The following is a 57,671-nucleotide window of genomic DNA, read 5'->3' on the forward strand; positions in this document are numbered from 1 at the left end:
CATGGGCGGCAGTATGCAGCTTGCCACCTCAGAAGTGCGCGAGCGGGTGGTGCCTGGTTTTGCTCAGGTGCTGCTGGACATGATCCCGGTAAACCCCTTTGCCTCACTTGCCGAAGGAAAAGTACTGCAAATCATCGTATTTGCAGCGCTTATCGGTATTGCCATCAACACAGTCGGCGAAAAAGCAGAGCCGCTGAAAAAGGTGTTTGAAGGCGGCGCCGAAGTGATGTTCCAGCTTACCCGCATGGTTCTCAAACTGACCCCCATCGGGGTATTTGGTCTGATGGCCTGGGTTGTTGGCGCCTACGGTCTGTCGACCCTGCTGCCGCTTGGCAAGTTTATTGTCGCCATCTATGTGGCGGCTATTATCCATATCCTGTTTGTTTACGGCGGGTTTGTGAAATTTGCCGCGCGCCTGAGCCCGCTGCAGTTTTTCCGTAAAGCCATGCCAGCTCAGCTTGTGGCTTTCAGCACCGCATCGAGCTTCGGCACCCTGCCAGTGACCACCAAGTGCGCCGAGTCCATGGGCGTTTCCAAGCGCTACAGCGCCTTTGTACTGCCGATGGGCGCGACCATGAACATGGATGGCTGCGGTGGTATTTATCCCGCGATTGCGGCCATTTTTATCGCCCAGATTTACGGCATTCCGCTGGATATGACCGATTACCTGCTGATTGCGGTAACGGCAACTGTGGCATCGGTCGGTACTGCCGGCGTGCCCGGCAGCGCCATGGTCATGCTGACCGTGACCTTGGGTGTGGTTGGTCTGCCGCTTGAAGGCATCGCCTTTATCGCCGCCATCGACCGGGTGATTGACATGATACGTACCTGCACCAACGTAACCGGCGACATGATGACCGCCGTGGTGGTGGGCAATTCAGAAGGTGAACTGGACCGCGAGCGCTTTTATGCCGATGACGAGTCTGGCCAAGCTGCACAAAGCTGACGCGCCCTGGCATTAATAGCCAATGACAAAGCCATCGCCCCCGCGATGGCTTTTTTGTATCCGCCACACACAAGCGACAAAGGTTTACCCCAGTACGCTCAGTCTTTACGGTCTTTACGCGCGCAGCGCTGTTCTAGTCCACCGACGCTCAGGGCTGTTCAATGAGGCCAGATTGACGCTACACTGGGCCGACTACCCTTAAGGATATCAGGCTGTTGCCATGACCCGACTCTTCCTGCTGCCGATCATTCTGTGCCTGCTGTGGATGGCATTTCTGCGCTTTAACCGCGTTCCGCTCGCCAAGGGGAAAACCGGCTTTATCTATATCATCGCCATCAGCGGCACCCTGACACTGCTTCTTACGCTGCTGATGTGGCTCACCAGACATTAAAAAAGCGCCCTTGGGCGCTTTTTTCCTCTTTCGGTGCCATCTCGGTACCATTTCGGTACCACGTTGTTGTCAGATGGCCGGTGTCAATTAATCAATGCCGGCTAGCCGATGTCTGTTATCCCAATACTGCAAGCAAAATCCCCGCCGCCACCGCACTGCCAAGCACCCCGGCCACATTGGGTCCCATGGCATGCATCAGGAGATAATTATTGGGATTAGCCTCAAGCCCCACCTTGTTGGCCACCCGCGCCGCCATGGGCACGGCAGAAACGCCCGCTGCGCCAATCAAGGGGTTCACTTTACCGCCACTGAGTTTGCAAAGAAGCTTTGCCATCAATACCCCGGCCGCCGTGCCGATGGAGAAAGCCACCGCGCCAAGCACCAGAATGCCGAGCGTCTCGAGCCGCAAAAACTGCTCTGCCGACAGTTTTGACCCCACCGCAAGGCCAAGGAAAATCGTGACGATATTGATAAGCTCGTTCTGGGCTGTGTTGGAAAGCCTGTCCACTACACCGGATTCGCGCATCAGATTGCCAAGGCAGAACATGCCCACCAAGGGAGTCGCCGCCGGCAAAAAGAGAATTGTCAGCCCAAGCACCATCAGCGGGAAAAAGATCTTCTCTTTTTTACTCACATCCCGCAGCTGCTCCATCTTGATGGCGCGCTCCTCCTTGGTGGTGAGCGCACGCATGATGGGCGGCTGGATAATGGGCACCAGTGCCATGTAAGAGTAAGCCGCCACCGCGATGGCGCCGAGGAGCTCGGGCGCAAGCTTGGTCGCAAGGAAAATCGCTGTCGGACCATCCGCGCCGCCAATGATGGCAATCGCAGCCGCATCCTGCAAAGAAAACTCAAATCCGGGCACCAGGTTAAGCGCGATGGCGCCAAACAGAGTCGCGAAAATGCCAAACTGGGCCGCCGCACCCAGCAGCAAGGTTTTCGGGTTGGCGATAAGGGCACCGAAATCAGTCAGCGCGCCGACACCCAGGAAAATCAGCAGCGGGAAAATCCCGGTTTCCAGCCCCACATGGTAGAGGTAATAAAGAATTCCCCCTTCTTCGGTAAAGCCCGCATTGGGAATATTGGCAAGCACGGCGCCAAAGCCAATCGGCAGCAGCAACAGAGGCTCAAAGCCGCGGGCGATGGCAAGGTACAAAAGCACCAGGCCCACGCCCATCATCAGCACTTGCCCATAGGTAAAGTGGGCAATGCCCGTTTCAGCCCAAAAGGCCATCAATCCATCCATGATTGCCTCCTCAGGCCAAAGATAACAGTGAGGCGCCAACCGCCACTGAGTCGCCTTCCTTCACCCACACCCTGGCGATAACGCCATCGGCCTGAGCACGGATCTCGGTTTCCATTTTCATGGCTTCGAGAATAATGACCACGTCACCGGCCCTTACCTGCTCGCCGGGCGCCACATGTACCTTGAAGATATTGCCAGACAGCGGCGCACAAAGGGCTTCTGTCTCGGTGCCACTGTGACTTGGCTGCGCAGATGGCGCGGATGGCGTAGCGATAGGCGCTGCAATGCTTGACTGGGTGCCATCGGCCGCCTGGATCTGGCGGATTTCACCACCATCTGCCACTTCAACCACATAACGCTGGCCATCCACAGTGACTGTGTAAGTTTGCGGGCCGCTTTCAGCCTTGGCAGTGGCAACCTTATCCTTGACCGCCGAGGGCGCAGGCTCAAAGGCGGCCGGATTATGGCGGTTTTTAAGGAACTGAAAACCGATTTGCGGAAACAGCGCGTAAGTGAGTACATCATCATCCAGCCCTTCGCACAGCTGCACGCCTTCGGCTTTGGCCTTGGCGGTAAGCTCGGTGCGCAGCCTGTCAAGCTCCGGCGGCAGCAGATCGGCCGGGCGGCAGGTAACAGGTGCCGCGCCTTTGAGGACCCGAGCCTGCAGCTCGCTGTTCACCGGCGCAGGTGTCGCACCGTATTCCCCCTTAAGCACACCTTCGGTTTCCTTGGTCAGCGACTTATAGCGCTCACCGGTGAGCACGTTGATAACCGCCTGGGTACCGACAATCTGCGAGGTTGGGGTAACCAGCGGCAAAAAGCCCAGATCTTCACGCACCCTCGGGATTTCATCCAGCACCAAATCAAGCTTATCGGCAGCGCCCTGCTCTTTCAGCTGGCTCTCCATATTGGTGAGCATGCCGCCCGGAACCTGAGCGCGCAAAATGCGCGAATCAATGCCCTGCAGCGCCCCTTCAAACTGAGCGTATTTTTTCCGCACCTCACGAAAGTACGCGGCTATTTCTTCCAAAAGCGCCATATCCAGATTGGTTGACCGCTCTGTGCCTTCGACCATGGCAACCAGGGTCTCGGTGGCGCTGTGGCCATAGGTCTGGCTCATGGAAGAAATCGCGGTATCGAGTACGTCGATACCGGCCTCAATCGCTTTTTGATAGGTTGCGGTAGAAAGCCCGGTGGTGGCATGGCTGTGCATGGCCAGCATCAAACCGGTCTGCGATTTAAGCCGGCTCACCAGTTCAAAGGCTTCCATCGGCCGCAGCAACCCGGCCATGTCCTTGATACACAATGAATCGCAGCCCATGTCTTCGAGGCGTTTTGCCATATCCACCCAGGTGTCCAGGGTGTGAACCGGACTCGTGGTATACGAAATGGTGCCCTGGGCATGGGCGCCAACCTGCTTAACGGCCCGCACCGCTTCACGCAGGTTACGCACATCGTTCATCGCATCAAAAATCCGGAACACATCCATGCCATTGTCATGGGCGCGCTCCACAAAGCGGTGCACCAGATCGTCACCATAGTGGCGATAACCGAGCAAATTTTGACCACGAAGCAACATCTGCATCGGCGTATTGGGCATGGCTTGCTTAAGCAAACGCAGCCGCTCCCACGGGTCTTCCCCCAGATAACGGATACAGGCATCAAAGGTTGCGCCGCCCCAGGTTTCCAGCGACCAGTAACCGACCTGATCAAGCTTGGCGGCTATCGGCAGCATGTCTTCAAGACGTAAACGGGTCGCAAGCAAAGATTGGTGGGCGTCGCGCAGCACCACGTCGGTGAGGGCTAAAGCTTGAGTCATGAACGTCCCTCCCGGGCGCGATGTTGTTGAATGGCAGCAGAAATCACTGCTACGAGTTTGGGGTCAAGGTTTGGCTGTGTTGGCACGGCTTTGGCGCGGCCGGTCGCCGCCGCAGGTGCTGCGCTGGGAGCAAAGCGGCTCGCCAGCAGCTTAAGCCCCAAAATGAGCATGCCAAGAAACAGGTAAACCAAAACCATACCAAGCACCATGATCCACAGGGCATCCGCCATCTGCTGCATCACCGATGTCATGTCACCACCTCCGCTGTCGCTGGCTGCATATTGCTACTTGCATTAGTAGGTGAATGAAAAATCAACTTCAAAGCCTTAAAGCAATTAGTTATGCAGCTAGCGTGGATAAAAAACAATAAATCAGCTATCAGATAACCATCGATTAACAGCCATGGCAAGCCGATGTAAATTGGTCATACCAATGACAAGCAAAACCTTGCTGGTTTTTGAACATTTCCCAAAAAGGCCACCAATAAATTATGGAAAGCAGAATCGAAAAGGAATAAACCGACAATTTGATGATTTAACTTGCCGGTAGAATGATGAAACTCATGGGTGCTGCACGGAGAAAGTGGATAAGGCGTGAAGTGGATACAACCGGCCTGAGAGACTGGCTGAGAATGCCTGGACACACTGCTGCAGCGCTCACGCGCCGTCGATGCCAGCAAGAGCGAATAGCAGAAGCAGCAATGGCGGCAGCTACGGATAGTGCAAGCAGCGACCGGCGGCAAACTTAACCCGATACAGCTGATACCGGAAACACGGATGAAATCAGCGAGCCTGACCGATAAGACTGGTGTGCAGGACGAGCAGAAAAGAAAAAGCCCCTGATTTCTCAGGGGCTTTTAATGTGGCGCGCATGGAAGGAGTCGAACCTCCGACCGCCTGGTTCGTAGCCAGGTACTCTATCCAGCTGAGCTACATGCGCAAATTTTTTAACTCGCGGACCAATGCCCTATGAGTATAGTAAAGAATGGCGGAGAAGGAGGGATTCGAACCCTCGATGGGAGATAAAGCCCATACTCCCTTAGCAGGGGAGCGCCTTCGGCCACTCGGCCACCTCTCCGCGAATTTGGCGCGCATGGAAGGAGTCGAACCTCCGACCGCCTGGTTCGTAGCCAGGTACTCTATCCAGCTGAGCTACATGCGCTTGAATTCGTTCAATCTTTAGAGACTTTTGGCGCGCATGGAAGGAGTCGAACCTCCGACCGCCTGGTTCGTAGCCAGGTACTCTATCCAGCTGAGCTACATGCGCGTTTCAAAAAGTCTGTGCAGTAATCGGTTAATCTGAAGTGGCGCGCATGGAAGGAGTCGAACCTCCGACCGCCTGGTTCGTAGCCAGGTACTCTATCCAGCTGAGCTACATGCGCGTTGATACTATCAGATAAACAGAAAAAAGAAGTGGCGCGCATGGAAGGAGTCGAACCTCCGACCGCCTGGTTCGTAGCCAGGTACTCTATCCAGCTGAGCTACATGCGCGAATTGTATTCTTTACTGCTAAAAACGAAAAAAGGTGGCGCGCATGGAAGGAGTCGAACCTCCGACCGCCTGGTTCGTAGCCAGGTACTCTATCCAGCTGAGCTACATGCGCACACTTTTTAACGCTTTAAGAAAATGGCGGAGAAGGAGGGATTCGAACCCTCGATGGGAGATAAAGCCCATACTCCCTTAGCAGGGGAGCGCCTTCGGCCACTCGGCCACCTCTCCGGTTTTCTTGGCGCACATATTACTGTTTGAAGAAAATAAGTCAAACCCTTTTTCCCAATGCTCAGCTGATTGTCCTGTTTTTAATCACATGCTTAAAACCCGCACAGCATCAGCCTTTGCACCGTTTGACGCCTTCCCTGCCCGGGCGCCCAAAATAAAAAAGCCAGCACAAAGCTGACTCTTCTATTGTCTTGTAAAACTGTTTTGTAAAACCGTCTGGTCAAACACTCCCGCAGGAGCAGAAAACAGTCTCAGTAGTTGCCGCCGTCTGGCGTGCCTGTTTTCTCAGATTGGATCCGCTGGTAGATCTCTTCGCGGTGAACAGACACTTCTTTTGGTGCGTTCACACCAATGCGCACCTGATTTCCCTTTACACCCAGCACTGTCACTGTGACTTCGTCACCGATCATCAGTGTTTCGCCAACTCGACGTGTCAAAATCAGCATTCGCTTGCTCCTTAGGTCCTATTCCATACGCCAGGTTAAGACGCCTGGACATTGCATTATTATAAAGTCAGCTTAGTACAAATTATAGTATTGAATACCAAAACGTTTGGATATTCATACTTTATTGAGGTTGAACGCTCTGTGCAGACTTCTGACCGCCTGTTGCAGGTCCTTCTCATCAATCATGACTGACAGTTTGATTTCCGCTGTCGAAACCAATCTGACGCGAATATTCTGTGCCGCCAACAACTCGGTGACTCTCGCCGCCAGCTCGGCCATTACAGGTTTGCCGGTACTGATAAGCGACACCTTGGCAAGCTCAGTTTCGTAGTTTACCGCGCCCAGCGCATGGGCGCCGGTCAATGTATCAATCAGCGCCAGCACCTTATTCACTTCAGCCTGCGCCAATGAAAAACTCAGCATGCGCTCCGAGGGTTGCTGCGCCACCAAATCGGTGTCGACACAGGCGTCGGCCAATGTTTTAAACAGCGCTACTTCAGCCGGCGGGTTATCTACAACCCCTGATACCGAGACTAGCCCCTGGCCACGGCTTACTGCAATACCTACAATGCCGGAAACTGTGTGATCTGGCTCATCAAACCGGATTAAGGTACCGCTACCGGGTTCAAAACTCGACAGCACCCGCAGCACCACACCATGACGGCGGGCACAGGCAACGCTGTCCGGATGCAGCACCTTGGCCCCCTGGCGTGCCATTTCATACATGGCCTCGAAGCTGATGCTGTCGAGTTTCTGTGCGTTGGGGTCGATGTTGGGATCTGTGGTAAACACGCCGCACACATCGGTAAAAATCTGACACTCAGCTGCATTCAGCGCCGCTGCTACGGCCACCGCTGTGGTGTCCGAGCCACCGCGGCCAAGCGTGGTGATATTACCCTCGCCGTCCACGCCCTGAAAACCGGCGATAACCGGCACAACACCGGCATCGAGCAGCCCAATCAAGCCATTGGTTTCAACCAGCTCAATGCTCGCGCGGCCAAACTGGTTATTGGTGCGGATTTTCACCTGACTGCCAAGCAAAGAGCGCGCCTTGATGCCACGGCGCTCCAGCGCCATCGCCATCAGGGCAATGCTGACCTGCTCACCGGCGGTCACCAGCATGTCCAGTTCACGGGCAGAAGCAACCGGATCAATATTTGCCGCCATGGCATACAGACGATTGGTTTCGCCCGCCATGGCCGACAACACCAACACCTGACGCTCACCCTCATGGTGTGCGCGGGCAATGGCATCGGCCACCGCCTCAATGCGCTCGAAGGAACCGACTGAGGTTCCGCCGAACTTCTTTACATTTATTTTTGTCACAAAAAGCCTGCTACTGCTCAGACTGACATTGGGGTTGGTCAACCCTTGGGGGTTGACCCAAGGGAGTTACAGACGCTCGGTCAGCCACGGCAGCACTGTGGAGAGTGCCGCGTCCAGCTTGGCAGGCTCACTGCCACCGGCCTGCGCCATATCAGGGCGACCACCGCCTTTACCGCCAACCTGCGCTGCGACCATAGCGACCAGGTCGCCAGCTTTAACCTTAGCGGTAACATCGGAAGTGACACCGGCGATAAGGTTCACCTTATCGGCAGAGGCAACGGCCAGCAGCACCACGCCGGATTTAAGCTTTTGCTTAAGCTCATCCTGCAGACCACGCAGCGCACCCGCTTCAACGCCATCAAGCTTCTTCACCAGCACTTTCACGCCGTTGATTTCCTGCGCGTCACCGGCAAGGTCGGCGCTCGCGGCAGCGGCGAGCTTGTCTTTAAGCTGCGCGTTTTCTTTTTCGAGCTGTTTCGCTTTATCAAGCTGCGCCTTAAGCTTGGCGACCACCGAGGCCACATCGCCCTTAAGAAGCGAAGCGGCTTCTTCAAGCTCGGCTTGCTGCTGGGCAACAAACGCCATCGCTGCCGCGCCAGTCACGGCTTCGATACGGCGGATACCTGCGGCAATACCGCCTTCAGAGGTGATCTTAAAGAGACCAATATCACCGGTACGGCCAACGTGGGTACCACCGCAAAGCTCGATAGAGAAGTCACCCATGGTCACAACACGCACCTTGGCATCGTACTTCTCACCAAAGAGTGCCATGGCGCCTTTGGCCTTGGCTTCTTCGATGTCCATCTCGGCGAAATTCAGCTCGTGGTTACGACGAATTTGGGTATTCACCAAATCTTCAACCGCTTTAAGCTCTTCACGCTTAACGCCTTCAAAGTGAGAGAAGTCGAAACGCAGACGCTCAGGGTCTACCAGCGAGCCTTTCTGGGTCACGTGGGTGCCCAGCACCTGACGCAGCGCGGCATGCAGCAAGTGAGTCACTGAGTGGTTAAGCTCGGTGCGATGGCGAAGCCTTTTATCGACCATGGCCTTGAGGCTATCGCCAACCTTAACGCTGCCACTTAGCAGCTGGCCCTTGTGACCAATGCCCTGACCAAACTTTTGCGTATCAACAACGCTGATCTCTACGCCCTCAGCCAGCAGTTGGCCCTTGTCACCAACCTGACCACCGGATTCGGCGTAAAAAGGCGTGTTATCGAGCACCACAACCAGCTCAGCGCCCGCTTCAGCAGCATCAACAGATTCGCCATCACGGTAAAGGGCAACCACTTTACTCTCGGTGGCAAGCTCGGTGTAACCACAAAAATCGGTGCTGGCATCAATTTTCAGTGCAGCGTTGTAATCGGCGCTGAACTGACCTGCGGCCTGAGCGCGGCTGCGCTGCTCAGCCATGGCGGCGGCAAAGCCTGCTTCATCGACTTTAAGATTGCGCTCGCGGCACACATCGGCGGTCAAATCCACCGGGAAGCCGTAGGTGTCGTACAGTTTGAATACGGTGTCGCCGTCCAGGGTATCGCCCTTAAGGTCGGCAAGGGCGGCGTCCAGCATGCCCAAACCACGCTCAAGCGTGCGGGCAAACTGCTCTTCTTCAGCTTTAAGCGCCTTTTCCACAATCGCCTGGGTCGCGGCCAAATCTTTGGCTGCATCGCCCATGGCTTCAACCAAGGTCGGCACCAGTTTGTAGAAGAAGGTGTCAGTGGCGCCCAGTTTGTTACCGTGGCGTACGGCGCGGCGGATAATGCGGCGCAGCACATAACCACGGCCTTCGTTGGATGGCATTACGCCATCGGCAACCAAAAAGGCGCAGGAGCGGATATGGTCGGCAATCACGCGCAGTGATTTGTTTTCCAGGTCAGTCACGCCAATAACTTCGGCGGTCTTTTTGATAAGCTTTTGGAAAATATCGATTTCGTAGTTTGAGTGCACGCCCTGCATAATGGCAGCGATACGCTCAATACCCATGCCGGTATCCACCGCAGGTTTTGGCAGCGGCTCAAGCTTACCATCGGCATGACGGTTGTACTGCATGAAAACGATATTCCAGATTTCGATAAAACGGTCACCGTCTTCTTCCGGGCTGCCCGGACGGCCACCCCAAATATGAGCACCGTGATCGTAGAAAATCTCGGTACATGGGCCGCAAGGACCGGTGTCGCCCATCTGCCAGAAGTTGTCAGACGCAAAAGCGGCGCCTTTGTTGTCGCCGATGCGGATAATATTTTCCGCGGCAACACCAATCTTCTTATTCCAGATTTCGAACGCTTCATCATCTGTGTGGTACACGGTCACACACAGCTTTTCTTTTGGCAGCTTCAATGTGCCGGTGAGGAATTCCCAGGCGAAGCGGATCGCATCTTCTTTAAAGTAATCACCAAAGCTGAAGTTACCCAGCATTTCAAAGAAGGTGTGGTGACGTGCGGTGTAGCCGACGTTGTCCAGGTCGTTGTGCTTACCACCGGCGCGCACACAGCGCTGGGCCGTGGCCGCACGGACGTAGCTGCGCTTTTCCATGCCCAGGAAGCAGTCTTTGAACTGGTTCATACCGGCGTTGGTAAAAAGCAGTGTTGGATCGTTACCGGGAACCAGGGAGCTACTGTCTACAACCTGGTGACCCTGCTGCCTGAAATACTCAAGAAAAGCACTGCGAAGCGCGGCTGTGGTTTGATACATGAAAACGTCCTGCGTTGGAAAAGTCAGATTCGACAAGTCGCGGCCACATCCACGGGGCAGCGACAAAAATTTGGGGGTCATTATAACCAAAAGCTTTCGCAAGAAGATAGCGCAGCCATCAGGAAAACCCGCGCTGGCGCGCCGCTTATCAAGGCATCAACCGAAGAAAGAGCGCTGGTTAAGGTAGGTATAAAACCGAGGTTAGTATTTGCCAGCATCGTAAATGAATTGAGACGCTGAAAAGTGCGCCAAAAGCTGCAACCGACAGTGGCATTCTGCTGTGGATCGCACCTCTCTTCATCTACGGGCAAGTGTCGATAACGTCATAGCCAAATGCGTCATAGCCAAATGCGTAGTAGCCGAGAGCGCAATATCTGAGAAATGACAGCAGCGAGATAACAGCCGCGAGATAACGTGAGATAACGCGAGATAAATAGTCAGGTCGGTTGTGGGCGCCTACTGCCCAAGGCCGCTTCAAGGCAATGCCCAAACCTTGGTGGTGTGTTCAGGCTAAAGCGAACGAACAGGCCATAAAGTCAGCCGTATGCAGCGGAGGTTTAGGGAACAAAAGAAAGCACTGGTTCAGCGGCCCTTTACAGACAAGAGCTGATGACACCAAAACACAGAATGTTATATGAACTTCAATTTTTTAGGCAAAGCACTAAAGGCAAGATAAGTACCAAAATAGCGAATAGCGCCGACGTGTCGAATAGCGCCAAAGTCTTGAGCAGCGCTAAGGCCAAAGAAACAGTCAAACTGTGAAAGAAACACAGTGCACCGACAATGAATGGTATAAAAATAAAGGCGGCAACAGATACCCAAACGAACTAAAAGATAAAAACGTCAGGGAAATTCAGTGCGCTGTTCAGCTGAATCACGGTTATCTTAGTCAAGGTTATCTTAGTCAAGGTTTTTTTAGCCAAGGTTATGGCCGTCAGGGTTATCGCCGTCAAAGCTGTCGCAGTCAAAGGCATCCGTGTCAACATCAAGTGCTTTGGAAATCTGGTCAAAGCCAAATCCCTGCCCGACCAAATACCGAACCCGCCTTGCTCTGTCTTTGGCATCCACCGGCTTACCGGCACCAAACTTTTTCAGCGCCTTGGCTCTGGCAAGGGCATACCAGTCTACATCACTGGCATCCAGGCTTTGCGCTATCACCTCTTTATCCAGGCCTTTGGCAATCATCGCCTGTTTAGCCCGTGCCAGCCCCTGACCTTTTGCGACCGCAGTTCGAAGCACAGAGTTACCAACACGGCTGTCGCAGAGATAGCCCCTGGCCTCACAATCATCAAGCGCCTTGTCGGCTGCAATCGACTCACACCCCTTGGCGATAAGCTTGACCTTAAGCTCAGCTCGGCCGTGGTCACGCCGAGCAAGCAGCGCAAGCGCCAGCTTCATGGCATCGGGTGCTTCCTGCTCGGTTTGTGTGGCAGCACTTTTTGCGCGCGACTTAAACATTTTAGCTCCTTTAAGCAGTGTTCTGGCGGTACTGAGCTTTGCGCCGGATTCACGGATACTCGGCTCTAACTTACTCAGGTATGCTTTGGCTTTGGCTTTGGCTTTGGCTTTGGCTTTGGCTTTGGCTTTGGCTTTGGCTTTGGCTTTGGCTTTGGCTTTGGCTTTGGCTTTGGCTTTGGCTCTGGCTTTGTTCCGGGTAAACTTCCCCTTGTCACTGCGCAGGCTTAACTGAGCAGCACTTTAACCAAGTGCCGCTTGAATACGGCACAGGCTTAATCTTGCCTCAGGTCAATCTTTGCGTCAGATACATCTTGGCTCAGCTCAGTCCTTGGCTCAGTCCTTGGCTGAGTTTAATCCTTGGCCGCCAAGGCTTGGCAATTCCGCAGGTTCTGATATCAAGGTAGAGGTTAACTCTGCAGCCAATCACTCAAGCTCTGATTTCTGTGCCTGTTGGGTCTATTAATTAGTCCTGTGCCAAAAAGTCATCAAAGCTGAAGATAAAGCCCAAACGCACCCCAGAATCCTATACACTTAAACACCTGGAAACCTGGAAACCTGGAAACCTAGAAACCTAGAAACCTAGAAACCTGATGCTGCGAGAGAAGGGCTGATGTAAGAGAAAAGCCCTGACGAAAGAGAGAATCCAGCTGTAAAAAACACCCGGCCAGACGAGAAAACCACGCCCCGAAGAAAAGGTGTTGGTTACACCTAAGGGCAAAGAGTGAGGCCAAACCACGCCTAAATGCCAGAAAACGGACACCCGACGAGAAAGCGGCAAGAAAAAAAGCTTGGGCTAAGCCTGTAAGCATTGCAGGCTTAGCCCACCTCTCTTTAGACAGACAGGTGTCTAAAGAGAGCTATCTATTACAGCGGGACTTAAAACACTTCACCGGTTTCAAAGTCGATGTTTTCATCGCCATCTTCAGAAGCATTGGCTGTAGAAGAGCCGTGGTTGGAAAGCAGCATTTCTCTTAAGGTACGCTCGATTTCACCGGCCAGCTCTGGATTCTCGGCCAGATACTTGGTGGCATTGGCGCGGCCCTGACCAATTTTGTCACCCTTGTAGCTGTACCAGGCACCTGACTTTTCAATCAGCTTGTGCAGTACGCCAAGGTCAACCAATTCACCGGTGCGGTTAATGCCCTGACCGTAAAGGATCTGGAAGTCAGCCTGACGGAATGGTGCTGCAATCTTGTTTTTAACTACCTTAACGCGGGTTTCGTTACCCACCACTTCTTCACCTTCTTTGATAGCGCCGGTACGGCGGATATCAAGACGCACAGAAGCATAGAATTTCAGCGCGTTACCACCTGTGGTGGTTTCTGGGTTACCAAACATCACACCAATCTTCATACGGATCTGGTTGATGAAAATCAGCAGCGTGTTGGACTGCTTGAGGTTACCTGCAAGCTTACGCATGGCCTGGCTCATCATACGGGCAGCAAGGCCTACGTGAGAGTCGCCGATTTCACCTTCGATTTCAGCCTTGGGTACCAGGGCGGCCACCGAGTCGACGATGATAACGTCAACGGCGCCGCTGCGGGTCAGGGCGTCACAGATTTCCAGTGCTTGCTCACCTGTGTCTGGCTGAGAACAAAGCAGGTTATCGATATCGACCCCAAGTTTGCGGGCATAAACAGGGTCCAGCGCATGTTCGGCGTCGATAAAGGCGCACACTTTACCCTGGCGCTGCGCAGCAGCAATCACTTCAAGCGTCAGAGTGGTTTTACCGGAAGACTCAGGGCCGTAGATTTCAACGATACGTCCCATTGGCAGACCACCGGCACCAAGGGCCACGTCCAGAGCCAGCGAGCCGGTGGAAATGGTTTCCACGTCCATGGAGCGGTCTTCACCGAGCTTCATAATGGAGCCTTTACCAAATTGCTTTTCAATCTGGCCAAGAACGGCGGCAAGTGCTTTCTCTTTATTTGGATCGATTTTCATGGTTCCCTCTCACACAGCAAAAGCTGCGACGATGCAACGGTTTAGCGCTATGCAGGCAAAAGCCCTGTGTATTTGTACATATTGAAAGCTAGTATACTGTACAATCATACAGTATCAACCCCTGTACAAAATAAATTTCGTACAGCCGCTTTCTGATGTCGTCAGGGTGTTGAATTGAAAAGGATCACTTTGACGCAAAACTTGGTAGACTGGGCGCCATATTGCATATCCCCAGCGGCGCATAACCACAAGTGAGCGTATCCACAGCGGCATCAACAGATGATTTGAATCTGCTGATAGCAAAAATGTGGTCAGCCAATCCCAGCCTTGGGCACTTCGTGGGCGCACAGATCAACAGCCGCGCAGATATTCCAGAGATAAGCTGATATTCCAGAGAAATGATGAACAGTACAGACTTGGACGATTTGGAAAAACATACCCCTATGATGCGTCAGTATCTGACCATGAAGGCAGCACACCCGGATATGCTGCTCTTCTATCGCATGGGGGATTTTTACGAACTCTTTTACGATGATGCCAAACGTGCCTCTGAAATGCTGGCTATCAGCCTGACCGCCCGCGGCAAAAGTGGTGGCGATCCTATTCCTATGGCCGGTATTCCTTACCATGCGGTGGAGGGCTACCTTGCCAAGCTGGTTCAGCAGGGGCAATCGGTTGCCATTTGTGAGCAAATTGGTGATCCGGCCACCTCTAAAGGTCCGGTCGAACGTAAGGTTGTGCGGGTAGTAACGCCTGGCACCCTGACCGACGAAGCCCTGCTGCAGGAGCGCCAGGACAATCTGCTCGCGGCCGTGTATCAGGGCAAAGTGGGCTACGGCTATGCTACGCTCGATGTTGCATCCGGCCGCTTTGTGATTGCAGAGCTGCCAAGCCGCGAAGCACTGGAAGCCGAGCTTCAGCGCACAAGCCCTGCCGAGCTTCTGTACAGCGAAGACTTCCCGGATATGACTTTAATCAACCATATCAAGGGCAAACGTCGCCGTCCTGAGTGGGAATTTGATTACGATACCTGCATCCGTTTGCTGCTTGAGCAGTTTCAGACCCGCGATCTGCATGGTTTTGGCATCACAGATGCGCGTTTGTCTCTGCAGGCCGCCGGCTGTCTGATGCAATACGTGCGCGATACCCAGCGCACCGCACTGCCCCACATCAATTCCATCGTGCGCTTTAATCAGGGCGACAGCATTATTCTTGATGCCGCGACGAGACGGAATCTCGAGCTTACCATAAGCCTGTCGGGCTCGCGGGAAAACACCCTTGCCAGCGTGCTCGACAATACCGCCACCGCCATGGGCAGCCGCATGCTGCAGCGCTGGATCCATCAGCCACTGCGTAATCATGATCTGGTGCGCGCCCGACAGGGCGCGGTGGCTGAACTTCTTGAAACCGGGCTTTACGAAACCCTGCGAGGTGAGCTTAAAGCCCTTGGCGACGTCGAGCGAATTCTGGCAAGGCTTGCTCTGAGAAGTGCCAGACCACGGGACTTTGCCCGCCTTCGGGATGCGCTCGGGATATTGCCGCAAATCAAGTCCACACTGGAGTCGGTAAACGCCCGTCATCTTAAATCTCTGGCGCTGCTCCTTGGGGAATTTCCGGCCGAATATGATCTGCTCTGCCGCGCCATTGTTGATAATCCGCCGGTGCTTATCCGCGATGGCGGCGTCATTCGCGAAGGCTACCACAGTGAACTGGATGAGTGGCGCAATCTCAGCAATGGCGGCATCGACTATCTTGAGCAGATGGAGCTGCGTGAAAAAGAGCGCACCGGACTTGCGACCCTCAAGGTCGGCTTTAACCGGGTCCACGGCTATTACATCGAGGTAAGCCGCGCCCAGTCAGCTTTGGTGCCTATCGCGTATCAGCGCAGACAAACCCTTAAAAATACCGAACGTTACATTACGCCTGAGCTTAAAGAATACGAAGAAAAGGTGCTCTCAAGTCAGGGCAAGGCGCTGGCGCTCGAAAAAATGCTGTGGGATGAGCTTTTCGATCTCATACTGCCAAAACTGCACGAACTGCAGGATTTTGCCCGCGCTGCGGCCGAGCTCGATGTGCTTGCCAACTTTGCCGAGCGCGCCGATGCCTTTAATTACCATTGCCCGGAACTCAGTGATCTTGCCGGCATCCATATCGAAGCCGGTCGCCATCCTGTGGTTGAGCGGGTCAGCCAAAGCCCGTTTATTCCAAACCCGGTTGAGCTGTCCGGCGCGCGGCGCATGCTGATAGTTACAGGCCCCAATATGGGCGGTAAGTCGACCTACATGCGCCAGGTCGCCCTTATCACCCTGATGGCCCATATCGGCAGCTTTGTGCCTGCCGAACGCGCGGTGATTGGCCCGGTTGACCGGATATTTACCCGCATCGGTGCCAGCGATGACCTTGCCTCCGGCCGCTCGACCTTTATGGTAGAAATGACCGAAACGGCCAATATTCTGCATAACGCCAGCAGCGAAAGTCTGGTGCTGATGGATGAAATCGGCCGCGGCACATCGACTTACGATGGCTTATCACTGGCTTGGTCGGCGGCTGAGTATCTGGCCCACAAGCTGAAAGCCATGACCTTGTTTGCCACCCACTATTTCGAACTGACTCAGCTGCCGGAGCTGATTGCCGGCGTGCATAACGTCCATTTGGATGCAATTGAACATGGCGACACCATCGCCTTTATGCACGCAGTGCAGGAAGGCGCCGCCAGCAAAAGCTATGGCCTGCAGGTCGCGGCATTGGCCGGCGTCCCCGCTGTGGTTATCCGCGCCGCCAAACACAAGTTGCATCAGCTTGAGAGTCGCGACCACAGTCAGGGCGATACCAGGCAGCACAGCCTGCCGCTTACGCCGCCAAGTGAACCATCGAAGGTCGAAGAGAAACTGCGTCAACTGCAGCCGGATGAGCTAAGCCCACGGGAAGCACTTGAGCTGCTGTATGAGCTCAAGCGGATGCTGTAAGCCTGAAGTAACACAAAACAAAACGCCTCCTAATGGAGGCGTTTTTATTGCCACAAGCTCACTGCATCAGGTCCTAAACAGGGCCTCGACCGACAGCCCTTGGGCACTCAGAATGTCGCGCAGGCGCTTGAGGGCTTCCACCTGAATTTGCCGCACCCGCTCCCGGGTTAAACCAATTTCGGCGCCAACATCTTCGAGAGTCGAAGGCTCGTAGCCGAGCAGTCCAAAACGGCGTGCCAACACTTCGCGCTGTTTGGAATTGAGTTCATTGAGCCAATTCACCACAGAGCAGGAAATATCTTCATCCTGCACCTGAAAGTCGGGACCAACTGAATCATCATCGGGCAGCACATCGAGCAAGGCTTTGTCATTGTCACCACCGAGCGGCACATCCACCGAGGTGATTTTTTCATTGAGCTTAAGGGTACGACTGACATCGACACTGGACAGCCCCAGTTTGGCGGCAATTTCTTCCGCTGTCGGCTCATGATCGAGCTTGTGCGCCAGCTCACGGGCAGTACGCAAATAGACGTTGAGCTCTTTCACCACATGAATTGGCAGACGTATAGTGCGGGTCTGATTCATGATGGCGCGCTCAATGGTTTGGCGGATCCACCAGGTGGCATAGGTGGAAAAACGGAATCCTCTTTCAGGATCAAACTTTTCAACGGCACGAATAAGGCCAAGGTTACCTTCTTCAATCAAGTCAAGCAGTGCCAGACCACGGTTGTTGTAGCGACGCGCTATTTTCACTACAAGACGAAGGTTGCTTTCAATCATGCGGTTACGTGACTTTTCACAGCCACGCAGTGCTTTACGGGAATAATAAACTTCTTCTTCCGCGCTCAGCAGGGGGGAAAAACCTATCTCGCTCAAATAGAGCTGAGTGGCATCAAGATTGCGTTGTAAATCGTCCTGGACCTGATGTTCCAGTTCGAGTTCCTGAACCAGATCAACTTCTTCACCTTCCACATTGGCTTCAAGTTCTGGCTCGCTTCCGGAAAAATCTACAAGCTCATCGGCAACAAGAGTATTGTTTTTCAAGCTCATAATTAACTCTCCCAAACCCTAAATTAAACAATAAGTTCCTACACTTTTTCTTCCTCCAATTGCCAAAATGGCTGCCAAAAATTATTGCTTCGGCAAATATTTGAGCGGGTTAACCGATACGCCGTGAAGGCGGATTTCAAAGTGCAGCACCACATGCTGCGAGTCGGTATTGCCCATGGTTGCAACTGTTTGTCCTACGGACACCTGCTGCTTTTCTGTCACCAGGATCTTGTCGAGATGGGCATAAGCACTGAGAAAGTCTTCACTGTGCTTGATGATAACGAGATTGCCGTATCCTCTGAGCGCATTGCCGGCGTATACCACGCGGCCTTCAGCTGCAGAGCGGATCGGATCTCCCCGTCTTCCCGCAATTTTGATCCCTTTACTCCCCTGCTCTCTTGCAGAGAAGGAGCCCACCAGTCGTCCCGTCGCCGGCCACATCCAGCGCGCTACCTGATCCGGTAGGCCATCTGTCTGGGTAGCATCTTGGTTAGATTTTTGTTGTGAACTTGTTACAGAGTAATCAGCTTTATTCTGCTGATCAAGCGTTTTTTTTGACGCCGCCGCACCGGCGCCAGCAGTAGCACTTGCTGAGTTACCACTTTGTTTTTTATCGCGTTTTTCAGAAGAACCCGAACCACGCGATTGATTATTGACACCTTTAGTTGCAGATGTTGATTTTGTAACATTTGCCCTGGCGCTCAGGGATAATGTCTGCCCTGGGTAGATGGTGTACGGTTTATTTAATTGATTAATCTTGGCTAATTCCAGGTAATCCGTTCCAGCGGCCCAGGCAATCGAGTAAAGCGTATCGCCTTTTTTCACCCGATAGCTGTCACTGGTCAGACTTCCCCGTGAAAGTGCAGATTTTTTCTTGGAGCCGGCGGTTTCGACCGGTGCTGGGGCATGGGATTGCAGGCTGCAACCAACGAGTGCAGCCAATATCAAGCAAAGGAGTGTCAGTCGGAACATGGCTTGTCTCCCTTACGACATCTTCGAGATTCAGGCTAACAAGCCATTGATGAGAGGAACAAACTTTACTGATTCAACCACGTCGGAAACAAAGTCTGCCCCGCGGCGGCTAATGGCCATCAGCTGCTGCGAATCGTCCCCCACGGGGATCACCAGCAGCCCGCCGTCGCTGAGCTGCTCGAGCAGTGCCGATGGCACGGTTGCGGCGGCCGCTGTCACCATGATGGCATCAAACGGGCCACGGTTTGGCCAGCCCTGCCAGCCATCACCGTACTTAAATGAAACATTGTGCAAATCAAGCCACTTAAGCCGCTGCCTGGCCTGAATCTGCAGCGCCTTAATCCGCTCTATGGTACAAAGCTCGGGCACCAGCTGCGCTAAAATGGCGGCCTGATAGCCAGAGCCGGTTCCCACCTCAAGCACCCGGGTCGGGCGGCGGCGCATAATGAGTTCGGTCATACGCGCCACTATGTAAGGCTGGGAGATAGTTTGCCCCTGCCCTATCGGCAGGGCGGTGTTTTCATAGGCCTTGTGGGCCAGCGCCGGGTCGAGAAACAGCTCCCTTGGGGTATTGGCAATGGCCTGCAACACGGCATTGTCACGAATACCCGCTTCATGGAGCTTTTTAGCCAGATTGATTGCCACCGTCGACCCGGTTTGCTTCATATCTTCTCTATCCAGTTTGCCAATGCGTTCAGTTGACTGTAAGCCGTTAGATCCACTGTCAGCGGTGTTATGGAAACATAGCCTGCGGCCACGGCGCCAAAGTCGGTTCCCTCACCGGCATCCAGCTCTTCACCGGGGGGACCAAGCCAGAAAATCTCGCGGCCGGCGGGATCTGTGGTTCTGACCACACCTTCAGCCCTGTGCCTGGCGCCAAGGCGGGTGACCTTGATGCCTTTGATTTGCTCAAGTGGCAGATCGGGCACGTTCACGTTCAGGATCTGATCCGCCGGTAACGGATGCGCCTTCAACCCCTCAACAATCCGCACCGCAATTTGTGCGGCGGCATCGTAATGTTTGGGCGCACGGGCCGACAGCGAAATGGCGATGGCGGGAAAGCCCTGAAAACGCCCTTCCATGGCCGCCGCCACTGTGCCGGAATAGAGGGTATCATCCCCCATGTTGGCGCCGGCATTGATGCCCGACACCACCAAATCCGGTTCAGCGTCGCAAATTTCACGGATTGCGATATGCACGCAATCCGACGGCGTACCATTCACTGAGATATAACCATTGTCTAACCTATTAATTCTCAATGGATTAGTCAAGGTTAACGAGTTGCTTGCAGCAGAACAATTGCGATCAGGTGCCACCACTTCGACACTGGCGATGGCTTTTAAGGCCTCCGCCAGCGCCTTGATGCCGGGGGCATGCACCCCATCATCATTACTGACCAGCAGTTTCATCTTGGCCGCCCTGCTCTGCCTCTTTGGCATCTCGCTCAGCGATTGCTGCACGCCACTCCAGCTCTTTCACGTCCTGATAATCACACAGCTCACGCAGCACACTGGTGGCAAAGGCGCCGGCCGGCAGACAGAAATCCAGCGTCACGGCATTGCCGTCAACCTTGTATGACAGCTGCTCGGGTCTGAGCAGCAGCGCGCGCCGCTCCTGCGACAATCCTTCTTTTTCAAGGCCATCGCGCTCAAGGGCAAATGGCAAGAGCACCTCGGCTTCAAATTCGCCTGCCTGACCAACGGCCAGCGGCAGACCACGGCCCCAAAGCGGCACCGACAGCTGAATGTCCTGCTCGGCAAGGCGCTTGGTTAGGGTGTCATCCCAGCTTTCTGCGGTAAAGAAGCTGCGTGAGCCCGACAGCATCACGCAATCGCCCTCGATGGGCGCGGCGCCAAAACGCGTAAGACGGGCACTTGCTACCTGATTAAACAGCTCAGAGCGCACCGCCGAGAGATACAGGCTGCGCTTGTTTTTGTCTTTGACTTTACGGCCCTGAAACATCTGCCGCGCCTTGATAAGGTTACCGCCATCATGGCCAAAGCGCTGCTCGCCAAAGTAGTTCGGTACACCGCCCTGCTCGATTTGCTTAACGCGCTCTACCAGCGCCTGGGGGTTACTGACATTACGCAGCACCAACGTGAAACGGTTGCCGGACAGCGCGCCGGTACGCAGCTTTTTGCTGTGGCGGGCAAACGACAGCACGGTAAGTTGCTCGTTACTCATGGCCGCCCAATCCGGGGTTTCTTTGCCGGGAATACGCACGCCAAACCACTGTTCGGTAATGGCGTTTTTGTCTTTCTGACCGGCAAAGGTCACTTCTTTGGGATGCACGCCGGCAAACTTCGACAGCATCTCAGCCACCTGCGCCGTGTTAAGGCCATCCTTACGAATATGGATAAGATGGTGCTCGCCTTCGCCTTCAGGCACAAAAGGCAGGATTTCCTTCACCTGAAAGTCGCTGTTGTGGCTGCGAATATCGGCCTTAACTTCCGGCTTGCCGTACAAATAAAAGAGCTCAGACATGGGTTTCTCCGCTGTTAATCATTAAAACCACGGCTTCGACCGCAATGCCTTCTTTACGGCCGGTAAAACCCAGTTTTTCGGTGGTGGTAGCTTTGACGTTGATATTGCCGATGTCGGTGGCAAGATCGTCCGCAAGCACGGCGCGCATCGCTTCGATATGCGGCAGCATTTTTGGTGCCTGAGCTATGATGGTCACATCGAGGTTGCCGATAGCAAAGCCACGCTCACCGGCAAGCTTAAAACAGTGGCGTAACAGCACCCGGCTGTCTGCGCCTTCGTATGCGGCGTCGGTGTCCGGAAAATGCTTGCCAATGTCACCCAGTGCCATGGCGCCGAGAATGGCGTCGCTGATGGCATGCAGCACCACGTCGCCATCGGAGTGGGCGATTAGGCCGGTTTCATAGGGCACTTCTACCCCGCAAAGGATTAGCGGGCGCTCGGCGCCAAACTTGTGCACATCAAAGCCGTGGCCAATTCTGAACTTCATCGGGTTTCCTTAACTGCTAATTTGCTCAGCCGCCTGCTGGGCCTGTAGAACCTGCTGGGCTTCTAAAAATAGGGCCGCCAGCTGTAAATCGTCCGGATGAGTCACCTTGATATTGTCGGCGCGGCCACTGACAAGCCCGGGGTGTACCCCGGCCCACTCCATTGCCGACGCCTCGTCTGTGATAACAGCCCCGGCAGCCAGCGCCTGTTCAAGGTTGTGTTTTAGTGCACTCGCATTAAAAAGCTGCGGCGTGAGCGCGTGCCAGAGCGCGTTTCGGCACACGGTTTCGCTGATTGCGCCATCGCCGCCTGCGCGCTTCATGGTGTCACGCACCGGCATGGCCAAAATGGCGCCCTGCGGAAAACGGCTGCGACTGGCAAGCAGCGCATCTATATCTGTATGGGTGAGACAAGGGCGCGCAGCATCGTGCACCAGCGCCCAGTCCGCTTCGCCAAACACATCAGAGCCTAAGGCAGACAGCACAGAGTCGGCGCGCTCTTTGCCGCCGCGCGCTTTCACCAGTTTGGGATGACCTGCCTCGGGCAAACTGTCAAACCAGCTATCGCCCTCACCCAGTGCCACCACCACGATATCTATGCCGGGATGGCTTAACAGCCTGCGAAGGGTGTGCGACAAAATTGGCGCGCCGCACAGGGGCAAATACTGCTTGGGTACGGCCGCCCCCATCCTTGCGCCTATGCCGGCGGCAGGGACAATCGCAATCACACGCCCTTGGCAAGCCTCGGGTTTAACATCATCGGAGAAAATTGCGGTCATTGATTTTCCTGCAGGTCCTGAGTGCGGGACTCGTTCCCTACCACCCGGAAGAAGGTCTCTCCCTGCTCCACCAATCCCAATTCGTTACGTGCCCGCTCTTCCAGCGCTTCAGTGCCGCTTTTAAGATCCAGAATTTCCTCTTTCAGCACCTCATTGCGCTCAAGCAAGGTGGCATTACCTTCTTTTTGCACCACAATTTTATCCTTCAGTGAGAAATACTCACTCAGGCCATTGTCGCCAAACCAGAGTCGGTATTGCAGCAGCGCCAGCAGTGCAAGCAAAGCGAAAACGAATTGCTTCATGGTTTACATGGGAGTTGGATGAATTTGGGGAGATATTACAACAAAAAAGGCCACCTTGGGGGTGGCCTTTTACGCATTCAGTCAATTTTTATCAGGCGATTAGCCCTTAGGGAAGGTGCGAACAAGTCCTCGCACAGCTCTGGCTTTGATAGCGACGACGGTTCAAGGCATTCAACTGAAAGCATGCCGAGGCCTGCTGAAGTTGAATAACGATGAAATGGAGTGGCTAGCAAAGCCCCGCAGGGCGTGGCTTACAATGGCATCTGCGACGTTACAGTTCTTGCGAAGGACTAGGGCCATTCGCAGCGAACTGTGCCTTGCATCTATCCACTGTAAGCTCACGCAGAGCAAGCACGGGACTTATTCGCACCTTCCTTGGGATTGATTTGGTTCAGGCTGCCAGACAATCAGCAGCCTTTTCAACCTGTACCCTGGGATTAACCCTTGGCGTTGATTTCTTTCAGGCCGCGGTAAGGCGCCTTCTCACCCAGTTGCTCTTCGATACGCAGCAGCTGGTTGTACTTGGCAACACGGTCAGAGCGGCACAGTGAACCAGTCTTGATTTGACCGGCAGCGGTACCTACGGCCAGATCGGCAATGGTCGCATCTTCGGTTTCACCTGAGCGGTGAGAGATAACGGCGGTGTAACCGGCTTCTTTAGCCATACGGATAGCGGCCAGAGTCTCGGTCAGAGAACCAATCTGGTTGAACTTGATAAGGATTGAGTTGGCAATGCCCTGCTCAATACCACGGCTCAGGATCTTGGTGTTGGTTACGAACAGGTCGTCGCCCACCAGCTGCACTTTGTCGCCGAGGATTTGGGTCTGGTAAGCCCAGCCATCCCAATCAGACTCGTCCAGACCGTCTTCGATAGACACGATTGGGTACTGCTCGGTCAGTGACTTAAGGAAGTCAGAGAAACCGTTTGAGCTGAATACCTTACCTTCGCCGGACAGGTCGTACTGACCGTCTTTGTAGAACTCAGAGGCAGCGCAGTCCAGCGCCAGAGTCACGTCGGTGCCGAGCTTATAACCGGCAGCTTCAACGGCTTCTTTGATAACAGCCAGCGCGTCGGCGTTGGAAGCCAGGTTTGGCGCAAAACCACCTTCGTCACCTACGGCAGTGTTCAGGCCCTTGGCCTTCAGTACTTTCTTCAGGTTGTGGAAGATTTCGGCGCCCATACGCAGGGCTTCACGGAAGCTCTTGGCGCTCACTGGCTGCACCATGAACTCCTGGATGTCCACGTTGTTGTCAGCGTGCTCACCACCGTTGAGGATATTCATCATAGGTACAGGCATGCTGTACTGGCCTGGGGTGCCGTTCAGCTCAGCAATGTGAGCGTACAGAGGGATGCCTTTGGCGGCAGCAGCGGCTTTGGCAGCGGCCAGAGACACAGCCAGAATGGCGTTGGCGCCCAGCTTGTCTTTGTTCTCGGTACCGTCCAGTGCAATCATGATGCCATCGAGCTCAGCCTGAGCGGTGGCGTCTTTACCCAGCAGGGCTTCACGGATAGGACCATTTACGTTGTCAACGGCCTTCAGCACGCCTTTACCCAGGTAACGGGCTTTGTCGCCGTCACGCAGTTCCAGCGCTTCGCGGCTACCGGTAGAAGCACCGGATGGCGCAGCCGCCATACCAACAAAGCCACCTTCCAGGTGTACTTCGGCTTCCACGGTTGGGTTGCCGCGTGAATCCATGATTTCACGACCGATCACTTTGATAATCTTAGCCATAATGTCCTCGATTTAGTCTTGATTTAAAGGTTAAGTTAAAAGAAAAACCCATACCCATCTCAGCGCTACATTGAGCTCATGTATCTAATTGAATGCACCCTGATATGGGTATCTGATTTTTCTGTATTTTTGTGCCATCGCTTATTTAGCAACGGCGAATAATTGACCGCAGAGAACAAAAAAGCCGGTACTGCCATCGCGGTACCGGCTCTTAACATCAGCTCAGGTTGCGTTTTTGGTGCGCTCTGGCTGCTGCCACAAAACCTTCGAACAGCGGGTGACCGTCTCGCGGTGTGGAAGTGAACTCTGGGTGGAACTGACCTGCCACAAACCATGGGTGGTTTGGCAGTTCAATCATCTCAACCAGTTTGCGGTCAGATGACAGACCACTGAAGATGAGGCCGGCTTTTTCGAGCTGCTTCACATAGTGGTTGTTCACTTCATAGCGGTGACGATGACGCTCGATACAGGTTTCAGAGCCGTAGGCCTCAGCGGCTTTGGTGCCAGCCTTGAGGTGACACAGCTGAGCGCCGAGGCGCATGGTGCCGCCCAGATCGGACGCTTCGTCGCGCTGCTCTATATTACCCTCTTCGTCAATCCATTCTGTGATGAGACCCACAACCGGATGCGGAGTTTGCTTGTTGAACTCGGTTGAGTGCGCATTTTCAAGGCCGGCCACGTTACGAGCGAACTCGATAAGGGCTACCTGCATACCGAGGCAAATACCGAAGTAAGGCAGTTCGTTTTCACGGGCATACTTGGCAGCAAGAATTTTACCTTCCACGCCACGCTCGCCAAAACCACCGGGCACCAGAATACCATCGAGGCCTGCCAGCGCTTCATCGCCTTTGGCTTCAACACTCTGGGAGTCGATGTATTTGATGTTTACGGTGACGCGGTTTTTCAGGCCCGCGTGCTTGAGCGCCTCGTTCACAGACTTGTAAGCGTCTGGCAGCTCGATGTATTTGCCCACCATACCAATGGTGATTTCACCGTTGGGGTTGGCTTCCTGATAAATCACGTTTTCCCACTCAGACAGGTCGGCTTGTTTGCATTCCAGGTGGAAACGCTTGCAAACCAGATCGTCCAGCCCCTGAGAGCTCAGCAGCGCCGGGATCTTGTAGATGGAGTCAACGTCTTTGAGGGAGATAACAGCGCGCTCTTCCACGTTACAGAACAGGGAAATCTTGGCACGCTCGTTGGCCGGAATAGCGCGGTCACCGCGGCAAACCAGGATATCCGGCGCAATACCGATAGAACGCAGTTCTTTTACCGAGTGCTGGGTTGGCTTGGTTTTCACTTCGCCGGCAGCGCCAAGGAAAGGCACCAGGGTCAGGTGCATGAACATGGAGCGATCACGGCCCAGTTCAACGCCCAGCTGACGGATAGACTCGAGGAACGGCAGGGATTCGATATCGCCTACGGTACCGCCAATCTCAACGATGGCCACGTCATGGCCTTCGCCGCCTTCCAGCACCTTGGCCTTGATGGCGTTGGTGATGTGCGGAATAACCTGAATGGTGGCGCCCAGATAGTCACCGCGACGTTCTTTACGCAGTACTTCTTCGTAAATACGACCAGTGGTGAAGTTGTTGCGGCGGTTCATCTTGGTACGGATGAAACGCTCGTAGTGGCCCAGGTCCAGATCCGTCTCAGCGCCGTCCTCTGTCACAAACACTTCGCCGTGTTGTGTCGGGCTCATGGTACCTGGGTCTACGTTGATGTAAGGATCCAGCTTCATGATGGTCACGTTGAGGCCCCGTGCCTCAAGGATGGCTGCCAATGATGCTGCTGCAATGCCTTTGCCTAGCGACGAAACCACGCCGCCAGTCACGAAGATATACCTTGTCGTCATGCTGAACCTGAGAAAATATGAGTGTGAAAATACGTGCTTGTAAGAGAAGCACCAGGACGGGGCGACAGTATATCAAAGAGCACCGCTTTCGACAAACCTCAGCCCAGAGTTTTTTCCTGGCGTTTCACTTCATCCCAGAAGCCATCGAGCTCAGCGAGTGAATAATCAGTCAGTTGTCTGCCATTTTCGCAGGCAAGCTGCTCCACACCGCGAAAGCGCCGTTCAAACTTTTGATTGGCAAGTCGCAGCGCCTGCTCGGGCTCAACACCCAAGTGGCGCGCCATGTTGACCACTGCAAACAAGAGGTCGCCCATTTCGCTCGCGACCCGCTCTGGGTCGGGATTTTCGACCTGCACTTCGGCCAGCACCTCGGCAATTTCTTCTTCCACCTTGGCTACCACAGGTGGCAGCTCGCCCCAGTCAAAGCCCACCCGCGCCACCCGCTTTTGGATTTTGGCGGCGCGGCTAAGGGCCGGCAGGCCAACCGGCACATCATCAAGCACCGAGTGCTTGTCTTTGGCTTTACGCTCCCGGGCCTTTATCGCTTCCCAGTTGTCTTTCACGTCTTTACTGGAGCTCACTTCAATATCGCCAAACACATGGGGGTGGCGGGAGGTGAGCTTGGCACAGATGCGCTTTACCACTTCAGCAAAATCAAACAGCCCCTGCTCTTTGCCTAGCTGGCAGTAAAACACCACCTGAAACAAAAGGTCCCCAAGCTCGTCCGGCAGCTCATCCAAATCCATCCGCTCTATGGTGTCGGCCACTTCATAGGCCTCTTCCAGCGTAAAGGGCACTATGGTCTCGAAGCGCTGCGCCTTATCCCAAGGGCAGCCATGCTCTGGGTCGCGCAATTTGGCCATGATGGCCAGCAGCGGATTGATGTCTGCAATTGGCTCTGCATTTGCACTGAATTCGGCGCTCATTTGCATTCCTCTGTGACTGCGCTTGGCGCACAGCCTTAGCTCAAGACGTTAAAAACAAAGGCTGCAGCGCAGCCTTTAAGAATATTCACGGGTTTATCGAATATTTACGGATTCAGGTCACAGGCGCCGGGCCTCGATGACGCCATCCACCTGCCCGAGCTTGGACAGCACCCTTGAGAGGCCATCGACGTTATAAAGCTCGAGCTCCAGCTCAATGGCTGCTGTCTGGTTTTTAATATCCGATGAGCTGCTCATGGCAAGCACGTTGGATTTCTCGGCCGCCAGCACCGAGGTTAAGTCCCGAAGCAAACCGGTTCTGTCGTTGGCGAGCACCCGCAGACGGATTTTGTAACCGCCGGAGTAATTTTCGCCCCAGACTACGTCCACCACCCGCTCCGGGTGAGCGCGCATAAGCTCTTTCACCTGCTCACAGTCGGCGCGGTGCACCGAAATGCCGCGTCCCTTGGTGATAAAACCAAAGATTTCATCGCCGGGCACAGGGCGGCAGCACTGGGCAATATGGCTAAGCAGGTTACCAACGCCGTTGACTTCAATCTGATCCCGGGTCTTGGCAATCGGCTTGTGCTGGCCTTTTTTAACCAGCTCATCCACTGCCTCTTCATCGGAGATTTCATGCACCCGCATCCGGCTCTGGATGTGGTTCACCACCTGATTAAGGCGCACATCACCGCCACCGATGGCCGCGAGCAGGTCGTCCATGTTGGTCATGTTGAAGCGCTCGATGGCGCTGCCAACGTCTTTTAACGTCAGCCCGACACGGCCAAGCTCAGCCTCCAGCATTTCGCGGCCGGCAACCAGGTTTTTGTCCCTGTCCTGCTGCTTGAACCAGTGCTGGATTTTGCTGCGGGCACGGGAGGTGCGGATGTAACCCAGGTTAGGATTAAGCCAATCGCGCTTGGGGTTAGGATGCTTGGAGGTGATGATTTCAATCCGCTCACCTGTCTCCACCTGATAAGTGAAGGGCACTATGCGGCCATCTACCTTGGCGCCAATACACTTATGCCCCACCTGAGAGTGGATGTAATAGGCAAAGTCGAGCACGGTACTGCCGGCGGGCAAATCCACCACTTCGCCGGAAGGGGTGAACACATACACCCTGTCTTCAAACACCTGGCTGCGGATTTCTTCCACCAGGTTGCCGCTTTCCACCACGTCTTCCTGCCACTGCAGGATTTTACGCAGCCAATTGATTTTTTCTTCGTAGCCGCTCTGCTTGCCTGCATGGCCCTCTTTGTATTTCCAGTGGGCGGCAACACCGAGTTCGGCGTCTTGATGCATGGCTTCGGTACGGATTTGAATTTCGACGGTTTTGCCCTCAGGCCCCACCACAACGGTGTGGATAGACTGATAGCCGTTAGGCTTGGGGTTGGCAACATAGTCGTCGAATTCACGGGGAATATGATGATAAAGGGTGTGCACCACACCGAGGGCGCCGTAGCAGTCCTGCAGGCGGTCGGTGACAATACGCACCGCACGCACGTCAAACAGCTCATCGAATTTAAGGTGCTTGCCCTTCATCTTGCGCCAGATGGAGTAGATGTGTTTGGGACGGCCGTACACCTTGGCACGGATATGCTCTTCATCGAGCTTGGCCTGCAAATCGTTTACGAACTGCTCGATAAAGGTTTCGCGATCGATGCGCTTGCCATCGAGCTGTTTGGCGATTTCTTTATAGGTTTCGGGATGAAGGTAGCGAAAGGAAATGTCCTCAAGCTCCCACTTGAGCTGTCCAATCCCTAAACGGTTGGCGAGCGGCGCATAGATATCGGCGATTTCACGGGCGAGCAGCACACGGGTTTCTTCGTCGGCGTTTTTCACCGCCCTGAGCAGACACACCCGCTCGGCAAGCTTAATCACCACGGCGCGCACATCTTCCACCATGGCAAGCAGCATCTTGCGGATATTGTCGATTTGCGCCTCGGCCGAGCGCGACTGTTCACTTAATTTCAAGCTGCCGATGGCGTTCATGGTCACCACGCTGGCAACGAGATTACCAAGCTTATCGCCAAACTTTTCGACTAACTTGTCCTGTGGCAACAGCCCGGCTTCCTGCACCGAAAACAGCACTGCGGCCTGCAGGGTTTCCAGATCCATGTTGAGCGGTGCCAGGATTTCAATCATCTCGCGGGCACGGGCCATCAGTGCGCGGTGGGCGTCAACATCCTTAACCGGCAGCGCCTGAACGGCACGCAGCAGTTCCAGCAGACAGGCGGCATCGTCCGCGTTGTCGAGGTAACGGGCTACCCAGTCTTCCAGATTGAAATCTGCATCGCTGAAATGCGCTTCGCGGACTGACACCATAGCGTTAAGGATCCCTCTTCCCAGTCAACTTCATCGCCGCCATCGCGGCGCTTAAAGCCTTTATCTTCAGGATTGATTTGAACTTGTCAAACCATAGCAGTGTAATTGGCTATTAATTTTGCAGCCGGGCACAGAATCCACCCGTTAGTTATCCAGCTCAAACAGCGCCATACCCTCACTGTGATGGGTTTGGGGAAACATATCCAAAAGCCCCAGTCGGGTCAGGCGGTAACCGGCGTCTTTAAGCAGCACCGCATCGCGGCCAAGACTTGAAGGATTGCAGGAAACATACAAAACCTTTGCCGGCTTCATCTTTTTAAGCCACTGCAGACTCTCGTAAGCGCCAGCGCGGGCGGGGTCGAGCAGCAGCTTATCGATTTGACCAAGCCAGGGCTCGGCGGCCAAGTCAGCGCTGAGGTCGGCGCAGTAAAACGCCACGTTTTCAAGGCCATTTTTGGCGGCATTGCTGCGGGCACGCTCGACCATTTCCGGCACGCCTTCAACGCCAATAACCTCGGCGCCGTGTTTGGCAAGCGGCAGACTGAAGTTACCCACGCCACAAAACAAATCCAGCACCCTATCGCCGGGCTGAATATCAAGCCAGTCGATGGCCTGTGTGACCATGGCCTGATTCACCTCGCCATTGACCTGAATAAAGTTACCCGGGGCAAATTCCAGCTTGAGTGAATCGTCCTTTAGTGAATCGCCCAGCTGATAATGGGGCAAGGCGCTACCCTGGGATAAAAACTCAAGCTCGCCTTCGTTGCCCTGCAGCAGAAGTTCTACGCCCGCCTCATCGGCAAAGGCTGCCAGCAGCTTTTTATCGCTCTGAGCAAGCGGCGCGGTAACCCGCAGCACCGCAAAAAGCCCGTTGGCGGCATCGAGTAGCTCAAGGTGGCCAAGTCGCGTCTTACCTTTAAGCCGACCAAGTACGCTGGCAAAGGGGGCTATCAAATCGGACAGGGATTTGGCCAACACGGCGCAGTGTTCAATGGCCACCACTTGCTTACTGCTTTCTTCACGAAATCCGAGGGTAAGCCTGCTGCTGTCTTTATCAAGTAAAGTTGCAAGCCGCGCCCGGTGGCGGTAATGCCAGCCATCGCCGCCCAGGGTTGGCGCAGTGAGCGACACCGGCTCACCAAGACCACGACCAAGGATATCGGCAAGCGCCGCGCCTTTGTAATCGCGCTGGGCCTCGAGTGACAGGTGCTGTAAATCGCAGCCGCCACACTTGCCATACCAGGGGCAAGCCGGCGCCTGACGATGCAAAGAGGCCTCGCTGACCTTGAGCAGGCGGGCGTGGGCGAAGTTTTTCTTCTGCTCTGTGAGCTGCACTTCGACGGTTTCACCCGGCAATGCACCCGGCACAAACACCACTTTGCCATCAAACTCGGCGATACCGGCACCCAGATGGTCGAGCCGGCTGACTTTCAATGCTATCTTTTGAGAAAGCTTTTTCCCCTGATTGGGTTTGGCTTTGTAAAACTGCGCCATCGTGGCCTCACACAAGAAAAATCTGTAAAGACAGCCCCACTTCTGGCAGTCTTGTAACATTCAAACTCAAAGGAAATCAGGGACAACCCCGGCAGATGAACACTGCGACCAACATGAGCAAGTACAGCTTGCGCTCCTGGGTATTGGTACTGGCGCTGGCGCCGACCATCCTCGTTGGCATTCTTTTGGGCAGCTACTTTACCATAAACCGCTTCTATGATCTTGAAGATACGCTCAAGGACATGGGCAGCAACATCATTGAGCCGCTTGCCATCGCCGCCGAGCAAAGTCTGGCGTCCAATAATCGTGAAGTGACCAAGTTGTTGCTCGCCAAGGCGCAGCTCAATAAATCCACGCTGGTGAAGTCCATCGCCGTGTTTGATGCGAATAATCAGCTATTTGTCACCTCGCACTACCATAAAGACTTTGAAGAAATGCGCTTCAAAGACGATATCAAAAACCTGCGGGAAACCAGTTACGATCAAAGCGGCGACACCCTCATAGTCCGCACCCCGATTTTTGCCATCGCCAACAAGCCGCCCACGGCAAACAGTAGCTACGATGAAGTGCAAAACCGCCAGGCCGAGGCGGTGGTCATGCCCGACAACTCGGATGCCACCCAGCTTGGCTATGTGTCGCTGATGCTGAACAAAGAAAAGGCCCTGCTCGAGCAGCACCGCGCCGCCGTGGCGGCCTTTATTATTGTGCTGATTGGGGTGCAGCTGAACTTGCTGTTTACTTTCCGTCTGGTAAAAAACGTCACTCAGCCCATCACCGACATGGTGAAACTGGTGGGTAAAATCCGCGAAGGCAAACTTGATGCACGGATTGAAGGCAACCTCATAGGTGAGCTTGACCTGCTTAACCGGGGTATTAACGCCATGGCCTCGTCGCTGTCGGAATACCACGATGAGATGCAGCAAAATATCGACCAGGCCACCTCGGATTTGCGTGAAACCCTGGAGCAGATTGAAATTCAGAACATCGCCCTTGACCGCGCCAAGAAGGACGCTCAGGAAGCAAGCCGCATCAAGTCTGAGTTTCTGGCCAACATGTCCCACGAACTGAGAACTCCGCTCAATGGGGTCATAGGCTTTGCCCGCCAACTGCTTAAAACGCCGCTGCATTCCAGCCAGATGGATTACATCAAAACCATTGAGCGCAGCGCCACCAGTTTGCTGCAAATCATCAACGACATCCTCGATTTCTCCAAGCTTGAAGCCAACAAGATGGTGCTTGAAAGCATGCCCTTTGGGCTGCGCTCATCCCTTGAAGACACCATCAACCTGCTCGCCGGCAGTGCCCATGCCAAGGGGCTGGAATTTGTCGTTGACGTGGATGCCGCCGTGCCTGAAAACCTGAGCGGCGATGTGATGCGCCTGACTCAAATCATGACCAACCTGGTCGGCAACGCGGTGAAATTTACCGAAAAAGGCAGCGTGCATCTTAAAATCAGCCTGCTGACCCGCGAAGAGAACAACATCACCCTGCAGTGCGATGTCACCGACACCGGCATAGGTATCGACAGCGAGCAGCAGGAGCTGCTGTTTCAAGCCTTCGGTCAGGCCGACTCGTCCATTTCACGCCGCTATGGCGGCACGGGATTGGGGTTGGTTATCACCAAGCGTTTGGTGGTGCAGATGATGGGCGGCAATCTCGGTTTTCGCTCGGAAGTGGGCAAAGGCTCGACCTTCTGGTTTACCGTGCCACTGCAGCTGAGCCCCTTCCCGGCCCACGACACCCTGCCCTATGAAAAACTCATCGGCCACAGCGTGCTGTTGTATGAGCCACGCAAACTGTCGCGGGAGTCTATCGCCCGCAAGCTGCACGACTGGCATATGCTGGTGTCAATTGCAGGCAGCGAAGAGGATTTGGCCCGCTGCCTCGATGGCCGCCGATATGACGCCATTTTGCTGTCTGGTCACAGCTGTGAAAGCCGTGAGCAATTGCAGCGGATGCTGACGCAGGTAAAAGATCACACCCATTCGCTGATGCTGCTGAATGATTGTCTGGACCCGGAAGTCTTTACCCAGGAAATGACACCCTATGTGGATTTGGTGCTGCCGCTGCCACTGAGCGAGCTTAAGCTTGCGCAAAACCTCATCTTCCCGCCGGTGAAAAAGAGCGAGCAGCCAAAGCCAGTCCCCGTCAGTACCCCCACAACCAGACATCCGCTCAATGTGCTGGCGGTGGACGACAACCTGGCAAACCTTAAGCTTATCGACACCCTGCTCAAAGAGCTGGTTGCCAACGTGGTTGCCGTCAGCAGTGGCGATCAGGCGGTGGCTCTGGCAAAAAGCCGCGCCTTTGACCTGATTTTCATGGATATTCAGATGCCGGGCACAGATGGCATCACAGCCACCAAGCTTATCCGTCAGGACTCGCTAAACCGCAACACGCCGATTATTGCCGTTACCGCCCACGCCATTCATGAGGAGCGTGAGCGCATTCAGGCAAGCGGCATGGATGGCTATTTGCCCAAACCTATCGACGAGGCGGCGCTCAAGGGCGTGATAGCCCGCTGGCTGACCCGACCTAAATTTACCCATTTCGACAGCAACACCCTTAACTGGGAGCTGTGCCTGAGTCAGGCCAATCATAAGCAGGACCTGGCCATCGACATGCTTAAAATGATGCTTGACTCACTGCCCTCCACCGTAAGCGATATCGAGCTTGCCATGGCCCGCAGCGATAACGAAGCCATGCTGTACACAGTGCACAAACTTCACGGCGCCAGCTGCTACTGCGGCGTACCCACCACCCAAAAACTTTGCCAGCAAATCGAGTCGGCACTTAAGCGCGGCGCCGATGTGGCAGATGTTGAACCGGAAATCCTTGAGTTACTTGATGAGCTTACTAAGGTAGAATCGGCCGCAACCCAAGTGATTTCCCAGATGTCAGCGGAAGTGCCCAATGAGTTCTAAACCCGGTTTTTTCAAACGTCTCAAAGCCCTGTCCATGCCACAAAAGCAGCTGTTTGCTGTGGCACTTTGCCAGCGCATGTATCCAAATTATCAATTGTTTTCCGAGGTTTGCGAGTTTGGCGACCCCAAGGTTCTCGACACAGTGCTGAACCTGCTGTGGCAGTCCCTGTATGACAAAAAGCTCAAGCTGAATCTGGAGCTGCACATGGCAAGGCTTGAGGAAGTGACCCCCGAGCCCGAAGCCTTTGATGCCTATGGCGTCTACCCTGCGATGGACGCCGTGGTTGCCCTGAGCACCCTGCTAAGCGCCATCGAGAGTCAGATAGAAGAAGACATCACCAATATCAGCAAGTTGTCATCCGCGACCGTGGCCAACTATATTGAAGCCATCAGTGAAGCCGAGCTCAACGATGAGTTTGATGATGAAGCGCTGGATGATTTCGTCTACGCCCACGAGGCCATGGTCGATGAGCGTGAACTTCAGGGCGACTTGCTTGAGCTGATTGAAGACAATCCGGACATGTCAGCCGACTTTATCAAGGCGCTGCGCAAGGAAATTATCAGCAGCGGCGTTTCCAATATCGGGATAAGCGTGCAGGAGCCAAGCCCCGAGTAATTACAGTGGCAAAATGAAAACACTGCTCTATCAGGGATATGTACTCACCAACAGCGAAGGAAAAACCAATAGCTGGAAACTCAGCATTGGCGATGAGGTGCGTATCGGCTCCCTGTTTGAGCTGCGCCGGCAGGTGGCCTTTTTTCAGGAGCTGGGGGTGTTACCCCCGGTGAAGGACTACACCGAGGCCAAAGCCGGCTTCAAACCCCGCAAACCCGGCGCCAAATCTGGTGCTAAATCTGGTGCTAAAGCTGCGCCGCTCTCCCCACGCAAAAGTCGCTGACACCCCAGTTACTGCCAATTCCAGGCAAAGCAAAAAGCGCCAACCCAAGCACAGCCCAAGCACAGCCCAAGCACAGCCCAAGCACAACAAAAGCCTACGCCTCCATAGAAAACAGCGCCGCCGAACGCGCCTGCATAAACTCGATAAAAGCTCTGACCTTGGCCGGCTGCTGCTGGCGCTGATGACATAAAATCGAAATCCGCCGCGTTTCACCACGCCACTCTGCCAACACAGGCTCAAGCAGCCCTTGCTTAAGCTCCTGTTTAAAAAAGAGTTCAGGACCATAGAGAATGCCACCGTCATCCACACAGGCGCTGATGGCGCCCTGTAAATCGGTGAGCGTCAGCCCCGCAGGCCCATCATAGTAGTAGCTCTCACCGCTGCCATGGCGCAGGGCAAAATTATAAAGTGGCCACACCTTGATGATGCTGTGGGACACCAGCATAGAGGGATGGGTCGGACGCTCGACACCGGAAAGGTAACCGGGGGATGCCACCAGACGATAATCCAGACTGCCAAGGGGATAGGCTACCCAGCTCGAATCCGGCTGAATGCCGCCGACAATGGCGACATCTATGCCTTTATCAATAAGGTCAACTACCTCATTTTTTTGGGTTATATGCAGGCGAATAGCGGGATACTTGCGGCGAAACTCGTTGATGGTGCGCATAAAAATCATCGAAATGATCGAAATGGGAGCGGCAATCCGCAACGTCCCTTCCAAAGCGTCGTCGGCGTTACCGTAAAGGGCATCCACTGTGGTTACCAGGGATTTATAGCGCTCGTAGAGCGCCATGCCCTCTTCGGTAAGGCGAATTTTACGGGTGCTGCGCATCAACAGTTGCCGACCACGGTTTTGTTCAAGGCGCGACAATTTGCGGCTGACCGTTGCCACCGGCATCTCAAGCCGCTCGGCCAGCGCCGACAGGCTGCCGGCATCCACCAACTGCACAAACAGATAAATCAGCTCAAGCTCGCTGCCCGGGTGTTCTCTGTGGGTCTTCATCAGCTTTGCGACCAACTGCCAATATTCAGGTGGCCTTAGTGTATGCTAGTTTGCAATTCCTTTCTCAATCACAGCGCAACTCTTTATGAACAGGACGTTATCAACAAGACATTACGACCAAAACGTTGAGAACAGGACATTGTGCCCAAGCGGTTGTTACCAAGACATTTGTGAACAATACATTTTCGAAACCGTGGTTTGCGTACTACAAGATTAACGGGGCGACTGCCTGAGCTATGAGTGCCGGACTATGACAGCTGTGCTGCCCCTGCTCATTGTTATCGCCATTATGGCTGCCGGCGCCGCGAGCCATCGCTGGTGCCCGAGAGCCTTTGAGCGGCTTTTAAATCAATACGTTTACTACCTCGCCTTTCCGGCCATCTTGTTTATGAGCCTGAAACAAGCGCCCTTTGAGGAGATTCTCAATGGCCGCTTTATTCTTGGCTACAGCGCGGCTTTACTGCTGGTGTATGCCCTCATTTATTGGAAGCTTTGCAGCAAAGGCCAACTCGAAAACCGGGGCAGCACGCACCGGTATGTGGAAACGACTGCAGAAAATAAAAGAGTGGCGGCGCTCCATGCACTTGCTGCGACCTTCGGCAACACGGCTTTTATCGGGATCCCGCTGCTTGCAGGGCTCTTTCCCGGCAACGCTGCCGCCATGCTTGCCGCCGCACTGGCAAGCCTGCTGTCTGTGCTCATGTTTGCGCTCACTGTGGTGCTGCTAAGGCTAAGTCGCGATACGCTAAGCAAAGCAGCGCAGCTGTGGCTTGCCATCCGCGTATGCGGCAAAAACCCGATAGTGATGGGCTCACTCTTAGGCGTTGGCGCATCGGCGATGCAGCTTAGTTTCCCCCAGTGGCTTGAATCGGTGCTTTGGGGCATAGGCAAAAGCTCAAGCCCCTGCGCCCTCTTTGCCATCGGCGTGGCGCTGGCAAGGTCTGCCCGGGATGCAGGCTCACTCACCTTTCCCGCCTCGCTGTGGCAGGTTCTGGGCGCTAAGCTGATTATTCTGCCCACGCTGGTATGGGTGATGTTTGCAATCCTTGGAGTTGATAACTCACTTACAGCCATGGCAGTGCTGCTGGCGGCCATGCCAAGCGCGGCCAGCGTCTATCTGCTTGCCTATCAGGATGGCAGCGCCGATAAACTGATGGCGCGGATAATAGTGTCCGGCACCTTACTGAGCCTCATTATCGTGCCAACGTTCGCCTGGCTGTTGCTGTAGCCGCTAAGCGTTGAGCATGGCTGTTGGTGGAGCCGCTGAGCGTTGAACGTGGTGCTAAGCGAAGACAGCAGCCGTGTGAAAGCAGCGTGTGAAATCAGTCGCGTGTCAGCACCCCAATGGCATTCACCGATGAAGAGTCAGCGCCAAGATAAAGACAAGGAAGCGCCCACTCATATGGACACAAAAATATTTTTCTTCGCCGCTTGCAGGGTGATTTACTGTACAAAAAATCAGTATATACTGTTTATCAATACAGTAGTTTGGTGACTTATACGACAGGATTGCCATCATGCTTTGTCAGCTCAGCATCAACAACTTTGCCATTGTCAGGTTTCTGGAACTGGATTTTCGTCCCGGCATGACCAGCATTACCGGTGAGACGGGTGCCGGTAAATCCATTGCCATTGATGCCCTCGGCTTATGCCTGGGTAACCGTGCCGACGCAAGCGCCGTACGTCCGGGCGCCGAAAAAACCGAAGTCAGCGCCCGCTTTTCACTGGATGATGTACCGCTTGCGCGCCGCTGGCTTGAAGACAACGACCTTGAGCTTGAAAACGAGTGCATACTGCGGCGCACCATCACAGCCGATGGTCGCTCCCGCGCCTACATTAACGGTAACCCGGTGCCGCTGTCACAGCTTAAGGCCATAGGCCAGTACCTCATCGGTATTCATGGCCAGCATGCCCACCACGCGCTGCTTAAAAGCGATCACCAGCTGCAACTGCTCGACAGCTATGCCAATCACCGCATGCTGCAGGATGCCGTCGCCAGTGCATTTCAGCGCTGCCGTCAGGTCGAAAACGAGCTGCGCCAGCTCGAGCAAAGCCAGCAGGAGCGTATTGCCCGTCGCCAACTGCTGCAATATCAGGTGGAAGAGCTCGATGAATTTGCCCTTGCCGAAGGCGAGTTTGAAGCCATTGAAGCCGAGCATAAACGCCTCGCCAACGGCACCGCGCTGATTGAAGACTGCCAGCACGCCCTGAGTATTTTGTCTGAATCGGACGAGGGCAATATTGAGTCCCTGCTTAACCGCGCCCTGTCGATTGCAGCGACTCTGGAAGGACTTGACCCGAGCCTCGCCACTGTGGGCAATATGCTTAATGAAGCCCTTATTCAGGTGCAGGAAAGCAGCAGCGAGCTTGAGCGCTACCTGTCAAAGCTTGAGCTTGATCCGGAACATTTCGCCTTTTTGGAAGAGCGGCTCTCCAAAGCCATGACGCTGGCACGCAAGCACCATGTGGCCGCCGACAAACTGTTTGAACACCATCAAATGCTTTGCAATGAACTTGGCTCCCTCGATGGCGATGAGGCTCAGATTGAAGAGCTGCAATTACAGCTTAAGGCGAGCCGTGAAGCATACCTGAGCCACGCGCAAAAACTCAGCCAAAGCCGCAGCCGCTATGCCAAAGAGCTCGACAAGCTGGTGACCGCGTCAATTCAGGAGCTCAACATGCCCAAGGGCAAATTCACCATTGAGGTGAGCTTTAACCCAGATCAAATGAGCCCCAGTGGCAGTGACAGCGTCGAGTTTTTGGTGACCACCAACCCGGGGCAGCCACTGGCGCCACTTGGAAAAGTCGCGTCAGGCGGCGAGCTCAGTCGAATTGGCCTTGGCATTCAGGTAATTACCGCGAAAAAGGTCGCTACCCCAACCCTGATTTTCGATGAAGTGGATGTGGGTATTTCCGGCCCTACCGCCGCCGTGGTCGGCCGTATGCTGCGAACCCTGGGCGAAGCCACTCAGGTATTCTGCGTGACCCACCTGCCGCAGGTGGCAGGCAACGGCCATCAGCATATGTTTGTGAACAAAACCAGCAAGGGCGGCCAGACTGAAACCTCGATGCAGCCGCTGGACAAAGAGCAGCGTGTTCAGGAACTCGCCCGGCTTTTGGGCGGCGACACCATTACAGCCAACACCCTTGCCAACGCCCGCGAGCTGCTGCAAGGCCACTGATTGAGGGTGAAAAAGTGAGCAGTGCTGATGCAATGCGCTCGCGAGTGCGCGTGCAAACCTGAGTGCGAGTGATTGATCCCGAGCGATAGATTCTGAGCGATTGATTCTGAGAGAGTCTGAGTCTAAGTCTGAGTGTGAATGATTGGTTCTGAGGGATTGGTTCTGAGGAATTGGTTCTGAGGAATTGGTGCTTAGAGAGTCTGAATCTGAATGATTGGCTCTGAGCGCTTGGTTTCGAGAGACTCTGGCTCAGGGAGCTTACGCCCGAGTCAGCAGTTAAACCTAATCAAACTCGCCGCGGGATCCGCCCCGCATTGCCCCGATTGAGACTGAGTGATTGAATTGAGTGTTAGCCTCGGTCGCTTTAAAACAAAAAACGCCTGACATATTCAGGCGTTTTTGTTTTATCAGAGCGCACATCCCGGAATAAGGGCGTGAAATCCACATCCGGAACTCTGGCATCTGGGCTCTGGCTCATGCGCTGGCTCTCGTTCAGGCGCTCAGGAATTGGGCTCAGGCTCTGGCTCTGACGCTCAGGCGCTCAAGAACTGGGCTCAGGAACTGGGCTCTGGCTTCCGTGCTCCCGCTGCCAAGCTCCGATTTCTGAAAGCTGGCCTCTATGATCAGGCCTCTGCAAATTGGCCTCTGCGTTCTGCCCTCGGGCCCCAAGTCACCAGCATCTTCGCATGAGCTTGTATTCAGGCGAAGTAATATGCCAGCAGTTGTAAACAACCCAGGGCAAAGACACCGGCGAGCACATCATCAATCATAATGCCAAAGCCGCCGTGGACCTTGGCATCCAGCACCCGAATTGGCCAGGGTTTGAGGATATCGAAAATCCTGAACAGCACAAAACCCGCCACCAGCCAGACAATGCCGGCGGGCGCCGCAATCATGGTGATAAGAAGCCCGGCGACTTCATCCCATACGATGGCGCCGTGGTCATGCACGCCCATGTCTTTGGCTGCGCGGTCACAAATATAGACCCCGGCCACCACGGCAACAGCCGTCACCATGAGATACCAAAAAAGCGGCAACGGGCTTAGCAGCAGATACAGAGGCACAGCCGCAAGGGTACCAAAGGTGCCCGGCGCTTTTTTGGCAAGCCCCGAGCCAAAGCCCAGCGCCAGAAAATGCCAGGGGTTACGGAGTGAAAGGCGTTTTAGCGCCGCATCGTCACTGAAAATACCCATCAGAAATGCTCAAACCCTTTGTTAACCGGCGCAAATGGCTGACCATTAAAGCTGAGTTTAAGGCCGCCGCCGGCACTGATTTGGCCGATGCGCACAAACTTCACCCCGGCGTGGGCCAGTGCTATTTCCAGCGCGCCGCGCTGCGCTTCCGGCACAGTAAAGAGGAGTTCATAGTCTTCACCGCCGGTAAGGGCATAACCGAGCGCCTCTTCAAGGGCAACCGACTCTTTCATCGCCGCAGACAGCGGCAGCTTGTCGACCTCAATGGTAGCGCCCACATTGGAGGCATTGAGGATATGACCTATGTCGGATACAAGCCCGTCAGAGAGGTCGATTGCCGCAGATGCCAACCCGCGCAGCGCCTGCCCGGCGAGCACCCGGGGCGTTGGCCGGTAATGGCGTTCAATCAAAAATTCACTGTGCTCCGGCGCCACCTTTTGGTTTGGCTGCGCTTGTTGCCTGCCACGCAGCAGATCAAGTCCAAGCGCGGAGTCGCCCAGGGTGCCGGTCACGTAAATCCAGTCGCCGCTGCGGGCACCAAAACGGGTCAGGGCTTTACCTTCAGGTACCTGACCATTGACGGTCACGGCTATCACCTTCACCGGGCTTTGGGTGGTGTCACCGCCGATGAGGGCAATGCCGTAATATTCGGCCGCTTCAAACAGGCCCTCGCTGAAACCGGCAAGCCAGGCTTCATCCACCGAAGGCAGGCTGAGGCCAAGGGTAAACCAGGCGGGCTCTGCGCCCATGGCGGCCAAGTCCGACAGGTTTACCGCCAGCGCTTTGTAACCCAGCGCCCAGGCGGGCATATCGGCAAAAAAGTGCACCCCTTCAACCAGGGTGTCGCAGGAGATGGCCAGTTGTTTGTTTTCACTTGGCTGTACCAGCGCGCAATCGTCGCCGATACCGTGTTTAACATCGCGGCGCTGCGGGCCGCGGCCACAGAAGTATTGATCGATGAGTTGGAATTCTTTCACTGCTTTTCCGGTGCAGAATAGAGAGTCTGCCAACCGGCCCATAGAAAAAATGAACACCCAGAAATGAAAAACGGCACCCGCAGGCACCGTCTGTCATTTAGTTGCGCGCAACCAGCTTATCCAAAATGCCGTTAACGAACTTGTGTCCGTCTTCGGCACCGAAGGCTTTGGCCAGTTCGATGGCTTCGTTAATCGCCACCTTATAAGGCACATCCTTGCGGAAGGTCAGCTCATAAGCTGCGAGTCTGATGATGGCTTTCTCGACAGGAGAAACATCATCGAACTCACGGTCGAGCAGCGGCTTAAGCTTCTCGTCCAGCTGAGCAGTTTTGGTTGCTACACCGGCAAACAATTCGCGGAAGTAAGACACATCCACTCCGTCCAGCTCTTGTTCGGTCAGGAACTCGTGCTCAACGTCGGCAACGTTGTTGCCGCTCAATTGCCAGGAATAGATGGCCTGGACCGCCAGACGACGGGCCTTACGGCGCTCTGAAGGCTTCATGGTTTTTCCTACTGTTACAGCTCTTTATCGATGACACTGAGCACGTTTACCATTTCCAGCAGACCCAGAGCAGCTTCGCCACCCTTGTTGCCGGCCTTGGTACCTGAGCGCTCAATGGCTTGCTCGATGGTATCTGTGGTCAATACACCAAAAGATACCGGGGTGTTGAACTCCAGAGAAACCTGGGCCAAACCCTTGTTGCACTCACCGGCAACAAAATCGAAGTGTGGCGTGCCGCCGCGGATCACAGCGCCGAGGGCGATAATGCCGTCAAACTTGCCGGAAGCGGCAACTTTTTTGGCAGCCAGAGGCAGCTCGAAGGCACCGGGAACGCGTACAACAGTGATGTTGTCTTCGCTCACCTGACCGAAACGCTTGAGTGTGTCGATGGCGCCAGACAGCAGGCTCTCGACCACAAAGCTGTTAAAGCGTGATACCACGATGGCCACTTTGGCTGATTTGGCTTCGATTTGACCTTCTAAAATGTGCATTCTCTCACCTGGTTAAGCTAGGGCACCCGGCTTGGTGCAATCCGCCCGGACGGGTCCGGGGCAAAAGTGGCGCATATCATACCACAGCCTTTTGCCCCAATCGCCACTCTATTTGAATGAATCGCAATTTAAATATTGCGTCCAGTGAAGCAGCCCAAGCCCACGCAGCAGGCTGGCCCGGGCGCCTGGGTTGGTTATTCGCCTGAAACGTACTCGGTCACTTCAAGGCCAAAGCCCGACAGTGAGTGGTACTTCTTGGGCGAACTCAACAGGCGCATCTTGTGTACGCCAAGGGATGACAATATCTGCGAGCCGACACCCACACGGCGGGAGGTACCCTGCCACTTGGCGGGTGCGGCGGCCACGCCTTGGTCTTCAGCTTCGAAGGCTTTGACTTTGGCGAGAATGTCGCTGCTGTGCTCACGGTTACCAAGAATAACCAGCACGCCGCCTTCACTGCCGATACGGGCCATGGCCTTTTCCAGCGGCCAGGAGCGTTCCTGATCCCGCTCTGAGTGGAGGATATCGTTGAAGGTGTTGGTCAGGTGCACCCGCACCAGCACGTTATCCTGCACCTCACCTTTAACCAGCGCGTAGTGCAGCTCGTTATCTATGGTGTCGCGGAAGGTGTGCATCATAAACTCGCCAAAACGGGTTGGCAGCTTGCAGCTTGCTTCACGCACTACCGTGGTTTCGGTGTTGTTGCGATATTCAATCAGGTCGGCAATAGTGCCAATCTTGATGCCGTGCTTCTCGGAGAACTTTTCCAGATCCGGACGACGGGCCATGGTGCCGTCTTCATTGAGAATTTCAACAATTACGCCGGACGGCTCAAGGCCTGCCAAGCGTGCCAAGTCGCAACCGGCTTCGGTATGGCCAGCGCGGGTCAGTACCCCGCCTTCCTGGGCCATCAGCGGGAAGATATGGCCGGGCTGCACCAGATCGGATGCCTTGGCATCTTTGGCCACAGCGGCCTGAATGGTCACGGCGCGGTCGTGGGCGCTGATACCTGTGGTCACGCCACGGGCGGCTTCAATCGACACGGTGAAGTTGGTGGTGAACTGAGCGTTGTTATTGGTCACCATCAGCGGCAGATTCAGCTGCTGGCAGCGGGCGCGGGTCATGGTCTGACAGATAAGACCGCGGCCGTGGGTGGCCATAAAGTTGATGGCTTCGGGAGTCACAAGCTCGGCAGCCATGATGAGGTCGCCTTCGTTTTCCCTGTCTTCATCGTCCATCAGAATAACCATTTTACCCTGACGAATGTCTTCGATGATTGCTTCGATACTGTGTAGCGCCATTGTAAGACCTTTATGTTCTTTTAAGAGTGATGTGAATTTTAGCGGCCTGTGGGCCAAAAAACAGGGCCGGGCGCACAAAGCGGTGCTTTGGCTGACCCGGCGAACAAGCGTATTCAGCGCATAAAGCCGCTGCGGGCAAGCAAATCCATGGTCACGCCGCCGGATGCCTTGTCGTCACTGCGCTGCATCAAGCGCTCAAGGTAACGGGCAATCTGGTCGACTTCGAGATTAACCTTATCGCCCACCGCCAAGTCGATAAGCGTGGTTTCACCCGCGGTGTGCGGCACTATGGTGAGGCGAAATCGGCTGCCGTCCACCTCGTTGACCGTGAGGCTCACGCCGTCGATGGTGATAGAACCCTTGTGGGCGATGTAGCGGGCAAGCTCAGCGGGCGCGTCGAGCCAGAATTCAATGGCCTTGCCAAGCGGGCTGCGGCTAACTACCACAGCGCGGCCATCCACATGACCGCTGACCAGGTGACCACCCAGGCGGGTTGTTGGGGTAACGGCCTTTTCGAGGTTCACCGGCTGGCCGGGGCGATACTCGCCAAAGCCGGTCAGCTTCACGGTTTCGGCAGATACATCCGCCACATAACCATCGGCGAGACACTCAACCACGGTCAGACACACGCCATTGGTAGCGATACTGTCGCCAAGGCGCACGTCCGATAAGTCCAGTTTGCCACTTGCCACGGTCAGGCGAATATCGTCGCCCTTGCGGTCGATGCGTCGTAATTTGCCAACGGCTTCAATGATCCCGGTAAACATACATCCTCTTTCAGCGTGGGGCAGACTCAGGCAAGCGTAAAGCTAAAGCGCCAGTCCTGACCAAGTTTACGCTCATCAATAAGCTTAAGACCCGGCAGCTCGGCCATGGTCTGATAATCGGGCAGCTGCAGCATGTCGCGGCCATGGCTGCCAAGAAGTTTAGGCGCCTGATACAGCACCAGCTCATCACAAAGCCCGGCACCAATAAAGGCGCCTGCCAGCGTGCCACCGGCTTCCACCAGCACCCGGTTACAGTTTTCACCGAGGTGATTGAGGAGTGCGGCAAGGTCGATACGGCCATCACTGCCCGGCAAGGTCAGACAGGTGACAAATTCCGGCAGCGACTGCAAAAAATGCGCATCGTAGGGCGCGGTGGATACCAGCAAAATCGGGCCTGCGATGCCAAAGAGTTTGGCGTTGGCACTCATGCGCTGTTTGCTGTCGAGCACAACACGAATGGGCTGGATAAGCTCGGCTTCGGTGAGATTATTGCCCAAGCTGCCAAGCTCGCCATGGCGCACATTAAGGCTCGGGTCATCCAAAAGCACAGTATCAATGCCGGTAATAAGAGCGCAGGATTTGGCGCGAAGCCTTTGCACATCACGGCGCGACTCGGGGCCGGTTATCCATTTCGACTCGCCGCTTGAGAGCGCGGTTTTGCCATCAAGACTGGCACCGACCTTTACCGTAACAAAGGGGCGTCCGCGTTCCATCCGCGATAAAAAGCCCGGGTTAAGCGCCCGTGCCTCGGCTTCCATCAAGCCGTGGGCCACCTCGATACCGGCGTCATTCAGCAGCTTAAGTCCCCGCCCCGCCACCTGCGGATTCGGGTCGGTCATGGCGACAACCACTCGCTTAAGACCATGTTCTGTCAGGGCTTTGGCACAGGGAGGTGTACGGCCATAGTGGCTGCAGGGTTCGAGCGTGACATAGGCGGTAGCGCCGCGGGCGCGGTCACCGGCTTGTCTCAGTGCATGCACCTCGGCGTGGGGGCCACCGGCGCGGATATGCCAGCCTTCACCGACAATGTCACCTGTGTCATTCACTATCACACAGCCCACATTCGGATTGGGGCGGGTGGTGTACTGGCCCCGTTTGGCCAGCATGATGGCGCGGGCCATCATGGCATGGTCGAGGGAAGAAAATTGGCTGTTGGCAGGGTTACTCATTTGGGTCTGTCGCTGCTGTGTTCCAATTGGTATTGCAATTTAAGGCTTTTACGCGTGTTGCCTGTTATATCTCGCGCCTGACGGCTGCTGGCGCTTGACAGCTTCTGGTGCTTGATTACTTCTGCAGCTTTGCGATGGCCTCACCGAACTCCGACACGTCTTCAAAGGCGCGGTAAACGGAGGCAAAGCGGATATAGGCCACCTTGTCGAGCTCAATCAGGCTTTCCATCATCAGGTTGCCAATCATTTCGCTTGGCACTTCCCGCTCGCCGGTGGCGCGCAGGGTCGATTTAATCTTGTTCATCGCCTGCTCTATCTGATCGATGGAAACAGGACGTTTTTCAACGGCTTTGAGCATACCACTGCGCAGCTTTTCTTCATCAAAGGGCTGACGGGTGCCATCACGCTTAATCACCCTTGGCATGACCAGCTCAGCACCTTCAAAGGTGGTGAAACGTTCATGGCATTCGGTGCATTCGCGGCGGCGACGAACCTGATGGCCTTCGCCCACCAGTCGGGAGTCAATCACCTTGGTGTCGGTTGCGTTGCAAAAAGGACAATGCATTAAGCCTCCTCAATTCCGCTCTGGGGAAAATGGCTTCGCCGGCGCAAAAAAATGGCCGCTGAAGCAGCGGCCATGAGTGTAACCTATTTATCGCTTAAACAGTTAGCCGTAAACAGGGAAACGGCTGCACAGTGCCAGCACCTGATCTTTCACACGGGCAATCACGCTTTCATCTTTGGCGTTGTCCAGTACGTCACAGATCCAGCGAGTCAGCTCACGGGCTTCGGCTTCTTTAAAGCCGCGGCGGGTGATGGCTGGGGTACCGATACGGATACCGGAGGTGATAAATGGCGAACGTGGGTCGTTTGGCACTGAGTTTTTGTTCACAGTGATGTTGGCAGCCCCCAGCGCGGCATCGGCTTCTTTACCGGTCAGCTCACGGCCAATCAGATCAACCAGCATCAGGTGGTTGTCGGTGCCGCCGGAAACGATTTTGTAACCGCGCTCGAGGAACACTTCCACCATGGCTTTGGCGTTGGCCACAACCTGCTGCTGATACACCTTGAACTCAGGCTCCAGCGCTTCTTTGAAGGCTACCGCTTTACCGGCGATAACGTGCATCAGCGGGCCGCCCTGACCACCTGGGAATACAGCTGAGTTCAGCTTCTTGTACAGGTCTTCGTCGTTGGCAGCAGACAGGATGATACCGCCACGTGGACCGGCCAGGGTCTTGTGGGTGGTAGAAGTGACAACGTGGGCGTGTGGAACCGGGTTTGGATACACACCGGCGGCTACGAGGCCAGCCACGTGGGCCATGTCCACAAACAGGTAAGCGCCAATCTTGTCGGCGATTTCACGCATGCGGGCCCAGTCAACGATGCCTGAGTAAGCGGAGAAACCGCCAATCATCATCTTTGGCTTGTGCTCAAGCGCCAGACGCTCCATTTCGTCGTAGTCAATCTTACCGGTTTCATCGATACCGTAAGGAATGATGTTGTACAGCTTGCCGGAGAAGTTAACCGGTGAGCCGTGGGTCAGGTGACCACCGTGGGCCAGGTTCATGCCCAGTACAGTGTCACCTGGCTTGAGCAGGGTCATGTACACGGCGCTGTTGGCCTGAGAGCCGGAGTGTGGCTGTACGTTGGCAAAAGTGGCGCCGAACAGTTCTTTGGCGCGCTCGATGGCCAGGCTTTCCACGATGTCGACATATTCGCAACCACCGTAGTAACGCTTACCTGGATAACCTTCGGCGTACTTGTTGGTCAGCTGTGAGCCCTGAGCCTGCATCACGCGGGGTGAGGTATAGTTTTCAGAAGCGATGAGCTCAATGTGCTCTTCCTGACGACGGGTTTCGTCTTCAATCGCCTTGAACAGCTCTGGATCATAGTCGGCAATATTCATGGTCTTCTTCAGCATTGGTCACTCCAGCTGGCAAATCTTATAGGTAGGGTTGCGCGGTATTCTACTCTGCAATCTGCCACAAGCCCAGCCGCAATATCATGAAAATCCGTCGCACAGCCAATGACAGTGTTTCATGTTGAAAACAAGTCATCCCCAGCCTTTTACCGGGCACATCTGGAGAATGGCGCCCCGAATTGATAAACTTCGGCCAATTTTATGTGTGCAGATACGTGCATGCGTGCAAGTCACACTTCCGCTCACAAAACACGCCCAAATATAGAGAGACGCCATGGCTCAGTTCGTTTACAGCATGCTCAGGGTTGGCAAAATTGTGCCGCCCAAGAAGCAAATCCTTAAAGACATCTCCCTAAGCTTCTTCCCCGGCGCCAAAATCGGTGTGCTGGGTCTGAACGGCTCGGGTAAATCCACCTTGCTGCGCATCATGGCCGGTATCGACACCGAAATCGAAGGTGAAGCCCGCCCAATGCCAGGTCTCAAGATTGGCTACCTGCCACAGGAGCCACAACTTGACCCGAATCAAACCGTGCGTGAAGCCATTGAAGAAGCCGTTGGCGATGCCAAGCGCGCCCTGACCCGCCTCGATGAAGTGTACGCCGCCTATGCCGATCCGGACGCCGACTTCGATGCGCTGGCCAAGGAGCAAGGTGAACTCGAAGCCATTATTCAGGCACAGGACGCCCATAACCTCGACAACATCCTCGAGCGCGCCGCCAATGCGCTGCGTCTGCCAGACTGGGATGCCAAGATTGAAGTGCTGTCGGGTGGTGAGCGCCGCCGTGTGGCCATCTGCCGCCTGCTGCTCGAAAAACCTGAAATGCTGCTCCTTGACGAACCTACCAACCACCTGGACGCCGAGTCTGTGGCCTGGCTTGAGCACTTCCTGCAGGAATACTCAGGCACTGTTGTGGCCATTACCCACGACCGTTACTTCCTCGACAACGCCGCCGGTTGGATTCTGGAACTCGACCGCGGCGAAGGTATCCCATGGCAGGGCAACTACTCGAGCTGGCTTGAGCAGAAAGACGCCCGTCTGAAGCAGGAAGCCGCCACCGAGAGCGCCCGTCAGAAGACCATCGCCAAGGAACTTGAGTGGGTGCGTCAGGGTGCCAAGGGCCGTCAGTCCAAGGGCAAGGCGCGCATGAACCGCTTTGAAGAGCTCAACAGCAACGATTACCAGCGCCGCAACGAGACCAACGAGCTGTTCATTCCGCCCGGACCGCGTCTTGGCGACAAGGTTATCGAAGTGCGTAACCTCACCAAGAGCTACGGTGACCGCGTCCTTATCGACAACCTGTCCTTCAGCGTGCCCAAGGGCGCCATTGTCGGCATCATCGGTGCCAACGGTGCCGGTAAATCGACCCTGTTCCGTATGCTGAGCGGCGCAGAACAGCCAGACAGCGGTGAAATCGAAGTAGGCGAAACCGTGAAACTGGCGTCGGTTGAGCAGTTCCGCGACTCGATGAACAACAAGGCCACCATTTGGGAAGAAATTTCCGGCGGTCAGGACATCATGCGCATCAACAACCTGGAAATCCCAAGCCGCGCCTACGTGGGCCGCTTTAACTTCCGCGGCGCCGATCAGCAAAAGATCATCGGTACTCTCTCGGGTGGTGAGCGCAACCGTGTGCATCTGGCCAAGCTGCTGCAGGCCGGCGGCAACGTGCTCTTGCTCGACGAACCGACCAACGATCTGGACGTGGAAACCCTGCGTGCTCTCGAAGAAGCGCTGCTGGAATTCCCCGGCTGCGCCATGGTGATTTCGCACGACCGTTGGTTCCTCGACCGTATCTGTACCCACATCCTCGACTATCGCGATGAGGGTCAGGTGAACTTCTACGAAGGTAACTACACCGAGTACTCTACCTGGCTGAAGAACACCTACGGCACAGATGTGGTTGAGCCGCACCGCCTCAAGTACAAGCGCATGACCAAATAAGCCATCGCGCACCGCTAAAAAAGGAGACCCTGGGTCTCCTTTTTTATTTCTTTCAGATTCAATTAATTAACCATTTGTCTTTGCCATCGTTTTTATCTCTTTTCTTTCTCTATCCCCTGCCCGCGCGTTTAAGGCACAGTTATAATCGGCGCAAATCAGATCCCTGATACTGACAATAAGAGGTAGGGTGTGAATCGTATTTCCAATCGGCCGCGCTGGGCGGGCAAACTTATCGCCGTGGCAGGCCTGTCGCTTGCCTTGGCCGCAACCGCCAATGAAGCTACAAAAAGCAATGGCCAAGACAATGCCAAGGACTATGCCACAGACGCTGCGCCGTCCCACGCCAGCGAAGTGTTTCACGATGGCCCCTATGTGTTTGATAACCAAAGCGGCGGCGCAGATGCGCTGTGGATTTGTGCCCGAACCCTGATCAAAACCGCTGCCGAAGGCCAGCTTAAGCGTCCGGAGAATTGCGGCGAGCTGCCCCAGCCGCTGCTGCACGCCCCCTACGCCACCGACGCAGACAGTTTCAGCAAGGTGCGCCATGTGGTGGCGCTGAGCGACGTGCACGGCCAGTTTGATGTGCTGGTTAAACTGCTGCGCGCCCACAAGGTCATTGATGACAATAACCGTTGGGCGCTGGGTGATGCCCATCTGGTAATGACCGGCGATATGTTCGACCGCGGCCATCAAATCAACGAAGTGCTGTGGCTCATGTATGAGCTCGATAAACAGGCGCGCGACGCCGGCGGCATGCTGCATCTTCTGATGGGCAACCACGAACAGATGGTGCTGCAGGGTGATTTGCGCTACATCAACGAGCGCTACAAAACCTCTAGCGAACTGATTGGCCGCAGTTACGATGCCCTTTATGACCGCGACACCGAAATCGGCAAATGGCTGCGAAGCAAACACACCATAGTCAAAATCAATGACATGCTGTTTATGCATGGCGGCATAAGCCCTGACTGGCTGGAAAAAGATCTCAGCATCAGTAAAGCCAACGATCTGTACCGTAAGCATATCGACGATGAGCGCGACGCCCTGAAAGCCGATCCGCTGCTGAGCTTCCTGTTTTTCAAAGGCGGCCCGACCTGGTATCGCGGCTACTTTAAAGGCGAACTCAGCGAGAGCCAGATTGATGCGCTGCTCAAACACTTTGGCGTGAACCACATAGTGGTTGGCCACACCTCCCAGGAGCGGGTGCTTGGGCTTTACAACAACCGCATCATCGCCATCGACTCCTCCATCAAAAATGGCAAATCAGGCGAGCTGCTGTGGGTCGAAGATGGCAAGCTTGAGCGCGGCCATTACGATGGAAAGCGGGAACCGCTGGTGAGCGAAAAAGCCCTGCCGCCGTACTGATAAGTTCCCATCTCCTGCCACCAAGGGGCTGCATGCCGATGAAAGGCGCAGCCTACGGTGGAGTTGCTATTAAGGGCGCCATTGTTATTAAGGGGATAAGGGCGGCTATACTCAGAAGAATCCCGGGCCTGAACCTTCAATCATGCCGTTGAAAATTCTGCTGATACTGCTCCTTATCCTGCCTGCCTTCGTCCGCGCCGACGCGGGGCGCACCCTGCAATTGGTCGCCACCGAACTGCCTCCTTTTTACGGCGAAAGCCTAAGCGGCCACGGTCCGGTGGCTGAGCTCGTGCTTGAAGCCCTGTCCCGCCGCGGCTATAAGACCGAGCTGCATTTTTACCCTTTTATCCGCGCCACCGCACTGGTGAAGGCTGGCAAAGCCGACGCCATCATTGGCTTATGGTATCGGCCGGAGCGTGAGCAATGGGCCGAATATTCACAGCCGCTGCAAAAGGTCGAGATTGGATTTCTGGCAAGAAAAGAGTCGGCGCTTAACTACAGCGCGCTCAGTGAGCTTAAGCAAAAGCTTATCGGCATCAGCCGCGGCTATGCCAATCCACAGGCCATCGCCGCAAATGGCCTGCATACCGAAGAAGCCGACTCCGACGAAACCAACCTCAGGAAACTGCACCTTAAACGGCTCGATTTAATCGTCATAAGCCGCCATGTGGGCGCATTTCTTATCAAGCGCGGACCGGAAGATTATCAGGGGCAATTTGAGTTTGTGGGGGAAGTGCTGGCAACCGAGCAGTTTCATCTTGGCGTATCACGGGCGCTTGCTGACCACGAGGCCCTAACCCGCGACTTCAACGGTGCCATCGACGAGATGCGCCGCGATGGCTCCATGGCCGCCATATTGTCGAAACTGAGCACTGAGCCTGACTAAGCCTTCACTGAAAAACCTGATGATACAAACGTCTTGCCAGCGAATGACACAAAAAACCGACCATCCGTAAAAAACACGCGCCCTCAGCGGGCGCGGCTGGCATCAAGCTCACGGGCACGGCCGAGGCTGAACTCGCTCTCATCCGGTACACACTCATACACCTTACCGGCATAAACCTGAATGCCTTTGGCAGCCATGGCCGAGTTATTGAGCGGGCTACCCGGCAGCGTGCGCATGTTTTTCACCGTATCGGCCACGCCCCAGGTAAAAGCATAAATCCCCTCCCCCACATTGGTGTCGATAAAGCACTTAAAGGTGCCCTGCGCCGGCATCGCGTCCCCCAGCCCCTGATACTGCACCTGCTGCGGCTGGTATTCGCTCTGGGCAAAAGCGGGGGGCAGCAAGATGGCACCAAGGCTTAGGAGCAGGGTTAAGGTATTAATTTGCATAGTAATAAATCTTCTCAGTGTTCATGCCGCCACCAATACACTTTTCATCGCCCGGCGGACAACCGTCGCAGTGCTCGTTGTTATCCTCGCAGCGGGTTTTAATCATCAGCTCCGGCGCCTTGCCGATACCAATCAGGTACATGGCATCAGTGCCCGGTACCACAAGCTGCGGCGTATCCGGCACACTCTCGCCCATCTCAATATACGTACTGGTGTATGAACGAATACCCCTATGTAAATCAAAACCATAGAGGTAACCTTTGCCCGGCACCAAACACTGGTTTGACGCAGCCGAACCCGCCTGCCCCGGCACATAGGAGGTAAAAAACACCCGCCCCTTGACGATGGATGCGGCCGAGAGTGACTTTTCGCCGCTGCGGCCAAAGTTGTAATACCAGCCACGTTTGCGGCCAAAGGCTACGTTTTGCACCTTGGTCACAGGCGGCGCTGACGTCACATCGTACAGATCGGTTATCCTGAGCGGCGCCGGCGGCACCCTGTCACTGTTTGAGCCATCGTAAGAGCGCACGCCGATGTTTCTGTCCTGAAGGGTAAAGAACATATCTTCCCGCTGCAGATCCTGCGGCGCCGGACGAATGCCGCTGCCCACCACCACCGCATCATAAGGCACCAGTTGGGTAGTAGTGACTGTGCTGGTGTTGCCATTTTCCGTGGTGCTGTACTCGACTGTACTGTTAAGCGCCGTCTGCGCCACTACGGGGCCGGCAAAGAAGCGCCTGTCGGTTGCAACTGTATTGCCGCCGAGCGCCGCAAACTTAAAGGCGCTCCAACGGTTATTGTTGTCGCTTGGCGAGGCGCCGGGCATATCCATCCGCCACACGTTACCGCCGGTATCGGTGGCATAAATGCGGTCGGTCAGGCCGTCGTTGTTGCCATCCAGAATCGCCACCTCGTTGGGAATGCTGTCCTGAATGCCGGGCATCACCGTCATGTTACCGCTGCTGTTTGGCCCGAAGCTGTGAATAAGCTCGCCGCTGGCGGCATTGACCACAAACACGCCCCGGCCGAGGGTGTCGCGGGCACCCACTGTGGTGATGTCCTTGTTTGCCGGCGAATAACCGGCACCAAAAATCAGCACTGGTGTGGTGTCATACCCGGGGATAAAGGTCACCACCGGCTTGGCCCAGCTTTGCCCCATCAAGTCCATCCCCGGACTGCTGGCATCGATGCGCCACATAAAGCGCGGAGAGTCGGGGTTGGTAATATCCAGCGCATAATAGGCACTGCCGCCGCGGCGAAGCCCGAAAAACAGCCAGGCGCGCTCGACACCGTTTGTGCCGCTCTTCACCCAGGCCACCGGCGAGCCATCGACGCCGTATACCGAATGCAGCCCCGAGGGCAGATTGTCCCTGAGGGTGGCAAGCTTGGGCAGCATTTCCCATGGCAGATACGCCCAGGATTCGCTCACCGCATTGCCCTCATCCTTGAACATATGCAGCATGCCGTGGTTGGTGCCCACTATCACCCGGATATCTGGGCTGGACTCGCTGCCAAAGTTAATCGCCAGCGGTTTGGAGTGCAGCGGATCGCCCATCACGTCCTGACGCATCTCGCTGCGATCGCCATCGTCATCGTCATCATCGACATCCTGACCTCGGGCCCAACCAATCAGGTTACTGACCTCGCCCTGGGCGACTCCCAGCATGCTGGCAAGTGCCGCATCGCTACCGGCCTTGGTGCTGGCAGCCTGTACCGTAAGCGGCGCAAGGCCATTCAAGTCAGAGTAGATCACCCGATTTCGGGCATTCATGCGCTGCAACATGCCGGCGGCGCCGCCGCGGCGTACATCGTTGCCGTCGCCCTGGGCGCATTCCGTCTGGGTGCTCCAGTGAGAACAGGCGCTTTTCTTGATGTTGCCGTCGCTGTCAATCACGCTCTGCTGCTGGGAATCAACAATGTCGCCATCGGCTGTCACCTTGAATTTCTTCAGGTTGCCACTCCAGCGCGGACCACGGTTTGGCAAAAACATCGAGTAGTAAACCGAATCGTAGGTCTGAATACGGTTAAAGTTGTTGCTGGCCACCGAAGGGGCGGTGAAGCTGGCATTCTTCTCGAGGATATTCTGGAACACCTGCATCAGCGATTTTTGCAGGTCATCCACATCGGTCGCATCGTAATATTTACCGCCGCCTTTCTCGGCGGTGAAGCGCAGCAAACCGGCAGCGGCGGCTGCGCCCTCACTGAACCCAATGGTGTAGGTCGACACACTCTGGGTGCCGGCCATATTTGGATTCACATCGTGGCTGTTCATCCAGGACGACAGCGAACTTAGGTAGCTTGCCGGAGTGCGGGTATAGGCATCGACGCCACCGGTCAGTGACTGCACCAGGCCATTTGCGGCATCGTCACGGGTTGGCTCACCGTCGGTAACATAGACGATATAAGCGCGGTTCTGACATTGCTTAAACGGCGACTTGTACTGTGATTGGGCATTGATGGCGTCTGCATCCCGTGGCGGGCGGTGATTCGGATCATCGTCACCAAACCAGATTTCTGCGCCGGCAAAATAGCGGTACGCCTCGTACAGGGTTTCACACAGCGGCGTCCAGGTAGTGCCGGTCAACGGCTCAATGGTTTCAAGCAGGGCTTTTTTGGTGGACGCGTTGGTGTCTTTAATTCGGGCGATGATGCGCCCGCCGTTGTCGGCATTGCCATTGATGTTTCGGTTAAATACCGCGAGGCCAAAATCCACCCCGGGTGTGGTCAGCAGCACGTTGTTAACCGCTTCTCTCGCGATATCAATGCGCGAGCGGTTAACCTTGTGTTTGGCGCCGTGATACCAATAGAGGTATTCCTGGGTGTAGAGCGTGACCACTCGTCCGGTGCCAAAACCGGTTCTGAGCGCCTTGGCCATCGCCTGCTCTTTATCATTATTGTTGCTTGAACTGCTGACCTCGCTGTAAGGCTGCAGGTAACCGTTACGCGAACCCTGACCATCCACCGGCAATCCTTGATGGGTAACGCCGCGGTTGGAGTAATCCTTTTCCTGAATGTCCTCAAAGCAGTCAACAACGCGGATGGTACTGCCATCAAGGCGGGGGAACTCCTCCCAGGAGCCGGTCTGACCGGTGAAGGAGTAATGGCGCATAAAACCAGTAAAAATACCGTATTCCCTTAAGAAATCCGCAGACTTGTTACAGGCATTACGATCGTAGGTGAAATAGCGCTTCTCGTTACTGTCGCTCGGGTTGGGCGGCGCTTCACTTACATCCAGGGTGTAGTAAACACGCTCATTGCTGCCGACCTGCTCCTGCCTGTCTTTAAAGGACGGATTCACGTTATAGACAGTGGTGTCCATACTGCCGGAGTTATCAAAGATGATAAGCACCTGCGGCCGCTCGTTGCTGCGGCTGGATGACTCATAAACGTACAGGGAAGTGTCGTCGGCCTGCACCGGTTTGGGGGCAAGCGCGGCCACTGCCGCAAGCATCATGCCGAAGGAAGATGCCATGGCATGGTTAAGCCGGGCATTTTTTAACGGCTTGGCATTTTCAATCTGGCAAGACATCTGCGCTGCCGTGCGAGGCGTGACAAATTGCTTGGCAACATTTGCGACAAACTGTGTGAAAAAATCAACACTCATAACGATCTCAATACTTCCCGACGATTATTGCGTGCATCACCCACGCAAAAAGCAAAACCAAACGTCAGCAATTGAAACCAGATACCGGGCAATTAATTCCACATCACTCTGCCAAGCGGCACTATTTAACGATTTTCAACCGCCAAACCAACATGCGCACAGAGTGTCCAACAAAAGTACCATCCAAAACAAATTTTTATGAAATATATTTTATTTATCTATATTTTACAGATTGTTAGCCTGATACATTTCAACATTTACCGAATAACATCCAGATTATTTACTCAAATCAGCAAAACCACATATAAGCTTTTGAACCCCATAACACTGCAAATCGCCAAGGTTGTTGTTTGCCAAAGAGTTACAGTACAATGCCCGCTCAAATGGATGTGGTAAAAGGGATATTTCATGGTGTGGGGATTGCGGCTGTTCATTCTGTTTCAGGCACTACTGGCAACCTTGGCCATTGCCACTGAGGCGCCGTCCAGCATCCGCATTGCCGCCGAAGACAGCTGGCCACCCTTTGCCGATGCCGATGGTGACGGTCTGTCCCACCGGCTTATTCAAAAAGCGTTTGCATTGCAGGGCGTTAAGGTCGACACCCTGGTGGTGCCTTATAATCGCGGCCTTATCCTTACCGAACAGGGCAAAGTCAATGCCGTGTTCAACGTGGCCCGCCAGCAAAGCACCGAGAGCCGGTTTTTGTTTGGCCGCGAGCCGCTGTTTAAAACCACCGCTTCCTTTTATCAGCTTAAAAACCGTGAACGGGTCGCCGCCGATAAATGGTCGCTGCCACCGGGCACCCGGGTTGGCATTATCCGGGGTTATGAATACGGCGATGAATTTGACCGGCTGTCGAACATGGAGCTGCACATCCACGACAACCAATACCAGCTGCTAAATCTGCTTCTGACCCACAAGCTGGACATGGTGGTGATGTACGATGAAGTGGCTGAGCAGTTTTTAAGCCGCACCGGGGTGACAAACGAGGTGATGGCGGTATTCCCCAACCATACCAGCGAACTGTTTCTGGCCTTTAACAAAGAGGATAAAGACTCAGCTGCGCTTATCCGGGCACTGGATCTGGGGCTTGAACAGCTGCGCGAGCAAGGCGAATACCGCAAATTGTTAAGCGAAGCCGGGATAGCGGCGCAGCGCCATTGAGAATTTCTGCGCCGGCGATAAACTTAGCCGCCGACACACTTAGTCGCCTACACCCAAAGGTTGCGGCACATAAGCACAGTTTCCCCAGAACCATTGAATAAAGCGCCGGTTAGCCGGGACAGCGCCCGGAGTCGTCATGCCACAGCCTGAGTCATACCCTGAATTTGCCACTGCCACTGAGCACAGATTTTCAGTGCAGATCTACTACGAAGACACCGACTTTTCCGGTGTGGTCTACCATGCCAACTTTATCAAATACTTTGAGCGCGCCCGCGAGCATGTGATTGGCGCGGGCGTGCTGCGTCAGCTGTGGCAGGAGCAGGGAATAGGTTTTGCGGTGTACCGCTGCGATATGATCTGCAATGAAGGGGTCGAATTTGCCGATGTGGTTGAAGTGCGCAGCAAGGTGGTAATTGAGAGTAAATACCGCACCCTGTGGCAACAGGAGATCTGGCGTCAGGGCTCAAACCGCGCCGCCGTCACAGGTTATGTGGAGATGGTGAGCCTTAACAGCGCCAGACAGTTAACCCCTATGCCCCAGTCACTGATATCGCTGCTGAAAGCAAACTGACGTCGCGG

47 protein-coding genes and 8 tRNA genes (1 of these 55 cut by a window edge) are annotated in these 57,671 nt (G+C 54.9%); 14 read left to right on the forward strand and 41 right to left on the reverse strand.

The annotated features are described in order from the left end of the window. Together KJI95_RS02290 and KJI95_RS02295 are read left to right on the forward strand one after the other, a co-directional pair. On the forward strand, positions 1-946 hold the 3' portion of the coding sequence (locus KJI95_RS02290; protein ID WP_214505547.1) for a dicarboxylate/amino acid:cation symporter. The gene continues 305 nt to the left of window position 1, outside the view; 946 of the gene's 1,251 nt are visible here — the last part of the coding sequence; its start codon lies off the left edge, out of view; it ends in the stop codon at positions 944-946. A 220-nt stretch (positions 947-1,166) separates the two neighbouring features. Beyond that, on the forward strand, positions 1,167-1,337 hold the full coding sequence (locus KJI95_RS02295; RefSeq protein ID WP_214505548.1) for a hypothetical protein: 171 nt from the start codon (positions 1,167-1,169) through the stop codon (positions 1,335-1,337). A 115-nt stretch (positions 1,338-1,452) separates the two neighbouring features. Here KJI95_RS02295 and KJI95_RS02300 read toward each other — a convergent pair whose 3' ends face one another. The 15 genes from KJI95_RS02300 to KJI95_RS02370 all read right to left on the reverse strand — a co-directional run bounded on the left by KJI95_RS02300 (position 1,453) and on the right by KJI95_RS02370 (position 11,978). Beyond that, entirely contained in the window at positions 1,453-2,583 is a 1,131-nt protein-coding gene (locus tag KJI95_RS02300) for a sodium ion-translocating decarboxylase subunit beta (protein WP_214505549.1), read from the reverse strand. A gap of 10 nt (positions 2,584-2,593) precedes the next feature. Further along, positions 2,594-4,402: a sodium-extruding oxaloacetate decarboxylase subunit alpha gene (oadA, locus tag KJI95_RS02305; protein WP_214505550.1), complete on the reverse strand. Its 1,809-nt coding sequence runs from the start codon at positions 4,400-4,402 to the stop codon at positions 2,594-2,596. Beyond that, the gene (locus KJI95_RS02310) at positions 4,399-4,653 is read right to left on the reverse strand and encodes an OadG family protein (RefSeq protein ID WP_214505551.1); all 255 of its coding nucleotides are present in this window, start codon (positions 4,651-4,653) and stop codon (positions 4,399-4,401) included. Before KJI95_RS02310 ends, oadA begins: the two co-directional genes overlap by 4 nt. A 611-nt stretch (positions 4,654-5,264) precedes the next feature. Continuing rightward, positions 5,265-5,341 (reverse strand) — tRNA-Arg (locus KJI95_RS02315). 46 nt (positions 5,342-5,387) lie between these two features. Continuing rightward, positions 5,388-5,479, reverse strand: a tRNA-Ser gene (locus tag KJI95_RS02320). 7 nt (positions 5,480-5,486) lie between these two features. Further along, positions 5,487-5,563 (reverse strand) — tRNA-Arg (locus KJI95_RS02325). Between the two features lie 28 nt (positions 5,564-5,591). Next, positions 5,592-5,668: transfer RNA gene (locus tag KJI95_RS02330), tRNA-Arg, on the reverse strand. Between the two features lie 38 nt (positions 5,669-5,706). Continuing rightward, positions 5,707-5,783 (reverse strand) — tRNA-Arg (locus KJI95_RS02335). 32 nt (positions 5,784-5,815) lie between these two features. Further along, a tRNA-Arg gene (locus tag KJI95_RS02340) sits at positions 5,816-5,892 on the reverse strand. 35 nt (positions 5,893-5,927) lie between these two features. Next, a tRNA-Arg gene (locus tag KJI95_RS02345) sits at positions 5,928-6,004 on the reverse strand. 24 nt (positions 6,005-6,028) lie between these two features. Continuing rightward, positions 6,029-6,120, reverse strand: a tRNA-Ser gene (locus KJI95_RS02350). A 251-nt stretch (positions 6,121-6,371) separates the two neighbouring features. Next, the gene (csrA, locus tag KJI95_RS02355) at positions 6,372-6,566 is read right to left on the reverse strand and encodes a carbon storage regulator CsrA (RefSeq protein ID WP_214505552.1); all 195 of its coding nucleotides are present in this window, start codon (positions 6,564-6,566) and stop codon (positions 6,372-6,374) included. A gap of 114 nt (positions 6,567-6,680) precedes the next feature. Next, complete coding sequence (locus tag KJI95_RS02360) at positions 6,681-7,892, reverse strand: aspartate kinase (protein ID WP_214505553.1); 1,212 nt, start codon at positions 7,890-7,892, stop codon at positions 6,681-6,683. A gap of 66 nt (positions 7,893-7,958) precedes the next feature. Further along, entirely contained in the window at positions 7,959-10,580 is a 2,622-nt protein-coding gene (gene alaS, locus KJI95_RS02365; RefSeq protein ID WP_214505554.1) for an alanine--tRNA ligase, read from the reverse strand. Between the two features lie 915 nt (positions 10,581-11,495). Then, on the reverse strand, positions 11,496-11,978 hold the full coding sequence (locus tag KJI95_RS02370) for a regulatory protein RecX (protein ID WP_214505555.1): 483 nt from the start codon (positions 11,976-11,978) through the stop codon (positions 11,496-11,498). Here KJI95_RS02370 and KJI95_RS02375 point away from each other — a divergent pair. Further along, positions 11,977-12,270 carry a hypothetical protein gene (locus KJI95_RS02375; RefSeq protein WP_214505556.1) on the forward strand — a complete coding sequence of 98 codons (294 nt, stop codon included), beginning with the start codon at positions 11,977-11,979 and terminating at the stop codon, positions 12,268-12,270. The genes KJI95_RS02370 and KJI95_RS02375 overlap by 2 nt on opposite strands. Before the next feature lie 644 nt (positions 12,271-12,914). Here the strand turns inward: KJI95_RS02375 and recA are convergent. Beyond that, complete coding sequence (gene recA, locus KJI95_RS02380) at positions 12,915-13,982, reverse strand: recombinase RecA (protein WP_214505557.1); 1,068 nt, start codon at positions 13,980-13,982, stop codon at positions 12,915-12,917. A 401-nt stretch (positions 13,983-14,383) separates the two neighbouring features. On the opposite strand from recA, the gene mutS reads away from it, so the two are divergent. Then, a complete protein-coding gene (gene mutS / locus KJI95_RS02385; RefSeq protein WP_214505558.1) occupies positions 14,384-16,948 on the forward strand; it encodes a DNA mismatch repair protein MutS in 2,565 nt (854 codons plus the stop codon). A gap of 66 nt (positions 16,949-17,014) precedes the next feature. On the opposite strand, the gene rpoS is transcribed toward mutS, so the two are convergent. The 13 genes from rpoS to rlmD form a co-directional block, all read right to left on the reverse strand. Continuing rightward, on the reverse strand, positions 17,015-17,998 hold the full coding sequence (gene rpoS, locus KJI95_RS02390) for an RNA polymerase sigma factor RpoS (protein ID WP_214505559.1): 984 nt from the start codon (positions 17,996-17,998) through the stop codon (positions 17,015-17,017). An 81-nt stretch (positions 17,999-18,079) separates the two neighbouring features. Further along, a complete protein-coding gene (locus KJI95_RS02395) occupies positions 18,080-18,970 on the reverse strand; it encodes a peptidoglycan DD-metalloendopeptidase family protein (RefSeq protein WP_214505560.1) in 891 nt (296 codons plus the stop codon). 30 nt (positions 18,971-19,000) lie between these two features. Further along, positions 19,001-19,636: a protein-L-isoaspartate(D-aspartate) O-methyltransferase gene (locus KJI95_RS02400; RefSeq protein ID WP_214505561.1), complete on the reverse strand. Its 636-nt coding sequence runs from the start codon at positions 19,634-19,636 to the stop codon at positions 19,001-19,003. Then, positions 19,633-20,379 (reverse strand): 5'/3'-nucleotidase SurE, encoded by a 747-nt coding sequence (gene surE / locus KJI95_RS02405; RefSeq protein WP_214505562.1) that lies wholly within the window; start codon positions 20,377-20,379, stop codon positions 19,633-19,635. The genes KJI95_RS02400 and surE overlap by 4 nt, the downstream gene beginning before the upstream one ends. Then, positions 20,360-21,454 carry a tRNA pseudouridine(13) synthase TruD gene (gene truD / locus KJI95_RS02410; protein WP_214505563.1) on the reverse strand — a complete coding sequence of 365 codons (1,095 nt, stop codon included), beginning with the start codon at positions 21,452-21,454 and terminating at the stop codon, positions 20,360-20,362. The genes surE and truD overlap by 20 nt, the downstream gene beginning before the upstream one ends. After that, on the reverse strand, positions 21,447-21,941 hold the full coding sequence (gene ispF / locus KJI95_RS02415; protein WP_214505564.1) for a 2-C-methyl-D-erythritol 2,4-cyclodiphosphate synthase: 495 nt from the start codon (positions 21,939-21,941) through the stop codon (positions 21,447-21,449). The genes truD and ispF overlap by 8 nt, the downstream gene beginning before the upstream one ends. A gap of 9 nt (positions 21,942-21,950) precedes the next feature. After that, a complete protein-coding gene (ispD, locus tag KJI95_RS02420; protein WP_214505565.1) occupies positions 21,951-22,718 on the reverse strand; it encodes a 2-C-methyl-D-erythritol 4-phosphate cytidylyltransferase in 768 nt (255 codons plus the stop codon). Beyond that, entirely contained in the window at positions 22,715-23,020 is a 306-nt protein-coding gene (ftsB, locus tag KJI95_RS02425) for a cell division protein FtsB (protein WP_214505566.1), read from the reverse strand. Before ftsB ends, ispD begins: the two co-directional genes overlap by 4 nt. A 437-nt stretch (positions 23,021-23,457) precedes the next feature. After that, entirely contained in the window at positions 23,458-24,753 is a 1,296-nt protein-coding gene (eno, locus tag KJI95_RS02430) for a phosphopyruvate hydratase (protein ID WP_214505567.1), read from the reverse strand. A gap of 217 nt (positions 24,754-24,970) precedes the next feature. Next, positions 24,971-26,608 carry a CTP synthase gene (pyrG, locus tag KJI95_RS02435; protein WP_214505568.1) on the reverse strand — a complete coding sequence of 546 codons (1,638 nt, stop codon included), beginning with the start codon at positions 26,606-26,608 and terminating at the stop codon, positions 24,971-24,973. Between the two features lie 98 nt (positions 26,609-26,706). Further along, positions 26,707-27,534 carry a nucleoside triphosphate pyrophosphohydrolase gene (gene mazG / locus KJI95_RS02440; protein ID WP_214505569.1) on the reverse strand — a complete coding sequence of 276 codons (828 nt, stop codon included), beginning with the start codon at positions 27,532-27,534 and terminating at the stop codon, positions 26,707-26,709. Positions 27,535-27,651: 117 nt separating this feature from the next. Continuing rightward, positions 27,652-29,856 carry a GTP diphosphokinase gene (gene relA, locus KJI95_RS02445; protein WP_214505570.1) on the reverse strand — a complete coding sequence of 735 codons (2,205 nt, stop codon included), beginning with the start codon at positions 29,854-29,856 and terminating at the stop codon, positions 27,652-27,654. A 144-nt stretch (positions 29,857-30,000) separates the two neighbouring features. Continuing rightward, complete coding sequence (gene rlmD, locus KJI95_RS02450; RefSeq protein WP_214505571.1) at positions 30,001-31,350, reverse strand: 23S rRNA (uracil(1939)-C(5))-methyltransferase RlmD; 1,350 nt, start codon at positions 31,348-31,350, stop codon at positions 30,001-30,003. 95 nt (positions 31,351-31,445) lie between these two features. On the opposite strand from rlmD, the gene barA reads away from it, so the two are divergent. Genes barA through KJI95_RS02465 form a run of 3 tightly spaced genes read left to right on the forward strand, consistent with a single transcriptional unit; the run spans position 31,446 to position 35,173 of the window. Beyond that, entirely contained in the window at positions 31,446-34,274 is a 2,829-nt protein-coding gene (barA, locus tag KJI95_RS02455) for a two-component sensor histidine kinase BarA (RefSeq protein WP_214505572.1), read from the forward strand. Next, on the forward strand, positions 34,264-34,890 hold the full coding sequence (locus KJI95_RS02460) for a YjaG family protein (RefSeq protein WP_214505573.1): 627 nt from the start codon (positions 34,264-34,266) through the stop codon (positions 34,888-34,890). The genes barA and KJI95_RS02460 overlap by 11 nt, the downstream gene beginning before the upstream one ends. Before the next feature lie 13 nt (positions 34,891-34,903). After that, the gene (locus KJI95_RS02465) at positions 34,904-35,173 is read left to right on the forward strand and encodes a DUF3319 domain-containing protein (RefSeq protein WP_214505574.1); all 270 of its coding nucleotides are present in this window, start codon (positions 34,904-34,906) and stop codon (positions 35,171-35,173) included. A gap of 94 nt (positions 35,174-35,267) precedes the next feature. Here the strand turns inward: KJI95_RS02465 and KJI95_RS02470 are convergent, their stop codons facing one another. Then, a complete protein-coding gene (locus KJI95_RS02470; protein ID WP_214505575.1) occupies positions 35,268-36,179 on the reverse strand; it encodes a LysR family transcriptional regulator in 912 nt (303 codons plus the stop codon). Between the two features lie 250 nt (positions 36,180-36,429). Between KJI95_RS02470 and KJI95_RS02475 the strand changes: the two genes are divergently transcribed. Together KJI95_RS02475 and recN are read left to right on the forward strand one after the other, a co-directional pair. Beyond that, entirely contained in the window at positions 36,430-37,407 is a 978-nt protein-coding gene (locus KJI95_RS02475) for an AEC family transporter (RefSeq protein WP_214505576.1), read from the forward strand. Between the two features lie 289 nt (positions 37,408-37,696). Then, positions 37,697-39,361: a DNA repair protein RecN gene (gene recN, locus KJI95_RS02480; RefSeq protein WP_214505577.1), complete on the forward strand. Its 1,665-nt coding sequence runs from the start codon at positions 37,697-37,699 to the stop codon at positions 39,359-39,361. A 698-nt stretch (positions 39,362-40,059) separates the two neighbouring features. On the opposite strand, the gene KJI95_RS02485 is transcribed toward recN, so the two are convergent. From KJI95_RS02485 to glyA, 9 genes are all read right to left on the reverse strand, one after another. Continuing rightward, entirely contained in the window at positions 40,060-40,554 is a 495-nt protein-coding gene (locus KJI95_RS02485) for a phosphatidylglycerophosphatase A family protein (protein WP_214505578.1), read from the reverse strand. Continuing rightward, positions 40,554-41,531, reverse strand: a complete 978-nt coding sequence (gene thiL / locus KJI95_RS02490; protein WP_214505579.1) for a thiamine-phosphate kinase — start codon at positions 41,529-41,531, stop codon at positions 40,554-40,556. Before thiL ends, KJI95_RS02485 begins: the two co-directional genes overlap by 1 nt. Before the next feature lie 97 nt (positions 41,532-41,628). Next, positions 41,629-42,033: a transcription antitermination factor NusB gene (nusB, locus tag KJI95_RS02495; protein WP_214505580.1), complete on the reverse strand. Its 405-nt coding sequence runs from the start codon at positions 42,031-42,033 to the stop codon at positions 41,629-41,631. Positions 42,034-42,047: 14 nt separating this feature from the next. After that, a complete protein-coding gene (gene ribH / locus KJI95_RS02500; protein ID WP_214505581.1) occupies positions 42,048-42,524 on the reverse strand; it encodes a 6,7-dimethyl-8-ribityllumazine synthase in 477 nt (158 codons plus the stop codon). Between the two features lie 194 nt (positions 42,525-42,718). Next, entirely contained in the window at positions 42,719-43,825 is a 1,107-nt protein-coding gene (gene ribBA / locus KJI95_RS02505) for a bifunctional 3,4-dihydroxy-2-butanone-4-phosphate synthase/GTP cyclohydrolase II (RefSeq protein ID WP_214505582.1), read from the reverse strand. Between the two features lie 113 nt (positions 43,826-43,938). Next, entirely contained in the window at positions 43,939-44,592 is a 654-nt protein-coding gene (locus KJI95_RS02510) for a riboflavin synthase (RefSeq protein ID WP_214505583.1), read from the reverse strand. A gap of 26 nt (positions 44,593-44,618) precedes the next feature. After that, positions 44,619-45,761, reverse strand: a complete 1,143-nt coding sequence (gene ribD / locus KJI95_RS02515) for a bifunctional diaminohydroxyphosphoribosylaminopyrimidine deaminase/5-amino-6-(5-phosphoribosylamino)uracil reductase RibD (protein ID WP_214505584.1) — start codon at positions 45,759-45,761, stop codon at positions 44,619-44,621. A 115-nt stretch (positions 45,762-45,876) separates the two neighbouring features. Beyond that, positions 45,877-46,326 carry a transcriptional regulator NrdR gene (gene nrdR / locus KJI95_RS02520; RefSeq protein ID WP_214505585.1) on the reverse strand — a complete coding sequence of 150 codons (450 nt, stop codon included), beginning with the start codon at positions 46,324-46,326 and terminating at the stop codon, positions 45,877-45,879. A gap of 102 nt (positions 46,327-46,428) precedes the next feature. Beyond that, positions 46,429-47,682 carry a serine hydroxymethyltransferase gene (gene glyA, locus KJI95_RS02525; RefSeq protein ID WP_214505586.1) on the reverse strand — a complete coding sequence of 418 codons (1,254 nt, stop codon included), beginning with the start codon at positions 47,680-47,682 and terminating at the stop codon, positions 46,429-46,431. 274 nt (positions 47,683-47,956) lie between these two features. On the opposite strand from glyA, the gene ettA reads away from it, so the two are divergent. The 3 genes from ettA to KJI95_RS02540 all read left to right on the forward strand — a co-directional run bounded on the left by ettA (position 47,957) and on the right by KJI95_RS02540 (position 51,875). Continuing rightward, positions 47,957-49,624, forward strand: a complete 1,668-nt coding sequence (ettA, locus tag KJI95_RS02530; protein WP_214505587.1) for an energy-dependent translational throttle protein EttA — start codon at positions 47,957-47,959, stop codon at positions 49,622-49,624. A gap of 351 nt (positions 49,625-49,975) precedes the next feature. Beyond that, a complete protein-coding gene (locus KJI95_RS02535; RefSeq protein WP_432653781.1) occupies positions 49,976-50,989 on the forward strand; it encodes a metallophosphoesterase in 1,014 nt (337 codons plus the stop codon). A 142-nt stretch (positions 50,990-51,131) separates the two neighbouring features. Continuing rightward, on the forward strand, positions 51,132-51,875 hold the full coding sequence (locus KJI95_RS02540; protein ID WP_250885538.1) for a substrate-binding periplasmic protein: 744 nt from the start codon (positions 51,132-51,134) through the stop codon (positions 51,873-51,875). A gap of 83 nt (positions 51,876-51,958) precedes the next feature. On the opposite strand, the gene KJI95_RS02545 is transcribed toward KJI95_RS02540, so the two are convergent. Together KJI95_RS02545 and KJI95_RS02550 are read right to left on the reverse strand one after the other, a co-directional pair. Then, positions 51,959-52,324 (reverse strand): TapY2 family type IVa secretion system protein, encoded by a 366-nt coding sequence (locus KJI95_RS02545; RefSeq protein WP_214505589.1) that lies wholly within the window; start codon positions 52,322-52,324, stop codon positions 51,959-51,961. Next, a complete protein-coding gene (locus KJI95_RS02550; protein ID WP_250885540.1) occupies positions 52,314-55,853 on the reverse strand; it encodes a pilus assembly protein in 3,540 nt (1,179 codons plus the stop codon). The genes KJI95_RS02545 and KJI95_RS02550 overlap by 11 nt, the downstream gene beginning before the upstream one ends. 495 nt (positions 55,854-56,348) lie before the next feature. On the opposite strand from KJI95_RS02550, the gene KJI95_RS02555 reads away from it, so the two are divergent. Further along, entirely contained in the window at positions 56,349-57,092 is a 744-nt protein-coding gene (locus KJI95_RS02555; protein ID WP_214505590.1) for a substrate-binding periplasmic protein, read from the forward strand. 136 nt (positions 57,093-57,228) lie between these two features. Continuing rightward, positions 57,229-57,663 carry a thioesterase family protein gene (locus KJI95_RS02560; RefSeq protein WP_214505591.1) on the forward strand — a complete coding sequence of 145 codons (435 nt, stop codon included), beginning with the start codon at positions 57,229-57,231 and terminating at the stop codon, positions 57,661-57,663. Positions 57,664-57,671: the final 8 nt, after the last annotated feature.

This window comes from Shewanella jiangmenensis (genome assembly GCF_018596335.1).
Classification (GTDB): domain Bacteria; phylum Pseudomonadota; class Gammaproteobacteria; order Enterobacterales; family Shewanellaceae; genus Shewanella; species Shewanella jiangmenensis.

Excerpts from the sequence above, each read along its gene's own strand:
- KJI95_RS02295 (WP_214505548.1), top strand. The coding sequence starts at position 1,167 with ATGACCCGACTCTTCCTGCTGCCGATCATTCTGTGCCTGCTGTGGATG.
- KJI95_RS02300 (WP_214505549.1), bottom strand. The coding sequence starts at position 2,583 with ATGGATGGATTGATGGCCTTTTGGGCTGAAACGGGCATTGCCCACTTT.
- oadA (WP_214505550.1), bottom strand. The coding sequence starts at position 4,402 with ATGACTCAAGCTTTAGCCCTCACCGACGTGGTGCTGCGCGACGCCCAC.
- KJI95_RS02310 (WP_214505551.1), bottom strand. The coding sequence starts at position 4,653 with ATGACATCGGTGATGCAGCAGATGGCGGATGCCCTGTGGATCATGGTG.
- csrA (WP_214505552.1), bottom strand. The coding sequence starts at position 6,566 with ATGCTGATTTTGACACGTCGAGTTGGCGAAACACTGATGATCGGTGAC.
- alaS (WP_214505554.1), bottom strand. The coding sequence starts at position 10,580 with ATGTATCAAACCACAGCCGCGCTTCGCAGTGCTTTTCTTGAGTATTTC.
- KJI95_RS02375 (WP_214505556.1), top strand. The coding sequence starts at position 11,977 with ATGGCATCGGGTGCTTCCTGCTCGGTTTGTGTGGCAGCACTTTTTGCG.
- KJI95_RS02370 (WP_214505555.1), bottom strand. The coding sequence starts at position 11,978 with ATGAAGCTGGCGCTTGCGCTGCTTGCTCGGCGTGACCACGGCCGAGCT.
- recA (WP_214505557.1), bottom strand. The coding sequence starts at position 13,982 with ATGAAAATCGATCCAAATAAAGAGAAAGCACTTGCCGCCGTTCTTGGC.
- mutS (WP_214505558.1), top strand. The coding sequence starts at position 14,384 with ATGAACAGTACAGACTTGGACGATTTGGAAAAACATACCCCTATGATG.
- rpoS (WP_214505559.1), bottom strand. The coding sequence starts at position 17,998 with ATGAGCTTGAAAAACAATACTCTTGTTGCCGATGAGCTTGTAGATTTT.
- KJI95_RS02395 (WP_214505560.1), bottom strand. The coding sequence starts at position 18,970 with ATGTTCCGACTGACACTCCTTTGCTTGATATTGGCTGCACTCGTTGGT.
- KJI95_RS02400 (WP_214505561.1), bottom strand. The coding sequence starts at position 19,636 with ATGAAGCAAACCGGGTCGACGGTGGCAATCAATCTGGCTAAAAAGCTC.
- surE (WP_214505562.1), bottom strand. The coding sequence starts at position 20,379 with ATGAAACTGCTGGTCAGTAATGATGATGGGGTGCATGCCCCCGGCATC.
- truD (WP_214505563.1), bottom strand. The coding sequence starts at position 21,454 with ATGTCTGAGCTCTTTTATTTGTACGGCAAGCCGGAAGTTAAGGCCGAT.
- ispF (WP_214505564.1), bottom strand. The coding sequence starts at position 21,941 with ATGAAGTTCAGAATTGGCCACGGCTTTGATGTGCACAAGTTTGGCGCC.
- ispD (WP_214505565.1), bottom strand. The coding sequence starts at position 22,718 with ATGACCGCAATTTTCTCCGATGATGTTAAACCCGAGGCTTGCCAAGGG.
- ftsB (WP_214505566.1), bottom strand. The coding sequence starts at position 23,020 with ATGAAGCAATTCGTTTTCGCTTTGCTTGCACTGCTGGCGCTGCTGCAA.
- eno (WP_214505567.1), bottom strand. The coding sequence starts at position 24,753 with ATGGCTAAGATTATCAAAGTGATCGGTCGTGAAATCATGGATTCACGC.
- pyrG (WP_214505568.1), bottom strand. The coding sequence starts at position 26,608 with ATGACGACAAGGTATATCTTCGTGACTGGCGGCGTGGTTTCGTCGCTA.
- mazG (WP_214505569.1), bottom strand. The coding sequence starts at position 27,534 with ATGAGCGCCGAATTCAGTGCAAATGCAGAGCCAATTGCAGACATCAAT.
- relA (WP_214505570.1), bottom strand. The coding sequence starts at position 29,856 with ATGGTGTCAGTCCGCGAAGCGCATTTCAGCGATGCAGATTTCAATCTG.
- rlmD (WP_214505571.1), bottom strand. The coding sequence starts at position 31,350 with ATGGCGCAGTTTTACAAAGCCAAACCCAATCAGGGGAAAAAGCTTTCT.
- barA (WP_214505572.1), top strand. The coding sequence starts at position 31,446 with ATGAACACTGCGACCAACATGAGCAAGTACAGCTTGCGCTCCTGGGTA.
- KJI95_RS02460 (WP_214505573.1), top strand. The coding sequence starts at position 34,264 with ATGAGTTCTAAACCCGGTTTTTTCAAACGTCTCAAAGCCCTGTCCATG.
- KJI95_RS02465 (WP_214505574.1), top strand. The coding sequence starts at position 34,904 with ATGAAAACACTGCTCTATCAGGGATATGTACTCACCAACAGCGAAGGA.
- KJI95_RS02470 (WP_214505575.1), bottom strand. The coding sequence starts at position 36,179 with ATGAAGACCCACAGAGAACACCCGGGCAGCGAGCTTGAGCTGATTTAT.
- KJI95_RS02475 (WP_214505576.1), top strand. The coding sequence starts at position 36,430 with ATGACAGCTGTGCTGCCCCTGCTCATTGTTATCGCCATTATGGCTGCC.
- recN (WP_214505577.1), top strand. The coding sequence starts at position 37,697 with ATGCTTTGTCAGCTCAGCATCAACAACTTTGCCATTGTCAGGTTTCTG.
- KJI95_RS02485 (WP_214505578.1), bottom strand. The coding sequence starts at position 40,554 with ATGGGTATTTTCAGTGACGATGCGGCGCTAAAACGCCTTTCACTCCGT.
- nusB (WP_214505580.1), bottom strand. The coding sequence starts at position 42,033 with ATGAAGCCTTCAGAGCGCCGTAAGGCCCGTCGTCTGGCGGTCCAGGCC.
- ribH (WP_214505581.1), bottom strand. The coding sequence starts at position 42,524 with ATGCACATTTTAGAAGGTCAAATCGAAGCCAAATCAGCCAAAGTGGCC.
- ribBA (WP_214505582.1), bottom strand. The coding sequence starts at position 43,825 with ATGGCGCTACACAGTATCGAAGCAATCATCGAAGACATTCGTCAGGGT.
- KJI95_RS02510 (WP_214505583.1), bottom strand. The coding sequence starts at position 44,592 with ATGTTTACCGGGATCATTGAAGCCGTTGGCAAATTACGACGCATCGAC.
- ribD (WP_214505584.1), bottom strand. The coding sequence starts at position 45,761 with ATGAGTAACCCTGCCAACAGCCAATTTTCTTCCCTCGACCATGCCATG.
- nrdR (WP_214505585.1), bottom strand. The coding sequence starts at position 46,326 with ATGCATTGTCCTTTTTGCAACGCAACCGACACCAAGGTGATTGACTCC.
- glyA (WP_214505586.1), bottom strand. The coding sequence starts at position 47,682 with ATGCTGAAGAAGACCATGAATATTGCCGACTATGATCCAGAGCTGTTC.
- ettA (WP_214505587.1), top strand. The coding sequence starts at position 47,957 with ATGGCTCAGTTCGTTTACAGCATGCTCAGGGTTGGCAAAATTGTGCCG.
- KJI95_RS02540 (WP_250885538.1), top strand. The coding sequence starts at position 51,132 with ATGCCGTTGAAAATTCTGCTGATACTGCTCCTTATCCTGCCTGCCTTC.
- KJI95_RS02545 (WP_214505589.1), bottom strand. The coding sequence starts at position 52,324 with ATGCAAATTAATACCTTAACCCTGCTCCTAAGCCTTGGTGCCATCTTG.
- KJI95_RS02550 (WP_250885540.1), bottom strand. The coding sequence starts at position 55,853 with ATGTCTTGCCAGATTGAAAATGCCAAGCCGTTAAAAAATGCCCGGCTT.
- KJI95_RS02560 (WP_214505591.1), top strand. The coding sequence starts at position 57,229 with ATGCCACAGCCTGAGTCATACCCTGAATTTGCCACTGCCACTGAGCAC.